Annotated in this window: 55 protein-coding genes, 1 riboswitch and 1 other annotated feature; of the genes, 41 read left to right on the plus strand and 14 right to left on the minus strand. The window is 41.3% G+C overall.

Features of this window, described 5'->3' with window-relative positions; genetic code table 11:
- Nucleotides 1–333: 333 nt before the first annotated feature.
- From R8925_RS09540 to R8925_RS09550, 3 genes are all read right to left on the minus strand, one after another.
- On the minus strand, nucleotides 334–1,989 hold the full coding sequence (locus tag R8925_RS09540) for a peptide ABC transporter substrate-binding protein (protein WP_430535643.1): 1,656 nt from the start codon (nucleotides 1,987–1,989) through the stop codon (nucleotides 334–336).
- Between the two features lie 671 nt (nucleotides 1,990–2,660).
- Nucleotides 2,661–4,370 carry an aminodeoxychorismate synthase component I gene (gene pabB / locus R8925_RS09545; protein ID WP_430535644.1) on the minus strand — a complete coding sequence of 570 codons (1,710 nt, stop codon included), beginning with the start codon at nucleotides 4,368–4,370 and terminating at the stop codon, nucleotides 2,661–2,663.
- On the minus strand, nucleotides 4,348–4,950 hold the full coding sequence (locus R8925_RS09550; RefSeq protein WP_430535693.1) for an anthranilate synthase component II: 603 nt from the start codon (nucleotides 4,948–4,950) through the stop codon (nucleotides 4,348–4,350). The genes pabB and R8925_RS09550 overlap by 23 nt, the downstream gene beginning before the upstream one ends.
- 221 nt (nucleotides 4,951–5,171) lie before the next feature.
- Nucleotides 5,172–5,388: a binding site (T-box leader), on the plus strand.
- A 197-nt stretch (nucleotides 5,389–5,585) separates the two neighbouring features.
- Here R8925_RS09550 and serS point away from each other — a divergent pair.
- From serS to R8925_RS09635, 17 genes are all read left to right on the plus strand, one after another.
- Nucleotides 5,586–6,872, plus strand: coding sequence for a serine--tRNA ligase (serS, locus tag R8925_RS09555; RefSeq protein WP_430535645.1), 1,287 nt, complete (start codon nucleotides 5,586–5,588; stop codon nucleotides 6,870–6,872).
- Nucleotides 6,873–6,979: 107 nt separating this feature from the next.
- Nucleotides 6,980–7,636, plus strand: coding sequence for an HI_0552 family protein (locus tag R8925_RS09560; protein ID WP_430535646.1), 657 nt, complete (start codon nucleotides 6,980–6,982; stop codon nucleotides 7,634–7,636).
- A 177-nt stretch (nucleotides 7,637–7,813) separates the two neighbouring features.
- Nucleotides 7,814–8,662, plus strand: a complete 849-nt coding sequence (gene licT / locus R8925_RS09565) for a BglG family transcription antiterminator LicT (RefSeq protein WP_430535647.1) — start codon at nucleotides 7,814–7,816, stop codon at nucleotides 8,660–8,662.
- Between the two features lie 270 nt (nucleotides 8,663–8,932).
- Nucleotides 8,933–9,652, plus strand: a complete 720-nt coding sequence (locus tag R8925_RS09570) for a glucosamine-6-phosphate deaminase (RefSeq protein ID WP_430535648.1) — start codon at nucleotides 8,933–8,935, stop codon at nucleotides 9,650–9,652.
- A gap of 22 nt (nucleotides 9,653–9,674) precedes the next feature.
- Nucleotides 9,675–11,108: a 6-phospho-beta-glucosidase gene (locus R8925_RS09575; RefSeq protein ID WP_430535649.1), complete on the plus strand. Its 1,434-nt coding sequence runs from the start codon at nucleotides 9,675–9,677 to the stop codon at nucleotides 11,106–11,108.
- A 118-nt stretch (nucleotides 11,109–11,226) separates the two neighbouring features.
- Entirely contained in the window at nucleotides 11,227–12,687 is a 1,461-nt protein-coding gene (locus R8925_RS09580) for a glycoside hydrolase family 1 protein (protein ID WP_430535650.1), read from the plus strand.
- A gap of 108 nt (nucleotides 12,688–12,795) precedes the next feature.
- Entirely contained in the window at nucleotides 12,796–13,323 is a 528-nt protein-coding gene (locus tag R8925_RS09585) for a TetR/AcrR family transcriptional regulator (protein WP_430535651.1), read from the plus strand.
- Nucleotides 13,324–13,377: 54 nt separating this feature from the next.
- Nucleotides 13,378–13,794 (plus strand): MarR family winged helix-turn-helix transcriptional regulator, encoded by a 417-nt coding sequence (locus tag R8925_RS09590; protein WP_430535652.1) that lies wholly within the window; start codon nucleotides 13,378–13,380, stop codon nucleotides 13,792–13,794.
- Nucleotides 13,795–13,808: 14 nt separating this feature from the next.
- Nucleotides 13,809–14,768 carry a ring-cleaving dioxygenase gene (locus tag R8925_RS09595; RefSeq protein ID WP_430535653.1) on the plus strand — a complete coding sequence of 320 codons (960 nt, stop codon included), beginning with the start codon at nucleotides 13,809–13,811 and terminating at the stop codon, nucleotides 14,766–14,768.
- Nucleotides 14,769–14,832: 64 nt separating this feature from the next.
- Nucleotides 14,833–15,603: an alpha/beta hydrolase gene (locus R8925_RS09600; protein ID WP_430535654.1), complete on the plus strand. Its 771-nt coding sequence runs from the start codon at nucleotides 14,833–14,835 to the stop codon at nucleotides 15,601–15,603.
- 58 nt (nucleotides 15,604–15,661) lie between these two features.
- A complete protein-coding gene (locus R8925_RS09605; protein WP_430535655.1) occupies nucleotides 15,662–16,306 on the plus strand; it encodes a histidine phosphatase family protein in 645 nt (214 codons plus the stop codon).
- A 4-nt stretch (nucleotides 16,307–16,310) separates the two neighbouring features.
- Nucleotides 16,311–17,123 carry a sugar-phosphatase gene (gene yidA, locus R8925_RS09610; protein ID WP_430535656.1) on the plus strand — a complete coding sequence of 271 codons (813 nt, stop codon included), beginning with the start codon at nucleotides 16,311–16,313 and terminating at the stop codon, nucleotides 17,121–17,123.
- 9 nt (nucleotides 17,124–17,132) lie between these two features.
- Nucleotides 17,133–17,360, plus strand: a complete 228-nt coding sequence (locus tag R8925_RS09615; RefSeq protein ID WP_430535657.1) for a (4Fe-4S)-binding protein — start codon at nucleotides 17,133–17,135, stop codon at nucleotides 17,358–17,360.
- Between the two features lie 12 nt (nucleotides 17,361–17,372).
- Nucleotides 17,373–17,648: a GNAT family N-acetyltransferase gene (locus R8925_RS09620; RefSeq protein WP_430535658.1), complete on the plus strand. Its 276-nt coding sequence runs from the start codon at nucleotides 17,373–17,375 to the stop codon at nucleotides 17,646–17,648.
- A gap of 135 nt (nucleotides 17,649–17,783) precedes the next feature.
- The gene (locus R8925_RS09625) at nucleotides 17,784–19,220 is read left to right on the plus strand and encodes a glycoside hydrolase family 1 protein (protein WP_430535694.1); all 1,437 of its coding nucleotides are present in this window, start codon (nucleotides 17,784–17,786) and stop codon (nucleotides 19,218–19,220) included.
- A gap of 283 nt (nucleotides 19,221–19,503) precedes the next feature.
- Nucleotides 19,504–20,577, plus strand: a complete 1,074-nt coding sequence (locus R8925_RS09630; protein WP_430535659.1) for a chitinase — start codon at nucleotides 19,504–19,506, stop codon at nucleotides 20,575–20,577.
- 149 nt (nucleotides 20,578–20,726) lie between these two features.
- Entirely contained in the window at nucleotides 20,727–21,251 is a 525-nt protein-coding gene (locus tag R8925_RS09635; RefSeq protein ID WP_430535660.1) for an HdeD family acid-resistance protein, read from the plus strand.
- 205 nt (nucleotides 21,252–21,456) lie between these two features.
- Here the strand turns inward: R8925_RS09635 and R8925_RS09640 are convergent, their stop codons facing one another.
- Entirely contained in the window at nucleotides 21,457–21,567 is a 111-nt protein-coding gene (locus R8925_RS09640; protein ID WP_430535661.1) for a putative holin-like toxin, read from the minus strand.
- 311 nt (nucleotides 21,568–21,878) lie between these two features.
- Here R8925_RS09640 and crcB (R8925_RS09645) point away from each other — a divergent pair, with 311 nt between their 5' ends.
- From crcB (R8925_RS09645) to R8925_RS09675, 7 genes are all read left to right on the plus strand, one after another.
- Complete coding sequence (gene crcB, locus R8925_RS09645; RefSeq protein ID WP_430535662.1) at nucleotides 21,879–22,292, plus strand: fluoride efflux transporter CrcB; 414 nt, start codon at nucleotides 21,879–21,881, stop codon at nucleotides 22,290–22,292.
- Nucleotides 22,292–22,654 (plus strand): fluoride efflux transporter CrcB, encoded by a 363-nt coding sequence (gene crcB, locus R8925_RS09650; RefSeq protein ID WP_430535695.1) that lies wholly within the window; start codon nucleotides 22,292–22,294, stop codon nucleotides 22,652–22,654. Before crcB (R8925_RS09645) ends, crcB (R8925_RS09650) begins: the two co-directional genes overlap by 1 nt.
- 305 nt (nucleotides 22,655–22,959) lie before the next feature.
- Nucleotides 22,960–23,003, plus strand: a riboswitch (PreQ1 riboswitch).
- 10 nt (nucleotides 23,004–23,013) lie between these two features.
- Nucleotides 23,014–23,505, plus strand: coding sequence for a preQ(1) synthase (gene queF, locus R8925_RS09655; RefSeq protein ID WP_430539430.1), 492 nt, complete (start codon nucleotides 23,014–23,016; stop codon nucleotides 23,503–23,505).
- Between the two features lie 12 nt (nucleotides 23,506–23,517).
- Nucleotides 23,518–24,186: a 7-cyano-7-deazaguanine synthase QueC gene (gene queC, locus R8925_RS09660; protein WP_430535663.1), complete on the plus strand. Its 669-nt coding sequence runs from the start codon at nucleotides 23,518–23,520 to the stop codon at nucleotides 24,184–24,186.
- Complete coding sequence (queD, locus tag R8925_RS09665) at nucleotides 24,183–24,614, plus strand: 6-carboxytetrahydropterin synthase QueD (RefSeq protein ID WP_430535664.1); 432 nt, start codon at nucleotides 24,183–24,185, stop codon at nucleotides 24,612–24,614. Before queC ends, queD begins: the two co-directional genes overlap by 4 nt.
- Nucleotides 24,607–25,221, plus strand: a complete 615-nt coding sequence (locus tag R8925_RS09670) for a 7-carboxy-7-deazaguanine synthase QueE (RefSeq protein ID WP_430535665.1) — start codon at nucleotides 24,607–24,609, stop codon at nucleotides 25,219–25,221. Before queD ends, R8925_RS09670 begins: the two co-directional genes overlap by 8 nt.
- A 180-nt stretch (nucleotides 25,222–25,401) precedes the next feature.
- Nucleotides 25,402–28,905, plus strand: a complete 3,504-nt coding sequence (locus R8925_RS09675; protein ID WP_430535666.1) for a pectate lyase-like adhesive domain-containing protein — start codon at nucleotides 25,402–25,404, stop codon at nucleotides 28,903–28,905.
- 209 nt (nucleotides 28,906–29,114) lie between these two features.
- Here the strand turns inward: R8925_RS09675 and R8925_RS09680 are convergent, their stop codons facing one another.
- Nucleotides 29,115–29,258 carry a putative holin-like toxin gene (locus R8925_RS09680; RefSeq protein ID WP_430535667.1) on the minus strand — a complete coding sequence of 48 codons (144 nt, stop codon included), beginning with the start codon at nucleotides 29,256–29,258 and terminating at the stop codon, nucleotides 29,115–29,117.
- A 163-nt stretch (nucleotides 29,259–29,421) separates the two neighbouring features.
- On the opposite strand from R8925_RS09680, the gene R8925_RS09685 reads away from it, so the two are divergent.
- The 5 genes from R8925_RS09685 to R8925_RS09705 all read left to right on the plus strand — a co-directional run bounded on the left by R8925_RS09685 (nucleotide 29,422) and on the right by R8925_RS09705 (nucleotide 32,674).
- On the plus strand, nucleotides 29,422–29,835 hold the full coding sequence (locus tag R8925_RS09685; protein ID WP_430535668.1) for a hypothetical protein: 414 nt from the start codon (nucleotides 29,422–29,424) through the stop codon (nucleotides 29,833–29,835).
- Nucleotides 29,836–29,933: 98 nt separating this feature from the next.
- Nucleotides 29,934–30,209: a hypothetical protein gene (locus tag R8925_RS09690; RefSeq protein ID WP_430535669.1), complete on the plus strand. Its 276-nt coding sequence runs from the start codon at nucleotides 29,934–29,936 to the stop codon at nucleotides 30,207–30,209.
- Between the two features lie 188 nt (nucleotides 30,210–30,397).
- Nucleotides 30,398–31,579 carry a PIN domain-containing protein gene (locus R8925_RS09695; RefSeq protein ID WP_430535670.1) on the plus strand — a complete coding sequence of 394 codons (1,182 nt, stop codon included), beginning with the start codon at nucleotides 30,398–30,400 and terminating at the stop codon, nucleotides 31,577–31,579.
- Nucleotides 31,580–31,841: 262 nt separating this feature from the next.
- Nucleotides 31,842–32,126, plus strand: coding sequence for a hypothetical protein (locus R8925_RS09700; protein WP_430535671.1), 285 nt, complete (start codon nucleotides 31,842–31,844; stop codon nucleotides 32,124–32,126).
- A complete protein-coding gene (locus R8925_RS09705; protein ID WP_430535672.1) occupies nucleotides 32,123–32,674 on the plus strand; it encodes a recombinase family protein in 552 nt (183 codons plus the stop codon). Before R8925_RS09700 ends, R8925_RS09705 begins: the two co-directional genes overlap by 4 nt.
- A 709-nt stretch (nucleotides 32,675–33,383) precedes the next feature.
- On the opposite strand, the gene R8925_RS09710 is transcribed toward R8925_RS09705, so the two are convergent.
- A complete protein-coding gene (locus R8925_RS09710; RefSeq protein WP_430535673.1) occupies nucleotides 33,384–35,276 on the minus strand; it encodes an immunoglobulin-like domain-containing protein in 1,893 nt (630 codons plus the stop codon).
- 885 nt (nucleotides 35,277–36,161) lie between these two features.
- Here R8925_RS09710 and R8925_RS09715 point away from each other — a divergent pair.
- Entirely contained in the window at nucleotides 36,162–36,740 is a 579-nt protein-coding gene (locus R8925_RS09715; protein WP_430535674.1) for a hypothetical protein, read from the plus strand.
- Nucleotides 36,741–37,317: 577 nt separating this feature from the next.
- On the opposite strand, the gene R8925_RS09720 is transcribed toward R8925_RS09715, so the two are convergent.
- From R8925_RS09720 to R8925_RS09730, 3 genes are read right to left on the minus strand one after another with little or no spacing between them, the layout of a single operon-like run.
- Complete coding sequence (locus R8925_RS09720) at nucleotides 37,318–38,367, minus strand: sensor histidine kinase (RefSeq protein WP_430535675.1); 1,050 nt, start codon at nucleotides 38,365–38,367, stop codon at nucleotides 37,318–37,320.
- Nucleotides 38,367–39,038 (minus strand): response regulator transcription factor, encoded by a 672-nt coding sequence (locus R8925_RS09725; protein ID WP_430535676.1) that lies wholly within the window; start codon nucleotides 39,036–39,038, stop codon nucleotides 38,367–38,369. The genes R8925_RS09720 and R8925_RS09725 overlap by 1 nt, the downstream gene beginning before the upstream one ends.
- 56 nt (nucleotides 39,039–39,094) lie before the next feature.
- A complete protein-coding gene (locus R8925_RS09730; RefSeq protein WP_430535677.1) occupies nucleotides 39,095–40,837 on the minus strand; it encodes an ABC transporter ATP-binding protein in 1,743 nt (580 codons plus the stop codon).
- Between the two features lie 335 nt (nucleotides 40,838–41,172).
- Between R8925_RS09730 and R8925_RS09735 the strand changes: the two genes are divergently transcribed.
- The 9 genes from R8925_RS09735 (at nucleotide 41,173) to R8925_RS09775 (ending at nucleotide 49,056) form a co-directional block, all read left to right on the plus strand.
- The gene (locus tag R8925_RS09735; RefSeq protein ID WP_430535678.1) at nucleotides 41,173–41,847 is read left to right on the plus strand and encodes a Crp/Fnr family transcriptional regulator; all 675 of its coding nucleotides are present in this window, start codon (nucleotides 41,173–41,175) and stop codon (nucleotides 41,845–41,847) included.
- 135 nt (nucleotides 41,848–41,982) lie between these two features.
- Nucleotides 41,983–42,627, plus strand: coding sequence for a fructose-6-phosphate aldolase (fsa, locus tag R8925_RS09740; protein WP_430535679.1), 645 nt, complete (start codon nucleotides 41,983–41,985; stop codon nucleotides 42,625–42,627).
- 131 nt (nucleotides 42,628–42,758) lie between these two features.
- On the plus strand, nucleotides 42,759–43,031 hold the full coding sequence (locus tag R8925_RS09745; RefSeq protein WP_430535697.1) for a helix-hairpin-helix domain-containing protein: 273 nt from the start codon (nucleotides 42,759–42,761) through the stop codon (nucleotides 43,029–43,031).
- The gene (locus R8925_RS09750) at nucleotides 43,031–43,726 is read left to right on the plus strand and encodes an NAD-dependent protein deacylase (RefSeq protein WP_430535680.1); all 696 of its coding nucleotides are present in this window, start codon (nucleotides 43,031–43,033) and stop codon (nucleotides 43,724–43,726) included. Before R8925_RS09745 ends, R8925_RS09750 begins: the two co-directional genes overlap by 1 nt.
- A gap of 279 nt (nucleotides 43,727–44,005) precedes the next feature.
- On the plus strand, nucleotides 44,006–45,313 hold the full coding sequence (locus R8925_RS09755; RefSeq protein WP_430535681.1) for a hemolysin family protein: 1,308 nt from the start codon (nucleotides 44,006–44,008) through the stop codon (nucleotides 45,311–45,313).
- A gap of 127 nt (nucleotides 45,314–45,440) precedes the next feature.
- Nucleotides 45,441–46,394 (plus strand): LacI family DNA-binding transcriptional regulator, encoded by a 954-nt coding sequence (locus R8925_RS09760; RefSeq protein WP_430535682.1) that lies wholly within the window; start codon nucleotides 45,441–45,443, stop codon nucleotides 46,392–46,394.
- Nucleotides 46,395–46,454: 60 nt separating this feature from the next.
- Nucleotides 46,455–46,829 (plus strand): RpiR family transcriptional regulator, encoded by a 375-nt coding sequence (locus tag R8925_RS09765; RefSeq protein WP_430535683.1) that lies wholly within the window; start codon nucleotides 46,455–46,457, stop codon nucleotides 46,827–46,829.
- A 23-nt stretch (nucleotides 46,830–46,852) separates the two neighbouring features.
- On the plus strand, nucleotides 46,853–47,458 hold the full coding sequence (locus tag R8925_RS09770; protein ID WP_430535684.1) for an HAD family hydrolase: 606 nt from the start codon (nucleotides 46,853–46,855) through the stop codon (nucleotides 47,456–47,458).
- Between the two features lie 107 nt (nucleotides 47,459–47,565).
- Nucleotides 47,566–49,056 (plus strand): right-handed parallel beta-helix repeat-containing protein, encoded by a 1,491-nt coding sequence (locus R8925_RS09775; RefSeq protein WP_430535685.1) that lies wholly within the window; start codon nucleotides 47,566–47,568, stop codon nucleotides 49,054–49,056.
- Nucleotides 49,057–49,218: 162 nt separating this feature from the next.
- Here R8925_RS09775 and R8925_RS09780 read toward each other — a convergent pair whose 3' ends face one another.
- Together R8925_RS09780 and R8925_RS09785 are read right to left on the minus strand one after the other, a co-directional pair.
- A complete protein-coding gene (locus R8925_RS09780) occupies nucleotides 49,219–50,076 on the minus strand; it encodes an aldo/keto reductase (protein ID WP_430535686.1) in 858 nt (285 codons plus the stop codon).
- Nucleotides 50,037–51,218 carry an MFS transporter gene (locus R8925_RS09785; RefSeq protein WP_430535687.1) on the minus strand — a complete coding sequence of 394 codons (1,182 nt, stop codon included), beginning with the start codon at nucleotides 51,216–51,218 and terminating at the stop codon, nucleotides 50,037–50,039. The genes R8925_RS09780 and R8925_RS09785 overlap by 40 nt, the downstream gene beginning before the upstream one ends.
- Nucleotides 51,219–51,347: 129 nt before the next feature.
- On the opposite strand from R8925_RS09785, the gene R8925_RS09790 reads away from it, so the two are divergent.
- Nucleotides 51,348–51,710 carry a winged helix-turn-helix transcriptional regulator gene (locus R8925_RS09790; RefSeq protein WP_430535688.1) on the plus strand — a complete coding sequence of 121 codons (363 nt, stop codon included), beginning with the start codon at nucleotides 51,348–51,350 and terminating at the stop codon, nucleotides 51,708–51,710.
- Nucleotides 51,711–51,763: 53 nt separating this feature from the next.
- On the opposite strand, the gene R8925_RS09795 is transcribed toward R8925_RS09790, so the two are convergent.
- Genes R8925_RS09795 through R8925_RS09805 form a run of 3 tightly spaced genes read right to left on the minus strand, consistent with a single transcriptional unit; the run spans nucleotide 51,764 to nucleotide 54,559 of the window.
- Complete coding sequence (locus R8925_RS09795; protein ID WP_430535689.1) at nucleotides 51,764–52,345, minus strand: hypothetical protein; 582 nt, start codon at nucleotides 52,343–52,345, stop codon at nucleotides 51,764–51,766.
- Entirely contained in the window at nucleotides 52,338–53,399 is a 1,062-nt protein-coding gene (gene mnmA, locus R8925_RS09800) for a tRNA 2-thiouridine(34) synthase MnmA (RefSeq protein ID WP_430535690.1), read from the minus strand. The genes R8925_RS09795 and mnmA overlap by 8 nt, the downstream gene beginning before the upstream one ends.
- Entirely contained in the window at nucleotides 53,396–54,559 is a 1,164-nt protein-coding gene (locus R8925_RS09805) for a cysteine desulfurase family protein (protein ID WP_430535691.1), read from the minus strand. Before R8925_RS09805 ends, mnmA begins: the two co-directional genes overlap by 4 nt.
- Nucleotides 54,560–55,047: 488 nt before the next feature.
- On the opposite strand from R8925_RS09805, the gene R8925_RS09810 reads away from it, so the two are divergent.
- On the plus strand, nucleotides 55,048–56,555 hold a 1,508-nt coding region (locus tag R8925_RS09810; RefSeq protein ID WP_430535692.1), incomplete at its 3' end, for an immunoglobulin-like domain-containing protein.

Genomic DNA, 56,555 nt, shown 5'->3' on the forward strand with positions numbered 1-56,555 from the left:
CTATTGAACCGCCGTATACCGAACGGTACGTACGGTGGTGTGAGAGGTCGGAGCCTAACGGCTCCTCCTACTCGATTCTGTAAAGTAACATTTGTCGCAACGCTGAGGTATGGTGGTTACTTCTGGGTTGAGAATTAGTTAAGACTTAAAAAAACATACATAAAAAAACCACCGTGGAAAAGGGAGGAACCACGGTGGTCAAAAAGGGAGTTTCGAGCTTTCATTCAAAAAGGGGGAAGAATGAAAGTTCGTTGTTGTTAGCTTATATTTATATAATACCGGTCGGGAAGGAAAACCTGCTGTGAATAAAATGAGAATTTGATGAATGTTCGTCTAGTTTTTTGCCATCTCAATAAATTTGTAGCTGTATGGTGACCCAAAAGCGTGTTTTTGAACGCCTGTTATTTTTGGGTTTTGTAGTACGGCTGTTTGGTGCTGATACAATGGTAGAATGGCCGCATCATCGTCAAGGAGTACTTTTTCTGAGGAGACGAAGGCATTCCATCTTGCTATTGAGTTGGTGGCCAGTGTCGTATCAGTGGATTTGACGAGTTTATCATACGCTGGACTGTTATAATTCATACTATTATTATAGTAATCGGATAGGAATAGACTACTATATGTCCACGGGTCTTTAAAATCGGGCATCCAAGCGGCGAGAGAAATATCGTAATTGCTAGTACGAGTCAGTTCAGTTGCACTCTTAGCTGGCATTGTTTTAATATTTATCGTCACGCCGGGTAAATTTGTTTCCAATTGATTTTTTAGGAAGGCAAAAATGGTTTTTGTCGTATCTTGGTCATCACCTAAAAGTTCAAGCGTGATTTTGTCTGTTCCTAGTTCTCGTTTTGCTTGGGCTAAATAAGTGCTAGCCTTCGCTTTGTCAAAAGTAAGGTGATCGCCACTGTCTGCACGGAAGTCAGCACCTGTTTCGGGGTTTTGTACAAAGTCTTTCGGTAGCAAACCGTTTGCTGGGAACGAGCCATCACCTAAGATTTCGCTCGTTAATGCGTTTTTATCTACTGACAGATTTAAGGCATGGCGAAGGGCATTATTTGCAAGCGGTGTAGCTTTGCCGTCACGCTTTTGATTTAGGCGCAAATAGCTGATGAGTGCATCTTTTTCGGTTAGAAAATCGGAACGGTCTTTGTATTGTTTCGCGTATTCTCCGGAAAGTGGGGCACGATCGGCTTCTTTAGTTGTGTAGAGGTTAACCCCTGCATTGATATCTTTAGCGACCTGTACAGAGATTTCATCGACATTTACTTGTTTTTTATCCCAATATTCGTTGTTTTTTGCGTATGTCCATTTTTTGGCAGCATTTCCGTCCCAATCTTTCATAACAAAGGGGCCATTGTACAATGTATGTGCTGCATCTGTTCCATATTTATCGCCCTGTTTCTCCACGAAAGCTTGCTTTTGTGGGAAGAACGTTTCGAATGAGAGTAGCGAGATGAAGTAAGGGACCGGTTTCTTGAGCGTTATTTTTAATGTCTCCTTATCTGGAGCACTCACACCGAGTTCTGAAGCAGGTAATTTCCCCTCGTGAATTTCAGTTGCATTTTTAATAGAATCTTTAAAGAGAGCAGCATAGCTTGGAGCTGTTTTTGGGTCAACTGCGCGACGCCATGCGTATATGAAGTCGTCCGCGGTGACTTGGGATCCATCTGACCACTTGGCGTTATCTCTTAGTTTTATCGTATATTCCGTCTGATTTTTGCTGATTATAGGCATACTTGCCGCAACACCAGGCACAAAATTATCCTTCTTATCTAAAGTGTAAAGTCCTTCAAATACTTGATTTTGCGCGGTAAAGCTGACGAAATCTTCTTCAGCAGTCGTATTAAGTGTAAGTAATTCGCCGGTTTCTAAAAATTTGATTTGTTCTGACGTTTTTTGATCGGACGTCCCTATATTATCTCCGCAAGCCCCTAAAATTAAAACGCTTACTAATGATATTGCGACAAATGCTTTTTTTGTAAAATGCATGATGTTCCTCCTTTTTCTACCTGTTTTTTTATTAATTATATGTATTCCGACCGGATATGTCAACATTCAGTGAAGCGACAAACGCTTATCTCTGTCGTTAAAAGCTGTGCTCCGATGCTCACATACCATAGTATGCTCCGCGTCGGTGCTCGCTTTTGCCTAAGATCTAAGCATTTGTCGCTTCGCTGAAGTATGCCGGTTACTTCAAAGTTGATGCTATATCAAAATTTTTATAAAAATACATACAAAAAAACCACCGTGGAAAAGGGAGGAACCGTGGTGGTCAAAAAGGGAGTTTGTGCTTTCAGCGCCACGACAAACGCTCATCTGCGTCGTTAAAGTTTCCGTTCCAGTGCTCACGTACAGGTCGTACGTTCCGCGCTGGTACTCAACTTTGCCTAGCATCTAAGCATTTGTCGCAGCGCTGAGGTATGGTGGCTACTTCTGGGCTGAGAATTAGTTAAGACTTAAAAAAACCATACATAAAAAACCACCGTGGAAAAGGGAGGAACCACGGTGGTCAAAAAGGGAGTTTCGAGCTTTCATTCAAAAAGGGGGAAAAGAATGAAAGTTCGTTGTTGTTAGCTTATATCTATATAATAACGGTCGGGAAGGAAAACTTGCTGTGAGTAAAATGAGAATTTGATGAATGTTTGGCAAGCTTTCTTTCATTAGTATAAATCGATGTTTACCCAGCCGCGGACGCTATTGATTAGCCATGTTTTGGTTGCTTTTAAGAGGTCGTTTCGGTGCAAGATGCGTTCTGTGATTGTGTTTTCTGCTAGAAGGGTTTCCCGCATGGTTCCTGCTAGTAGACCGGATGATTGTTTTGGTGTGACTAGTTGGCCATCAATCTCTGCTACTAGGTTTCCATTGATAAATTCTGTGATTTCGCCGCGTTCGTTCCACAAAAGGGTCTCATCGTAATCAATTCTACGTCGTTTCTCATATATTGTTCGGTTGGTCGTTTTGTGATATAGAAATGGGTCGTTGCTATTGACGGATTTGTCAGCGAAGTGAGCTGTCCATGTAATTGGATCGGAAATGATTGGTGCGCCTTGGATGGTGATATCACCACTTTTGTTGGAGAGCAGGCGAACTTTCCAAATATCATTGGGGTGTTCTTGAGCAAATTTGTCTAGAGCCTCATTTGCGGCGTCAATGTTCCACGTGAAACCAAAATATTGAGCACTTTTTTCGATTCGCTTTAGGTGTAGGTCGGTGCGATAATAGGTGCCATCCTCTAAGCGAAGACTTTCTAATAGTTCGAATTTTGGTAGGTAAGTGGTTAGAAGGGCAGCTTTTGCTTGGACTTCCTCATATTCAGCGCCACTGCGTGAGTCCCAGACGATACCGCCACCAACGCCATATTCGGCGGTTTTTTCTTCTGTATCGACAACGACTGTTCGGATGGGAACATTGAAAATAGCTTCTTTGTTAGGTGTTACATAGCCAATTGCACCGCAGTAAACGTTGCGGGGAGAGGTTTCAGATTGTGTGATTAGTTGCATTGTTTTTACTTTTGGTGCGCCTGTGATGGAACCGCATGGGAATAAGGCTTCAAAAATCGCTGTTAAATGTACTTCTGGCAGAGTTTCCGCGACTACGGTTGAAGTCATCTGCCACACGGTTGGATAGCGCTCCACATCAAAAAGGCGCGGAACTTTAACCGAACCTGGTTTAGCGATTTGTCCGAGGTCATTGCGCAATAAGTCAACAATCATCACGTTTTCTGCCTGATTTTTAGCGGAGGCGGCAAGCCAATCTCGTGCTTTGAAATCTTCTTCTAAAGTCATGCCGCGCTTGGCCGTACCTTTCATCGGCTTAGTCGTGATAATACCGTCCTTCCAATGAAAGAAAAGTTCGGGTGAGGCGGATAGAATATGAAATCGTCCAGTCGACAAATAGGCTGAATAATCTGCTTGCTGTGCTATTTTTAGCTGTTCGTAAAAATTTTCGTCTTCTTCCATAAAATCGCTCTCTAGTCGGATTGTATAATTGGCTTGATATGTATTTCCAGCGGCGATTTGCTCTCTAATAAAATGGATGCCCTTCGCATAGGAACTGTAATCGGTTGTTGGTTGCCAGTCTAGTTTGGGTGGTGGTGAAAGTGGCGCTGTGATTTGATCGACCTCACGCATTTCACGAAAAACACCGAACCATAATAGTGGCATTTTACCAGCGGCGTGTGTAGTGAGATTTTTATTGAAAGCTGCTGCTGCTTCATATCCAATGTAGCCGGCGACGTAATAGCCGAGATCAACAGCCTGCTCGACTTGCTGCATCCGTTCTAACACATCATCTAGATTGTCAGTTTGGATAATGGCCTCGGGAGATGAGAAGAGTTGTGTTTTTCCTTTAAAATCGAACTGCATTTTCATTTTCATAGCTCCGTTCCGTTAGTTTTACAAAGTTTTTTAAGATTTCGTGCCCATGTTCGGAAAGAATTGCTTCGGGATGGAATTGAACCCCTTCGACTAAAAATTCACGGTGACGAACGGCCATAATGAGATCGTCTTCGGTTTTTGCAGTAATGATGAGCTCGCTAGGAAAATATGGTTCTGAGGCTATAAGTGAGTGGTATCTAGTAACAGAAAAACGCGCGCTTAAGCTTGTAAACACGCCTTCTTGATCATTTGTAATTATGGAAGTTTTTCCATGAACGGGTTCGGGTGCACGGACAATTTCACCGCCAAATGCTTGAACGATGGCTTGATGACCTAGGCAAATGCCAAGAATAGGTATTTTGCCGCTAAATTGTTGGATAATGGCTAAACTAACTCCAGCTTCATCAGGTGTCCCAGGTCCTGGTGAAATGACAATTGATTCGGGATTTATTTCACAAACTTCGGCCAGAGTTATTTGATCATTTTTCACAACGCGGACTTCTTTTCCGAGCTCTAATAAATATTGATATAAATTGTATGTAAACGAGTCATAATTATCGATTAACAGAATCACAATATCACTCCTAAATGGAATTTCCATGACTATATGTCCACCCTATTTATAGCAAACTAGTAGGCATTTGTCCAATAAGCAGACTTGTGATTTCACAAACTTTATTGGAAATGAGTGGGAGGGTAGAAAAACGATACTTTACTTAAAATGTTGTTTGTTTCGGCTTGTTGATTCAGCTTGCTAAATTGGGGGTTATGGGGTAAAATGTTCTTAAATAATGAACTAAAACGTTGACAAGAGCTAGTAGTAGAAGTTGTGCTTTTTAGAGAGCTGGTGGTTGGTGGGAATCAGTAGGAACGCTTTTATGAATCCGTCTTGGAGTGAGCAGAGGAAATGTCAGTAATCTGCTTCGGTGGGAACCGTTATATCAATTGAGCTGGAGTTTGGGATATTTCTCGGACTCAATTAGGGTGGCAACGCGGTACTTCCGTCCCTTTCCGAATGTTTATTTGGGGAGAGATTTGGGGGTCTTTTTGTTTGGGCTCTTAGAAAATGTCGTTTATTTTCTTAGAGCCCAAATATAAGACGGAGCGAAGCGGAGTGTTAATCCTTCAATTGTCTTACGCAGAGCGGGAATGCCGACAGTCTCAAACTAAATAAAAATCGAGAATACCATTTTGTGAGGAGGAAAAAAGATGTTGGATGTTAAGTTATTACGTGAAGATTTTGAAGGTGTGAAGGCGAAATTATCGCATCGTGGCGAAGAGCTTGGGGAGTTTGAAAAGTTTGGTGCGCTCGATACGCGGCGTCGAACGTTGATTATTGAAGTGGAGACGCTTAAAAGTCAGCGGAATGAGGTTTCGCAAGAGATTGCACAATTGAAGCGTGATAAGCAGGATGCGGATGCGAAAATTGAGGAAATGCGTGTGGTTGGAGATCGAATTAAGATGTTTGATACTGAATTGAACGAGATTGATGAGAAGTTACGCAATATTTTGATGGCAATTCCGAATATTCCACATGAGTCTACGCCAATCGGTGATACGGAAGAGGATAATGTGGAGGTTCGCAAATGGGGTGAGGTTCGTACATTTGATTTTGAGCCGAAAGCGCATTGGGATTTGGGCACGAATTTGGATATTTTGGATTTTGAGAATGCGGCGAAGGTTGCAGGAAGCCGGTTTGTTTTTTATAAGAAACTGGGAGCGCGGTTGGAGCGGGCATTGATTAATTTTATGATGGATTTGCACGCGACGGAGCATGGATATGATGAGATGTTGCCGCCGTATATGGTGAATCGCGATAGTATGACGGGAACGGGACAGTTGCCGAAATTTGAAGAGGATGCCTTCTTGATTGAAAAAGAGGATTATTTCTTGATTCCAACGGCGGAGGTACCGGTGACGAACTATCATCGTGACCAGATTATGAACGTGGACGATTTGCCTCAAAAATATACGGCTTACAGTGCTTGTTTCCGTTCTGAGGCGGGTTCTGCGGGGCGTGATACGCGTGGACTTATTCGTCAGCATCAGTTTAATAAGGTGGAGATGGTTCAGTTTGTAAAACCTGAGGATTCTTATGCGGCGCTCGAAGCTTTGACGGATAATGCAGAGGAAGTGTTGCGTCTTCTGGAATTGCCATATCGTGTGCTCAGCATGTGTACGGCTGATTTAGGCTTCACAGCTGCGAAAAAATACGATATTGAAGTGTGGATTCCTAGTGGTGACAGCTACCGTGAGATTTCTTCTTGTAGTAATTTCGAAGCGTTCCAAGCGCGCCGTGCGAATATCCGCTTCCGCCGTGAGCCGAATGCTAAGCCTGAATTTGTGCATACATTGAATGGCTCTGGACTTGCGATTGGCCGTACAGTAGCAGCGATTTTGGAGAATTATCAGTTGGCTGATGGCTCTGTTGCAGTTCCGAAAGTATTGCAAAATTATATGGGTGGTGTGGAAGTTATTGTAGCGCCGAAAAAATAAATGAATGATGCGAAAAAGGTTTTCTTCTGACACGTGGGGGAAGGCCTTTTTGCTATTAATTTAGTGTATAATAGGCGTACAACTACAGGATAAAGGAGTATTACAAAATGCGATTTTATGAGGAAGATTTTGCGCTTTTTGATCGAGATTATTTTCAGTTTCGTCAAATGAAAGAGTTTACGCCGACGTTGGTTGAGGGTGTGAAGGCAGAGTATAAGGTTAGATGGGATGCGTGGAAGGAATTTGTTGCGTTGTGCCAGCAGGAGACGTTTGGTTTTGGTAAGCCGAAAGTGGAGAGCTGGACGAATGGGTGGCAGGTTCGCTCGCATTTTTGGGCGTTTTATAAGGGTGTTTCGCGACAGGATTCAGCGAGTATGGTGGCAATTCTGCTGAACAAGAATAATTTTCGGATTTATTTGGAGTGGCATGCGTATCGAAGCGCGGATTCGGTGACGAGTTATGAAGATCATGTGAAATGGGTGCAGTTTCTTCCAGAGTGGATTCGGGAGTTGAATATTGACGTGTCGACCTACCAAATTTGGACATCTTATGAGGATGAAGCGGATAATTTTGTGGGGCTGGCAGATTATTTGGAAGAGCCAACGCGGTTTGATGAGCTTTTGGGAATTTCAAAAAAATGGTTACGAATTGGGCGTATTATTTCGAAAGAAGAAGCGTTGAAAGTTGTTGCTATGGAAGAGATTGTAAGGGAAACGATGATGGAATTGGCGTATTTATACAGCAAGACGGAGAGCTTTGAATAAATTTTAAAAATCTCGTTGACAGCGCTTTCGAAAAGGTGCTATACTTAGACTCAAGAAAAGGATTGTTACTGATTCGATCAGGCATTACCAACATCGACGGGGAAACGTATATTTTTTGTATGCGTGGATGCGTATGATTTTGGTGTTTTTTTTGTCCATGAAAGCGAGGAGGCTTCTATGAGGATTGTTAAAGCGATTAATAATAATGTTGCGTTGGCGGTGAATGAGCAGGGACACGAGCTTGTTATCATGGGCAAAGGTGTTGGATTCCAGAAGAAGATGGATGATATTATTGAGGATGCGGTTATTGAGAAGGTCTTTGTTTTGGAAACGGACGAATTGTCTGAGAAATTGATGGATTTACTAGGTGAGATTCCGGCGGTTCATTTGGAAATTGCGGATGAGATTGTGAATTTTGCAAAGGAAACTTTTGATGCGAAAATCAGTGACAATGTATACTTAACTCTTACGGATCATATTAACTTTGCGATTGCTCGGCATGAGAAGGGTATGTTAATTCGTAATGTGATGTTGTGGGAAATTAAGAAGTTTTATAAGGATGAGTTTCGAGTTGGTTTGAAGGCACTGGAGATTATTAAGAAGCGGCTGGGGGTTCAGCTTGGTGAGGACGAGGCTGGCTTTATCGCACTTCATATTGTGAACGCGCGGACAGATGGGCAAGGGATGAAGACGACTGTTGATATGACTCAAGTGGTGCAGGATGTGCTGAATATTGTGACTTATCATTTCAATGTGGTTTTAGACGAGACCTCACTTAATTTCACACGATTTGTGACGCACTTGCAATATTTTGCACAACGGCTTTTGCGGAATGAAATTGTGGATTCTGGTGATGATTTCTTGTTTGAGCAGGTGCAGTTGAAATATCCAGAGAGTTTTGAATGTACTGGGAAGATTGATGCATATTTGCAAACGGCGCACCACGCAACGCTTACGAAGGATGAACGAGTGTATTTGACGCTCCATATTCACCGAGTAACAGAGCGGAATCGGACAAATGAATAAAAAACATGACTTGTTGTTGTGGCTCTTATAAAGCATCCTTTGCTGAATTAGAGCCTCGATATGAGTGGGAGCGAAGCGAGCATTCATTCCTCCCGAATCTTTATACGCTAAATAACAATTAAAATCGGAATAATCGGATACTAATATTCAAAAAGACAAACTATAATTTTGTGGGCTTATTTTTTCGCAACTTTATGCTTGCTCTGTAATGCATTACAGGGTGTATAGTGATTTTTAGATAGAGATTTGATAAAAAAGGAGGAAATAATTTTGAAGTTTATTATTACAGATTCTTATGAAGAAATGAGTACGGTTGCAGGGCAGCATTTATTGGGTTATATGTACCAGAATCGTCGTGTAAACATGTCGATTACAGCTGGGAATACACCACTACGGATGTATGAGCAGCTTGTCCCGCAGGTAAAAGGAAAATCTTATTTTGATAATGTGCATTATTATAATTTCGATGAGATTCCGCTGAAAGGAACTGGCGAGCCAGGTGTGACGATTAGTAATTTGGCTAAATCTTTTTTCACTCCTGCAGGGATTCCGTCTGAGCAAATTCATGTGCTGGATGAAACGAATTATAAGACGCATGACGAGAGGTTGAAAGCGGATGGTGGGCTTGATGTAATGCTGCTTGGTATTGGCGCAGATGGGCACTTTTGTGGGAATTTGCCAGACACAACAGATGTTCATGATGAGACGGTTGCGGTTCCAACAACGCCTGAAATGAAGGAGATTTTGCTTGGTGAGGTTGGCGGTGATGCGTCGAAGGTTCCAGATTTTTATGTAACCATGGGACCTAAAGCTGTGATGCAGGCCAAAAATATTATTATGTTTGCAAATGGTAAGCATAAGGCTGAAATCGTGAAGAAAGCATTTTTTGGTGAAATTACGAAAGATGTGCCGTCTTCCATTTTACAATTGCATCCATCGATTACGGTTATTTTGGATAAGGATGCAGCAGAATTATTAACTAATATTTGATATAGAAGGGAAGAGAATTATTATGACAAAATCACCATTTCCAGAAGGATTTTTATGGGGTGGCGCGGTTGCTGCCAATCAATGCGAGGGTGCGTATTTAGAGGATGGGAAGGGATTGTCTCCTGTTGATTTGTTACCATCTGTTGAGGAAGGGCGTTGGGAAGCAGCTTTGAATCCGAAAAAGGCGCTTGAAACGACTTATAATTATTATCCGAGTCATGAATCGATTGATTTTTATCATCGTTATAAAGAAGATATTGCGTTGTTTGCGGAAATGGGATTCAAGTCGTTCCGTTTGTCGATTAGCTGGCCGCGGATTTTCCCAAATGGCGATGACGCGACTCCGAATGAGGCTGGGCTTGAATTTTACGATCGTGTTTTTGCGGAGTGTGCGAAATATGGGATTGAGCCTGTTGTGACGATTAACCATTTTGATACGCCGGTTGAACTTTTCAAGAAGTATGGTGGTTGGAAGAATCGTAAGTGTATCGACTTTTATTTGAATTTCTGTGATGTTATTTTTAAACGTTATAAGGGACAAGTGAAGTATTGGATGACGTTTAACGAGATTAATATGATTTTGCATTTGCCGTTTTTCGGTGGTGGTATTGATGTGAACGGTGAAGCGAATCCAGAAGAGGTAAAGTATCAAGCAGCGCATCATCAGTTGGTTGCTTCTGCGATGGCGACGAAATTGGCGCATGAGATTGATCCTGAAAACCAAGTTGGTTGCATGTTGGCGGCTGGTACGACGTATGCGTTTTCATGTGATCCGAAAGATGTTTGGAAGGCACTTGAAGCGGATCGTGAGGGCTATTTCTTCATTGATGTGCAGGCGCGCGGTTACTATCCAAGCTATAGCAAGCGTTTCTTCAAGGAAAACAATATTAATCTAGTAATCGAAGACGGCGATCTGGATGTTTTGAAAAATCATACGGTTGATTATGTGGCGTTTAGTTACTATTCTTCGCGCCTAACAAGTGCTGATCCTGAAGTGATGAAGGAGACAGAAGGTAACGTTTTTGCGACATTGCGTAACCCGAATCTAGAAGCGAGCGAGTGGGGTTGGCAAATTGATCCGCTTGGTTTGCGTATTACGATGAATGCGATTTACGACCGTTATCAAAAACCATTGTTCGTTGTGGAAAATGGTTTGGGTGCAGTGGATACGGTTGAGGCTGATGGCTCGATTAATGATGACTACAGAATTGATTATATGCGTGAGCACGTTCGCGAAATGGGCGAGGCGATTGAGGACGGTGTCGATTTGATTGGCTATACACCGTGGGGTTGCATCGACCTTGTCAGCGCTGGTTCTGGTGAGATGAAGAAACGTTACGGCTTCATCTATGTAGATCGCGATAATGAAGGTAAAGGAACGCTCAATCGTTCTAAGAAGAAATCATTTGATTGGTATAAGAAAGTAATTGAAAGCAATGGTAGTGATTTAGCATAAAATAAGAGCCGAACTGCGAAAAATATTTTGTAGTTCGGCTTAAATTTTACTTGCTCTGTAATGCATTACATGAAGTATACTCAAAATGTAAACAAGATTGAGAGGGGCGAATAGATACATGGTAGAGATTAAAAAGCAATTTCCAGAAGGATTTTTATGGGGTGGTGCAACGGCTGCAAATCAGGTAGAGGGTGGTTTTGATTTAGATGGTAAAGGCCTTTCTACAGCTGATATGGTTAAATTTGTTCCAAAAGAGGAGCGTGGTGGCGGTCATGCGCTGGACGTAACTTCGGCTGAAATTGAGGAGATTTTGGCGGGGAGATCAAAGGCACGTTTCCCAAAACGCGATGGGGTTGATTTTTATCATCGTTATAAAGAGGATATCGCACTGTTTGCAGAAATGGGATTCAAGACGTTTCGATTGTCGTTTAACTGGGCGCGTATTTTTCCGAATGGCGATGACTTAACGCCGAATGAGGTTGGCTTAGAATTTTATGACAATGTGATTGATGAGTTGTTGAAATATGGTATTGAGCCACTGGTGACGTTATCTCATTATGAGACACCGCTTGGTTTAACGCAGAAATATAATGGTTGGGCGAGCCGAGAGGTTATCGATCATTATGTGCGCTATGCGGAAACGGTAATGACACGTTACAAAGATAAAGTAAAGTATTGGCTGACATTTAATGAGATTAATATCATCGCGATTAGCCCATATACTGGTGGCGGCGTGGTCGTGGATCGTGTGGATAATCCGCTTGAAGTTTCTTATCAAGCGGCGCACCATCAATTTGTTGCGAGCTCGAAGGTTGTTAAGTTAGGCCATGAGATTAATCCAGATTTTGAAATTGGTTGTATGTTGGCACGGATGGAAACGTATCCGGCAACGAATAATCCAGACGATATCTTGCTTGCTCAGCACCAAAATCAGATGAATTTGTTCTTTACGGACGTTCAAGTGAGCGGTTACTATCCTGGTTTCATCAAGCGTTATTTTGCAGAAAATGATATTACAATCAAGATGGAAGACGGCGATTTAGAGCTTTTGAAAAATTATCCTGTAGATTACTTGTCGTTTAGTTACTACATGACATTATCTGTTTCGGCTGATCCGAATCGTGATCAAACGGGTGGGAATTTCATGGGCGGCGTGAAAAATGAATATCTGGAAAGCTCTGACTGGGGCTGGCAGATTGATCCAAAAGGCTTGCGTGTAACGCTGAATGGATTGTATGATCGCTATAGAGTACCACTTTTCATTGTGGAAAATGGTTTGGGTGCATATGATACCGTGGAAGCGGATGGTGCGATTCATGATCCGTACCGTATTGATTATTTGCGAAAACATATCGAGCAGATGGCAGAAGCTATTGCAGACGGTGTTGATTTGATTGGTTACACGAGCTGGGGGCCAATCGATTTAATTAGTGCATCTACGAGTGAAATGTCGAAGCGTTACGGTTTCATTTATGTGGATCAGGATGATGAAGGGAACGGTACGTTGGCTCGCTCACGTAAAGATTCATTCTTCTGGTATAAAAAAGTGATTGAGACGAATGGTGAAGATTTAGCGTAAGTTAGAAAAGAGATTAGCGGTTTTTGTAGCTAGTCTCTTTTTGTCTTGATTAAAGGCATTTTTTGCGTTACATTTAAGCTAATAGCGCAATGGAAAGTAGGGTGTGAAATGAAGAAACAGGAACTAATCGATGCTGCAATACAAGTTATTCAGGAGGATGGGGCTCACCAGTTAAGCTTGGCGAAAATTGCTGAGAAAGTTGGCATCACAAAACCTGCCATCTTCTATCACTTTAAGAATAAGCAAGATTTAATGATGGCGTTAACGCACTTCACTGTTGGCGAGTATGAAAAAATAATTGCTGTGGAATATGAAAAAATATCTGAAAATGATGCTTTGCGCCATGTTCATGCTTTTTTGAAAGGAAACTTGCGGCAATTAAATGATTCTGAACTGATTAAAGTGCATGCGGCTTCGATGGAAGTCTTAGTTTCGAATGAGGAGGCAACCGCGGTTTGGCAGGATGTATATCGCCGGGAGCTTGGAAAAATGGCTCCAGAGATTGGTGAAGTTCGTGCGGATTTGCTTAGTGTGGCACTCGATGGTATGTGGTATGGTGCAATGTGCGGGGTTTGGGATGCGAAACGCGCGGAGGCGGTCATCTTATATTTAGAGAAAATCATCAATCAAGCGTAAAGATTTGCTTTTTTTACAGTTTAGAACTAAACTTGTGATGAGGAGGTGATTCTCTTGGTGAAAAAAGAGCAACGATTAGGCGTGTTACTTTGGTTTAGGCTCAGTAGATTCTATAACCGCAATATTAAATTAACCAATCAAAATCTTAAAAAAGCAAATCTTTCGATGGCACAATTTGATGTGATTGCTCAGATTGGTCTAGAGGGTGAGAGCACGCAAAAATCATTGGCGGATAGGCTTGTGGTCACCAAAGGAAATATCACACAATTGCTTGTCAAATTGGAAGAGCAGGGCTTGATTTGTCGGCGAAAGCAGGGTAAAGAGAAGTATATTGCTTTAACGGAGCAGGGTAAGGCGTGCTATGTAGAAACTGTTCCTGCGCAAGAGGCGTTTCAGCAGGAACAGTTTGGGAAGCTGACGCGCGACGAACAAAAACTGTTACTGGATCTATTAAAAAAATTAGATGATTAGTGAGGAGTGTTAAGATGGAGTTAAGAGGAATACATCATATTTCGATTATAACGGAGAATGCGCGTGCTAATTTTGATTTTTATACGAAGGTTTTGGGCTTGCGATTAGTGAAGAAGACAGTGAATCAGGATGACCCATACACGTATCATTTGTATTACGCAGATGAGGTTGGAAATCCGGGCACGACGGTTACTTTTTTTGAAATTCCTAGGGCGAATCGAGGACATAAAGGATATAATTCGATTGCGCGAATGGGGCTACGTGTACCGAATGATGCGGCATTGGCTTATTGGGAAGAGCGTTTAACATTGTTTCACGTGAAACATGAGGGCGTCTATGAACAATTTGATCGAAAGGTTTTGGATTTTGAAGATGTGGATGGTTTGGCTATTCAGCTTATTTCAGATGAGCGGAATAAAGGTGTTGCGGGTGGAAATCCATGGCAAGATAGCCCGGTTCCTGTGGAGTTTGCGATTACTGGGCTGGGGCCAGTTTTGTTTTCGACATTGAAAAAAGAAAAGACTGATCGAGTGTTGACGAAGGTCCTTGGATTCCATCGGGTTGGTGCATACGAGGATGATGAGCGTTTGGTAACTGTTTTCCAAGTTGGAGATGGTGGCTCTGGCGCAGAGGTTCAATTAGAGGCTAATTTTAAAGATCCTCATGCTGTGGAGGGGCTAGGCAGTGTGCATCATGTGGCATTTCGGGTTGCAGATGATGCGGAGTTGCGTGAATGGGTGGCGTATATTCAAGGTTTAGGATACCCGAATTCTGGTTTTGTGGATCGTCATTATTTCCACTCACTGTATTTTAGAGAGGAAAATGGTATTTTGATTGAGCTTGCGACGGATGGACCAGGATTTAAGACGGATTTTTCGAAAGAACACGGAACGTATGTAGAGCTTCCACCTGCATTAGAAGGGCGCCGGGCTGATATTGAAGCGCATTTGACGGAGCTTGATAGTGATAAATAATAATGGCAAAAAGCATCAGTATCTATTATGATAGGTATAACATAATAATAGGCGGTGAAGACATATGACGGAAATCAGGTATGAAGGCATAGCCAACAAGGACTGTCCTAGTTTAGAGCGATTTTTAGTTTCTAGTAAGCACGAGGTTCCAGCGATGTTGATTTTTCAAGGTGGTGGATATGAAAAGCGAGCGGAGCATGAGGGTAAACCGGTGGCGGAATGGTTGAACAGTATTGGTATTTCAGCGTTTATTGTGAATTATCGGGTTGCGCCGTACAAACATCCAGTTCCTCTAGAAGATGCAAAGTGGGCGATGCGCATGGTGCGACATCGTTCGGAGGAGTGGGGTATTGATCCAAATCGGATTGGTGCGATTGGTTTTTCAGCGGGGGGCCATTTAGCCTCCACTTTGGCGACGCATATTGATGAGGGTCGACCTGATGCGGAGGATCGGATGCATCAATATAGTACGCGTCCAGATGTGTTGATTTTGGCGTATCCAGTTATTACGATGAGGGCGCTGACACATCAAGGTAGTTTGCATAATTTATTAGGAGAAGCACCGACGAAGCAGCAGATTCTTGACTTGTCAAATGAGTTGCACGTTACAAATAATACACCACCCACTTTTTTATGGCATACGGAAGAGGATCCAGTGGTCCCTGTTGATAATAGTTTTATTTTTGCTGCAGCGCTTAGACGGCATAATATTCCGCACTCTGTCCATACGTTTGAGCAAGGAAAGCATGGGCTTGGAATGGCAACGGATAACCTCGAGGCTAAAATTTGGCCGAAACTCTGTGAAAATTGGTTAAAAGTGCGAAACTTCATTTAATTTTCTGTGAAACAGTGGTACAATTTTAGTGGATAGTTAATTTGGAGGAGGCAATATTTTGGGTAAACGCACTTTTTATTTTGTACGGCACGGTAAGACGGAATGGAACTTGGCCAGAAGAATGCAGGGTTGGGGTGATTCACCGCTGATTGAAGAAGGTATTAATGGTGCAATTGCAACAGGTGCTGCATTGCGAGATGTGGACTTTACGGCTGTTTATTCTAGCCCGAGTAAGCGCACAGTCGATACGGCGAGTTACATTCTGGGTGGCCGTGATATAGATGTAAGAACGCTTCAAGGACTTCGCGAAATGAGTTTTGGCATCTGGGAAGGTGAGCGTTTTACGGATATTACGGAGAATTATGGAGAAGAGTACGCGATGATGCTGGATAACCCGGCAGAGTACGGAGCAACTGTTAGCAAGGGCGAGACTTATTATCAAGTGAAGGGCCGCACAAAATTGGCTGTGGAACAGATTTTAGAGGAGCAGCCAGAGGGCAATATTTTGGTAGTTTCACACGGGATGGCTTTGCGGGTTTTGATATTTGTTGCTTTGCAGGGGGCTGATTTGCAGACGCATCGTACGGAAACCCCACACATTTTGAATACTAGTGTGACAGTTGTGGAGTATGAAAATGGCGAGTTCTGTGTAATTACGGCGAATGATACCTCTCATCTTGAGGGGATAGTTGAGGGGGTTTAGGTAGATGATAAAATTAGTAGCGATTGATATAGACGGAACATTGCTTAATGATAGGCACGAGATTACGCCGGAGGTTCATTTGGCAATTCATAAAGCCAAAGCGAAAGGTGTCAAAATTGTCTTGTGTACTGGGCGCCCAATTACGGGTGTACAACAATACTTGTCGGACTTGGAGCTAAAGCGTGAAGGTGACTATGTGATTACATTTAATGGTGCGATGGTGCAAGATACGTTTACCAAAGAGGTTATTTCTCATTTGACGTTGGATCATGCCAACATTATGGATATTTACGAAATGAGCCATGAACTTGGCTTGCATATGCATTTCAATGATATGAATAATCTGTACACGCCGAATCGTGATATTGGAAAGTATACCGTTTATGAGTCTTACTTGACGAATACGCCTCTGTTTTACACGCCAATGGATGAGATTTCTAAAGATATTATGGTTTCCAAGGCGATGTTTATTGACGAAGAAGAAGTCTTAGCGCCAGCGATTGCCAAAATTCCGACCAGTTTTGGTGAAAAATATAACTTGGTTCGTAGTTCCCCGTTCTTTTTAGAGATTTTGAATCCGGAGGCGAGTAAGGGGAATGCGGTGCATAATTTAGCTCAGAAACTTGGAATTGAGCAGAGTGAGGTTATGTGTATTGGTGATCAAGAGAATGATTCGACAATGATTGAGTACGCAGGTGTCGGCGTTGCAATGGAAAATGCTATTGATAAAATTAAAGCGATGGCTGATTTTATTACGCTTTCGAATGAAGAGAGTGGCGTTGCGCATGCAATCAATAAATATGTTTTAGAAGGATAGGTGTGGCTAATGAGTGATTGGATAGAGAAGGGTTATCGTGAGTACCGAGGTGAGAAAATCGATGTTTATTTTAATACGGCGATTTGTGCACATGCAGCGGAATGTGTGAAGGGTGACCCAGCTGTATTTAATACAAGTCGAAAACCGTGGATAGTTCCTGATAATGCATCGCCTGAAAAGGTTCAAGAAGTCATACATCGGTGTCCAAGTGGTGCTTTGAAGTATCAAATGAAATAGGAGGTTATGATGATGGAATTTGTTAAAGGTGAAAATCGTTTTTTCAAAGAAGACGAGAATGGAAAATTGATTGCGGAAGTAACATGGGTTCCGAGTGGGGATTCACTTGTTATTTTGGATCATACTTTTGTTGATGAGAGTCTTCGAGGCCAAGGAATCGCATCACAACTCGTGGAAAAAGTGGCTGAGGCTATGCGTTCAGAAGGTAAGAAGATTACCCCAACTTGTCCATTTGCGAAGGCAGAGTTTGAGCGCAAGCCTGAAAAGTATGATGATATTAAGGCATAAAAATTAGAGACCCGTTTGCGATTTTGCACGGGTTTTTAAATATTTCCCAGGAAATAGTGACTTCCTGCTACCAATTTAAAAGAATATACTTTAAAATAAAGAAGAATATATTTTGCCTAAATGGAGGTTTTAATGATGGAGCATAAACAACATACGGCTTTTCCGAAAGATTTTTTATGGGGTTCTGCCTCGGCGGCGTATCAAATTGAAGGCGCATGGGATGCGGATGGTAAAGGGCCTTCTGTTTGGGATGACTTTGTGAAGATTCCTGGTACGACATATAAGGGTACGAATGGTGATGTGGCGGTGGATCATTATCATCGTTATAAGGAAGACGTGAAGTTAATGGCAGACGCTGGTCTTAAGGCATACCGTTTTTCGATTGCTTGGAGTCGTATTTTTCCGACGGGGAAAGGTGAAGTGAACGAGGCGGGTTTGCAGTTTTATGATGATTTGATTGATGAATTGTTGAAATACAATATTGAGCCGCTTGTGACGCTTTATCATTGGGATATTCCGCAGGCGTTAATGGATGAGTACGGTGGCTGGGAATCACGTCAAGTAGTAGAGGATTTCACGAATTATTCGGTAGCGTTGTTTAAACGTTATGGTGATCGTGTGAAGTATTGGATTTCTTTGAATGAGCAGAATATTTTTGTGACGCTTGGCTATTCAATGGCGCTTCACCCGCCGAAAGTGACAGATGATAAACGGATGTATCAAGTGAATCATATTGCGAACTTGGCGAATGCAAGTGTAATCAATGCGTTTCATGAGATTGTGAAGGATGGTAAAATTGGACCGAGTTTTGCGTACACGCCGTTTTATCCAGTTGATACGAACCCGAAAAATGTGCTTGCTGCTGAAAATGCTGAAGAGCTGAATGGGTATTTTTGGATGGACATCTATGCATGGGGCGTTTATCCAAAGGCGGTTTGGCGTTACTTGGAAGAAAACGATTTGGCACCAACAATTGAGCCTGGCGATATGGAATTGCTTGCGTCTGCGAAACCCGATTTCATGGGCTTAAATTATTACCAATCGGCGACGGCTGCGCACAATCCACTGGATGGTGTTGGGCAAAGTAATACGTTCAATACAACTGGTAAAAAAGGTACAGCGGAGGAGACTGGGATTCCTGGTTTGTATAAGAAAGTGAAGAATCCTCATGTGAAAACGACTGATTGGGATTGGACAATTGATCCTGATGGGCTTCATATTGCACTTCGTCGGATTAATAGCCGTTACCAATTGCCAATTTTGATTACGGAAAATGGCCTGGGTGCGTTTGATAAGTTAGAGGACGGACAAGTTCATGATGCGTATCGGATTGACTATTTGAGTTCTCACGTGAGCGCGATTCAAGCTGCGATTAATGATGGTGTGGATATGCTTGGATATTGTACATGGTCGTTTACGGATCTTTTGAGCTGGCTGAACGGTTATCAAAAGCGTTACGGTTTTGTGTATGTGGATCGTGATATTTCTGATGATGCACCGATGACGCGGATTCCGAAAGATAGTTTTTATTGGTATAAGAAAGTGATTGAGACGAACGGGAAAGAATTATAAATAACCGAAAGAGCTTCTCTTCCTACTAGCATTTGTTAGAAGGCAGAGGGGCTCTTTTTACATATTTCAAAAATAGCCCAATTTTATTTTTAAATGTAATGGGCATCTTTGAAAGCGTTGACAAATCAATCTAATATTTCCGATTGGTATAGACCTAATACAGTTTAAACCAATTATTGGCGAGGTTTTACTTTCAATTGCACGGGTATTTGCTTAGTGTCACGGATTATGACAAAGCAATAACGCTTGTTTGAAAGCGCGAACAAATAAGGGGGATTTACTAATGATGGATTGGAAGAACACGAAGAAATGGGTGGCAGGTGGAGTTTTGACGGCGGCGGTTGCGGTTGGGGCTTCGTTAACGGGAGGAACACAGGCTCATGCTGCTGTCGATGATGCCACACCGATGCCTAGCATTCAAGGAAAGCAGGTTCTGGTTGGTTATTGGCATAGTTGGAAATCGACAGGTAAGGATGGCTACAAGCAAGGAACCTCGGCTGATATTGCGTTAAAAGATGTGAACGCGGCATATAATGTGGTTCCGGTCTCCTTCATGAAGGGGGATGGCGTGAATCGGATTCCAACATTTAAACCGGTTGGGTTAACAGACAGCGAATTCCGAGCGCAAGTTGGGGCTTTGAATAAACAAGGACGTAGCGTTGTTTTAGCACTTGGTGGCGCGGATGGCCACGTTCAATTGCAAACAGGTGATGAGCAAGCGTTTGCTAATGAGATTATTCGTCAGGTGGAGACATACGGCTTTGATGGGCTGGATATTGATTTAGAGCAAACGGCGATTACGGCTGGAAACAACCAAACAGTAATTCCTGCAGCGCTTAAAATTGTGAAAAACTACTATTCTGCGCAAGGTAAGAATTTCTTAATTACGATGGCTCCGGAGTTTCCGTACTTAAAACCAGGTGCAGCATATCAAAGTTATATTACGTCCTTAACTGGCTACTATGATTATATCGCGCCTCAATTTTATAACCAAGGTGGCGATGGTGTCTGGGTTGATGAAACGAATCAATGGATTGCGCAAAACAATGATACGCTGAAAAAAGAGTTTCTTTATTATATGGCGGATTCGTTAATTCATGGTACGCGCGGTTATCTACAAATTCCGGCTGATAAACTAGTTATTGGTTTGCCGGCGAATAATGATGCTGCAGCAACTGGATATGTAGTTAATCCTCAAAACGTTTTCGATGCATTCAATATGTTGAAAAATGCAGGAACTCCAATTAAAGGTATTATGACGTGGTCCGCGAATTGGGATGCTGGTAAGAGTAGCGCTGGTGTTTCATATAATAATGCGTTTGCAAACACGTATGGACCATTCTTAGGTACCAAATAGTTAAAATCAAGCCGGGTAGTTTTTTGCTACTCGGTTTTTTCTGCTTTCTAGAAAAAAATGTTTGGCTTAAAAGTAGATTTAACGGTGATTCTTAGGGTATAGTAATAAAGCAAAGGTTTTGCAAATACTATCAGGGGAGGAATGGAATCATGCGTAAATTTTATTTGTATTTTATTTTAGTAATGGGACTTGTAATGATTGGATTGGGACTTTGGTTCGTATTTAATCCAAGTACGTCGCTTGCGGCTTTCACTTTTGTAATTGGAATTGTATTGTTACTAAATGGTCTAAATGAGATTATTTCGTATTTCAAAGGGCGTAAAGTTTTGAAAATCTCGAATTGGATTCTTTTGGATGGAGCTTTATCATTTTTAGCAGGGTTAATTATTTTGCTTAACAACAATATTGGTGAGAAATTTATCGTGCTAATTTTCGTTATTTGGGTACTTGCTTCGGCAATTCTTAATATCGTGATGGCTTTCTCTGTAAAAGGTTCTAAAGGCTGGATTTTCATCATGATTATCGGTATTATCGGTGCATTAATTGCGATTATCTCGCTCTTTAGTTCAGCGATTGTTGCAGTAACAGTAGGCTTGATACTTGGCGCTTTCTTTATTTTCCAAGGCATTGCGTGCTTGTTATTGTTTAACGGAATTCGCAAACAAATGAAATAATGGAAAACCTCCTTGTGACACGTTCATGGGGAGGTTTTCTTAGGTATAGTGAATTGAATATATTTTGGGTATGTGTTAGAATGAAGTAGAAAAGGAAGCCATGCGCTAACATGACTTCCCAATGTAGAGCCGTTGAAAAGACGATGGCTAGATAGTGAATATAAATAACCCATCTAATCTCTTCGGCTAAAAGTGAGTTAGATGGTTATTTTTTGTCTTTTTTTACTGATTTGATGAGAATAACTACAAAGCCAAGAAGTGATACAATAAATGTACCAAATCCCAGCATGAGTGTTATCGCCTCAGCAACAGACATCAGGCGTTTCCTTTCTGCAGATTTTAGTGCCTATTTCCATAAGCACCACCACCCTTCGATTAGATCAGCCACCATCTTTTCACTTCTCTACCAAGCCAGTATATCAGAAATATCGTAGCAGTGCCGTGCGATTTATTACATATACGTAACAAGAAAGGACCAGTGGATGGTGCAAAAAGTGATTGTGAATGCGAATGATGTTGGAATGTCGAAAGGGATTAATTATGGTGTCATGGAGGAGTATTTTGAATTGGATTAAGGGCTGAGTTCATGGTATTATCAGCGTGAATGGAAATGAGGTGGCTTCGCGGATGAAGAGGTTTTTGATGATAGGGGTTGCGGGCATGGCGGGTGCGTTGTGTCGGTATTTTGTTGGGCTGGGAGTGGGGCTTTTCTGGGGAGCTGACTTTCCGTTAGGTACGTTACTTGTGAATTGGAGTGGGTGTTTGGTGCTCGGGTTCTGCACGACGTATTTATTTCGATTGACGATATTGAATACGGATTTGGTGCTGGCGATTGGGACAGGTTTTTTGGGCGCCTACACGACATTTTCGACGTTTAGTTTGGAAGTGATGCAACTTTTTGGGGCGGGAGAAGCGATTTTTGCAGTTACATATTTAGGGCTTAGTTTTTTAGGTGGAAATTTGTTAGCTTGGATTGGTTTTGCACTTGGTGAACGACGATTCGTGCGCAAAAGAGAAGCGGTCAAGGGGGGCGATTTGTGATGTGGTTGGACGTTATTTCCGTCGCGATGGGTGCTTTCTTTGGGGCAAATGCGCGATATGCGTTGTCGAGCTGGATAAAACGCCGTGTGACATGGGATTTTCCGATCGCGACGCTAGTTATTAATTTGTCGGGTGCGTTTGTGCTGGGATTGGTGATTCAGTTGCAGTTGTCATTCGACTGGAATTTGCTCGCGACAACAGGGTTTTTGGGGGCTTTTACAACTTTTTCAACGTTTAAATTGGAGAGTGTGCAATTATCGACGGACCGAAAATGGGGAAAAGTAGTTTTATACCAAGTCGTGACGTATTCGGCGGGTTTGGCGCTGGTCGTTGTGGGAATGTTTGTAGGATCGATATTATAATTAGGCAGTGTGCGCTATTCGTTATCTCAGCGCACACTTCTTTGACTATTCCCAAAAACTGTGTTAATTTCTAAAAGAAGCTAAGACGAGTCGCCAAACATGATGTGACGTAGAATTGTTTTTTTGATTTTTAGGTAGGACGAAAAATTCTGCTTTACACAAATTGAGCGAAAGCGTTTGTATTCAGGAGATTCGGTGGAACCCAGAAGCGGAGCATACTGGTGTATGTGAGAACCGGAAGTCCGCCGAATCTACTGAATGCGAGCGCTTGCTGCCGATTTACATCATGTAGGCACAAGTTTAAAGCTTTCGTGGTTCGTGATCTCCCACGTAAAAAAACTAAGGAGTGAAAAATAAATATGAGAAACCAAGATGAACTGGCTGGTGTCACACATTTAGGAAATCAAGGGACGGCGTATCGAATGGATTATGCGCCGGAAGTGTTGGAGGCTTTTCCTAATAAGCACCCCGACAATGATTACTTTGTGAAATTTAATTGTCCGGAGTTTACGAGTCTTTGCCCGATGACGGGGCAGCCTGACTTTGCGACGATTTATATTTCTTATGTGCCTGGCGAAAAAATGGTAGAAAGTAAGTCACTGAAGCTTTATTTGTTTAGTTTTCGAAACCATGGCGATTTTCATGAGGATTGTATCAATATTATAATGAAGGATTTGATTGATCTCATGGGACCAAAATACATTGAAGTATGGGGGAAATTCACGCCGCGTGGTGGAATTTCAATTGATCCGTATGCGAATTATGGAAAACCTGACACACGTTGGGAAGAAGTTGCTATGCATCGTTTAATGAATCATGATATGTACCCTGAAAAAGTGGATAATCGGTAGGAGGAAATGAAAATGACAAATAAAAAAGCGTTAGTGATTTTTTCTGGTGGGCAAGATTCGACGACTTGTTTGCTTCAAGCGATTCAAGATTATGGCAAAGAGAATGTGGAGGTTATCACGTTTTTCTATGGTCAGCGGCACGATATTGAGCTTGCGAAGGCGAAATGGATTGTGCAGGATTTAAATGTGAAGCAGACGGTGATTGATACGTCGGTTATAAAACAAACGACAAATAATGCGTTGATGGATGATTCGATGGCGATTTCGCAAGGGGAATCAGAGGAGTATCCGAATACGTTTGTAGATGGGCGTAATGCGCTGTTCTTGTTGCTTGCGGGAACGTATGCGAAGGGACAGGGTATTACAGATATTATTATTGGTGTGTGTGAAACGGATTTTAGTGGGTATCCTGATTGTCGCGATGTATTTGTGAAATCGATGAATGTGACGCTGAACTTGGCAATGGATTTTCCGTTTGTGGTGAAGACGCCGTTGATGTATTTGACGAAGGCAGAAACTTGGGCGTTGGCGGATGAGTTGGGACGGCTGGACTACGTTCGGGAGCATACGCATACATGTTATATGGGCGTGGACGGTGGTTGTGGTGAGTGCCCGAGTTGTGAGTTAAGGGAGAATGGCTTGACGGAGTACTTGGCGCAAAAGGCTGGAAGTGCGATATGATGAGTATTGCGAAGGAGTTTACGTTCGATATGGCGCACATGTTGGATGGGCATGACGGAAAATGTCATAACTTGCACGGCCATACGTATACGTTGCAGGTGGAAGTAGCTGGGGATTTGATTTCAGCGGGCTCAAAAGCTGGAATGGTGTTGGATTATGGTGACATTAAGCGGATCGTGAAGGAGCATGTGACGGCAAAATTAGATCATGCTTTTGCTTATTTTGATGGAAATGAGAACGAGTGTCGTATTGCAAATTTATTAGAAGAGATGAATCGTAAAACGGTCGCGCTACCGTGTCGAACAACGGCAGAGGGGATGGCAATAGTGATTTATGATTGGCTGACACCATATTTACCAGTTTCGGCGATTCGATTGGGTGAGACACCGACTTCTTTTTGTGAATATGTAGGTGATATGCATGACTGAGCGTGAATATCGGATTGTAGAGATTTTTGAGACGATGCAGGGCGAAGGCTACAATACGGGGATGCCGAGTATTTTTATTCGGTTTGGCCGATGTAACTTGGATTGTCCGTGGTGTGATACGAATTATAATGAGTTTGAAATGATGACGGCTCAGCAAATTTTGAATGAAGTGCATAAGTATACGGCTCGGAATATTGTCATAACAGGGGGTGAGCCAACGATTCAACGCGGGATTGAAGAACTTTTACAAGCTTTGAAACTAGAGGGTTATTACTTGGCGATTGAGACGAATGGTTTGAAGGAAGTTCCTGTGGAAATTGATTACGTGGCAACGAGTCCAAAACGGTTATACAGTGAAATGTACGAGAAGCGCCATTTATCGCGGGCGGATGAGGTTCGAATCGTTGTAGATGGTGATATTCAGGAGTTTTGTGCGCAGATTGAGGCGTTGATTCCCGCGAAAAGGTATTATTTGTCGCCTTGTGAAGAGGAAGGCGAATTTAATATGTTGGAGACGATTAGCCAACTCGGGAAATTGAATACAGGGCGTGGCGAGAATAAGTGGTCGCTCAGCATTCAGACGCATAAACTGGCGGGGATTGAATAATTATATGAAGGAAGTTTATCTTGTAAATTAGCGTTTACGGGATAAGCTTTTTTTGTATAATCATTTATTTCTAACGGGTAGAATTTTTTGATAATATCCTATTTTTGTGGCTCTTAACGTGTAGTATAAAGGTATAGCTAAATGGACGTGCCTTTGTGAGATACGAAAGGAGTTTTTAATATGATGAAGAAAAGAATGAAGATGCCTATTATTCTTCTTCTGATTTTTACAATTACGATGGTTGGGCCAATAAATAGCGCGGGGCTTGGTAATTGGTTTGCAACTGGGGTTTCGGCTGGTACAGGGCTTTCACTTATTGTGGATAAGCCGAAGCAGACGGAGAATCGCCAGTTTAATTTGACATTAAAAGATGATACGGCGCTGAGTTATTCGGATGATCCTCCGAGTGACAAGGGGCCGGTAAATGTGGTTACGGTAGCGATTCCGGTTGGGATGACTCTTGATTTGGAGGCTACAAAGGAGCATAATGCTGCCAAAAATATGGGTACAATTGATTTTGATGAGGAATCTAGGAGTGCTCAAGTGACTTGGAATAGTGATGCGACAGAGCATGTATATGATTTGCTTTTGACAGCTGAAAAGGCACAGAGTTATATGTTGCAAGCTGTACGATATGATGCGAGTGGTAATGCGGTGGAGTCGAATCTGATTGCGATTACAGTCGAGTCAGAACGGATGGAAGAAGTTATGCCGGAAATAGACGAAGAAGAAACAGTGACGCCACGGAATCCGCAGGTGATGACAAGAGTTGCAGATGAAATGGTTACTTTAGCGGATGTTGTGGATCCGAGTGTAGCGAATGTAAGTACATTGACGGAATTTCATAATGCGATGATGAATAAGGATATTGCGACGATTAATGTTTTAGCAGACATTAATTATGCGGCGTTTTCTGCGGCTGACGCGAGTCCAACAAATACGGGTGCATCCTATCAAAGAATGCCTGAACGTCCGTTTACGATAAACGGAAATGGGCACACAATTGATTTTAGAAATCAATCTTATGCACCAACGGATACTTATTCTTTGCCAAAAGTGGTTACGTTTAATGATTTGAATACGTATGGGAAAAATTATTATGGCTTTTATACGGATAATTCAGCTGGTGGAACGAATGCTACGAATACGATTGTTTATAACAATGTGAATTACAGAGGCTCTCAAGCGATTCATGCTCCAGCGACAACTACTAAAATTTCTGGAAAATCATCTTTTGCGCAGACGAATAGTTATGTGAGTCCTTTTGATGGTGTGAGTTATACGACGCTTGCGAATCAGACGACATTTGCTGTTGGTGATATGAATATTCTTGAAGGTGCGGATGTGAAGGTTACGAATGAATCAAGTGGTGCAATGTACATCTTTTCAGGTGGAACGGTAGATATTGCTGAGAACTCGGTTTTGGATATTTATACATCTGGAACGAATGCAACGGTAGCGGATGGGGCGGTTTCAGGAATTACTAGTTATGGAAATATTTATGTTCGAAATGGCGCAACGCTGAAAATGGATAACGCGGTTCCGTCATCTGGAACAGCAGTTGGCGGAATTTGGATGAATGCGGGTACTTTCAGTGTTTCCAATAATGCCAAAGTGGATATTAAGGCTCGTGGCGCAATGTATTATGGTAGCCCGTTTTACATTAGTGGTGCAGGAACTTTGAATGTTAGCGATGACGCGGAGTTTAAGTTGGAAGCGATGAATACGGGAACTTCTACGCAAGATATTTTTAGTACTGGAACGGGTACAATTCTGATTGGTAGAAATGGCGTGTTTGATGTTAGTTCAGATGGAACTGGGGCTAAGTATCTGGTTTATCTGCGTGGTACTTCAAAATTCCAATTTGCGAATGCGAAACGTGTTGATATTAAGTTTAATAATACGAATCCTGCTGCAACAGCTCGTTTATTGCGGATGTCGGGTAACCTCGATGTGGATGTCCAGTCTATTCAGGCTTGGAATGCGAAGACGTGGACGGATGGTATGGATGACAATTCTAATTTTATTTGGAATCCGATGTTTGGAGTGAAGGTGACATATAGTGCAGCAAACGTTACAGCAGCCACGGGTCAATCGGTAAATGCGGCGATTAAGAATAGTTTTACAACAAACTTTAGAACGCAGAATTTCAAACGTGTTCTTTTCGAAGGAATTCCGGATGTTGATGTAACGATTGGAAATTTAAGTGATAATGTGAACCGTGAGAATAGCCGAGTGATTACTGGTAAGGCGAATCCGGGTGCTTCTGTGAAACTTTCGGGTGATCCTGCAATTCCTGTTGGGACACTTGATTCACCAAATGAGGAAGATAAAACGACGAAGTTTCATTTGATTGCTGATAATGATGGGAATTATCGTTACGAGTTGCCGGAGGGGAAGGTTTTGACGGCTGGTAGTACGGTAACGGTTTATGCTTTCTTAAACGGAAAAGACAATTCGGCACAGACGATTGTTCAAGATGACACGGTTCCAGATGCACCAGTTTTGACTGCGATTAAAGATGTGGATGCGGTTATTAGTGGGCAAGCCGAGGCTGGAAGTACAGTGACGATTTATGATTTAGCTGATGATAGTGAATTTGTGAGTGGCGTGACAAACGGTGCAGGGAATTTTGCGATAGCAGTTCCTGTTGAAAAGCGCCCAATGACGCCAAACAAAGTATATTATGCGGTGGCAAAGGATGCGGCTGGGAATGTTAGTACTAAGTCTAATCAGATGAGTGTTGTGGATACAACGGCTCCGACGGCGGACGTGATTAGGCAGTTTGTAACGCTTGGTGATACGTTCACGACAAATCCGAAGAATCTAGTGGAGAATGTTACGGACAACGCTGGAGATGGTGATGATAATATTAGTTATGCAATCACAAAAGTACCCGATGTTTCTAAAATTGGCTATTCGACAGCAACTGTAACGTTGACGGACAATGCAGGCAATGCTGCAAATTTTGTTGTTCCAGTATTTGTGCAAGATAGCAGTTCAATTAAAGATGAGAATTATTTATTACATGCGGAGGATTTCGCAGTTGCTACAGCAGATTTACCAACGACTCCTGCGGCAATGAAGGATATGGTTTTAGAAATGGCAAATGTGCAAGCCTACGTTATTGCAACGGGTGCAAGTGCCATCACTTCGGTTCAAATGACAGGGGTTGAGACGATTACGACAACGCCTGGAAAGTATCAAGTAAAGGTGACATTAGGCGAGTTAGAACGCGAGATTACTGTCACGGTTTTAGCTGGAACGCTACAATTTAAATCAGCGACTCCTGAAATTTCATTTGGAACGGCCGCTATTAGTTCTCGTGAGCAGTTTTTGAAACCGCAGGATGATGTGAAGTTAACGGTTGAGGACACACGTTCGGAAGGAACCAATTGGAAACTGACCGCACAACTTGATGCGCCACTTGCAACGGCGGATGGTGAGGAGTTAATTAATAGCCTGTTTGTCAGGAGCCAAGAAGATGGAAATACGATTTTGATTCCGCTAAATGGCGTGGCAAATGAGATTTTCTCAAATACATCTAGTTCAGACGGTGTGACAGAAATAGATCTAAATACGGCGGATGCTTCTGAGTTAGTATTGAATATTCGTCCAGGAACAGCGCGTGCGAATAAAGAGTATAGCACGACAATTCATTGGACGCTGGAAGATACGCCTTGATATAGATGAGAACCGTAGTTTTTATCAAGCATTTGGATTGTAATAACAGGAAAGAACGTTCTTTGACGATATTTTCAAAAAGTGCTATAATGAAATGGAAAAGGAAGCCATGCGCTAACATGACTTCCCAGTGCAAACACCATTTAAGATGGTGACAGCCTTATGTGACTCTTTTAAAAACCACTAGCTGCCGAGCTTAAAAGTGGTTTTTATTTTTTGTCATTTTTACTGTTCATAATCGCCACAATTAAGGCCGCAAAAGCGATCATAATTGTAAGACTTTCGAAAACAGTCATGTTTAGTCCTTTCCAGGAGAAGCCATGAATAATAACATAGGCACCACCTACTTTCATAAAAAGAGGGCTGCCAACCACCATAAACTCGTTTGCATTATCTAGTATATCATAAAATGAGTGGTTTTTAAGGCCATGCTGAAACTCTTTTTGCGAAGGGTTTCGGCATTTTTAAGTGGTCAAGCAAGTCAAGTGATACGGGCGGAAATAGAGAGGAGCTCCAATGATTAAAAAAATATGGGAAACGACAGCTGTAAGAGCTTTATTGGTGCTATTACTTACTACAATCTTAATCTACGGATTGAGTAGCTTTTATTTGATGAATGGAGGGATGTTCTGGTTTGTGATTTTGACATATGGCACGTATTTGCTGTTCTTTATAGTGCCATTTATCGGTGTCTTTACCGTTAGTAAACACGTGAATCCTAGAAAAACAATCGTATTTTTGATATTACTTGTTATCCTACACACGCTGTTGATAGCAGGTTATACAGATATTTATATATACACGGATGAGGGTGGAGTAAGCAAAATAGCAGTCCATCCATTTTTACGAGTTAGTTCTATATTGTCGGGCGTTCTGTTGCTCATTTTTTATGGTCTAAGGCTACTGGAAGGTAGCGATTCAGAAGTATAATATCTCTAATTATTGGCGAACTATGCCGAAACTTGATTGTAAAAAAGTATGATTTTGCTATAATGAAGGTATAAAAATGTTAATTTGGAGGGCTTTAAGTGAAAATAGATAGTAATGGGATGGTACAAGCGCCAAATTGGTTTGAACGTTTGTTAAGCAATAATTTTACAGTTTTGATTATTATTCTAAGTGTTATTTGTGTAGTAGGGATAGCCCTTTTTATTATTCAACTGGTAGCAAAAAGGCTTTCATGGAAAGCAGTTATTAGTGTGACGGTTCCATTAGTAGTTTTCTGTATACTGTTTGGAGCCTACGTAAACAATGTTCACAACGAAGTAGAAATGCATGATATGGTGGAAAGTACATTGAAATGATGTGTTGTACGAGAAAAAAATGGAGTGTAGCAATTGAGATGCACTCCGTTTTTTGTAATATCAAAAATCATTTTTATGTTATTTAGATAATACAGATAGAACTCATGAGTATTTGGAAATGATTGTGTTATTACTATGAGTAATAATAAAAAATATGAATGATTGGGGATGAAAATATGAGATACATAATGATTGATACGAATTATTTTGTTGCGCAAAAGTTCAATACAGAAAAAATTATACTGAAAAATTTTAAAGAAATGATAGATGACAAATTGGGGACTTTTTTATTCAATGATATTTTAATTGGAGAATACAAGAGTCATTTAGATGCATTTGTTGATTATACAAGTGCTAAATTTAAAAATTATTTAAAAGATAAGAAGACACTGAACACCGAGATACCAATGTTTGAAGAAGAAGGATTGAAAGGAAAAGTAGCAGAGTATGAAAACCAATTTTTACTTCCATTTAAACAAAAGTTTGATACCTATCTGAATGATATCAATGGAATAGATATTTCAATCGAGCAAATAAACCTTAAAGTCATCGTGGACAAATATTTTAATTCGATTTCTCCGTTTGAAGCTAATGATAAGAAGAAAAGTGAATTTCCAGATGCAATAATTGTTGAAAGTATAATCAATTGGATGAGTTGCCAGAAAAATTTTGATAAAGCAAAAGATGAGTTATATATTGTTACCAAAGATGAAGGATTAACAAAAGCCTTGCATAATCCATATATTCATGTGGTTGAAGATTTAAAGGAATGCTTACTTAGCTTGCTAGATCCGGAATTAGAGAGCAAAATTGAAGAGAATATCAGTAGCGACGAGTTCGAGATTTTTTTAGAAAAATTATTATTTGAAAATATGGATGGCCACTTGATAGAGGGTGACTTAAATTTTATGCTAGATAGTTTTGATGCAGAGGCTATGCAATACAGCATATTGGACCTTTTTGTTAAGGACTACGATCTTTTAACAGTACACAAAGAAGAAAATGAAATAAAATTAATTATTGAAATAACAGATGTCACGGCTAATTTGAATGTTGATTATAGTATAACGGACATAGATAGTGGATTCTATGATAAAGAAACGGGGCAAATATTTGGGGAGGAACACTTTGATAGATCGATAGAGATAGAAGCGGATTTAAAAATAATTGTAGCAATTTCAGTAGATGAAAATAATATATTCACAAAAAGGCTAAGTCAAACAGTAGATGATATTGATAATTTGCAGAATCGAGAACTTAAAACGGAATTGCAAAATTATGAATACAAAGTTCAGGATGTTGTTGGAGGGTTGTCGCTTGAAATAAAAGTCATAGATACAAATGTAGATGAAGATGTATATTACCAATAGATCTGAGAATTATAGGAATATAAGCTCTTATGTTATATTGGCATATGCAATTTTTGGATTTAAGTGGCACACATTTTCTAATTTAAATGACGTTTAGCGATTTCTATGGTCATAGCTGGGAATCCTTAATTGAAAGTGTGAGTAGCACTAACTATCCATTCGGTGTCAAAACGTATAAGTTTTGACACCGTTTTTGATTTGTGATAAAATCAGTACATAGATCGGTGTCATAACTCGTATTCATAAGTAAGGGGTGTTTTTCATGAATTTTACCAATATGAACCATCGGCAACTGGCCAGCAAGATTAGTTCCGACTTGATCCGGCTGGAAAATAATTTGAATGGTATTCACAAATCGAAGAAGCAAGAAGAACTAGAAAATTATAGAAAAGACTTATTGTTAATCGCTGGCCAACTTTCCCGGTTAACAGATGAAAGTTTTGAACGAGCATTGAAATTACAAACAGAAGGTGATTTGGCCGATGTACGTTCGCTTGGGATATCTAAGTTCCAAGGAAGTACAACAGTGAGGGAATTAGAGGAATGATTTACGGCTATGCACGTGTATCGACAATTGGCCAGGATTACGAAACACAAGTGGAACTTTTGACAGCTGCTGGATGTGAAGAAATTTTTCACGAGAAAATCACTGGATCAAAAATGGATCGTAAGCAATTGGATTTATTATTCTCTAAGCTTCAAGAGGGGGATACGTTTGTGGTAACGCGATTAGATCGGTTTGCCCGTTCTACTGTAGAAGGATTAACCACAACAAAAAATTTATTTGAACAAGGAATCAAAGTGCATATCTTGAATTTGGGTCTCATTGAAAACACACCGACCGGTCGCTTAATCTTGGCCAATTTCTTTGCCTTTGCGGAATTTGAAAGGGACATGATTTTGGAACGAACAGCTGAAGGGAAGAAAAGAGCCAAATTGAATCCTGATTTTAGAGAGGGCCGGCCAAAGAAGTTTACAAAAGCGCAAATCGATTTTGCTTTAGTTTTGTTAAAAGAAATGTCATATACAGAAGTGGCGAAGAATACTGGTATATCCAAAAGTACACTAATTCGTGCAAATAGAAAAAGAGAATAGGAATTATAGCAAGTTTCCTTACAAGCAGAAAGATGCCTCTTGTCTGGCTCGGGACAATTTTGGCGGGGCTATTAGGTTCATGGTTGGGAGAATTATTACTGAGGACCGGAAGTAGCTGGAATGGCAGTTTTCCCCTCCATATTAGGCGCTGTGATTTTGGTATTGCTTGTATCCTTTGTCATCAAGATGGGAAGGCAAAAGTGAGTATCTAATAAGATGACTGTCATTATTTTTCTATCAGCCACTGTGAGTAGCTTCTATTTCACAGTGGTTTCTTTCTGTCTAAAAACGTGTGAGCAGTTTTTCTTCCATTACTTCATTTCATGTACTTATGAGGAATTAATGAATAAGTACAGGACGAAAATAACAATCAAAGCACTTCGTTAAAAACATTATCTCAAACACGGTGAGCGTACATCTATGGAAAAAATATCATCATAGCAAATTATAATCCTTAGCGGGAGGAAATCTGTGTTTTGTTGGCGAGAGCCCGCAATGGGCGAATACTCGAAAAAGCTACTGGCGTATTGCAAGCAGTGGCCTTTACATCGTACACTGACAGGTAAATGCCTCGTATCGATGGGAGATGTCTTTATATCCCATCGATACGAGGCATTATACTCAAGCTATTGAACCCCCGTATGCCGAATAATACGTAGGGTGGTGTGAGAGGTTAGAGCCTAATGGCTCCTACTACTCGATTATCATCTTACAGCACTGGTACAGTCACTGTTTTAATCACGCCACCAAGTGCGTTGTATGCTGTCAAGACAACCATATCTGTCCGATTCTTAATCACTGTTTTCGCGTAGTATTGGAAGTCTGGTCCTGTTGTTGGAACGCTAATCGTTGAGCCCTTCACATTGTTCACCGTTAAGCTGATTTTGGTTACATCACCTGTAAATTGACCTTTCACGTAGCCATCTGTACCAAGTAAGAACGGATTTACTGTGACATTACCATTTGTAGAACCTGTTCCTGTTGATGCAAAAGTCACTGCTTTAGTACTTACTACATCACCAGCAGCATTAAAGGCTACCAATTCTACAACATCGGTCGTCTTCGTGATATTTGGCTTTGCGTAGTATTTGATAGTGCCACCTGTTACGTTGATACGCTGTAATGGCACTTTATTAACTTGTAATTCTACTTTGACGATGTCACCTGTAAATGTACCTGTGACATAACCGTCTTTGCCGAGTTGGAATGGCGTTATGGAACTGATAGCTCCCGTTGGTGCATCTTTTGTCACTGTGACTGTTTTGGTGCCAAGTACTTTGCCATTGCTATCATAGGCCGTTAGCTTCACGGTGTCTGTTTGGCTGCGAATTACGTTATTTGCGTAATACTTAAAATCTGGTCCAGTAACACTGATTTTGCTTCCCTCTGTGTTATTGTTGACTGTTAAACTAATCTTCGCGACGTCCCCAGAAAATTGGCCTGTTACGTAATTGTCTTTACCGAGTTTGAATGGAGCTACAGTTAAGTCGAAATTCACTGGCGTCTTTGTCGCATTCAATAAATTTTGTGCTTTATCTAAGTCCTTTTGCATGCTTGCTTTGACGGTTGTATCTACGACTGCGTCCACTAATTTTTGTACATCGTTGATTGCTTGTTGATCCGTTGTTGGTTTAAGTACATTCGTGCTTGGATTATTATTCGTAAAAAGTCCTAAAATGGCGTTAGCTGCATCTGTAGAGATACTTGGTGGAAGCGTTGAATGCAGACTATTTAGCAAAGTTTGCGCCATTTGAACATCCGCTAGCATTGCCTGTTTTTGCGGTGAATCTGGTAACTGGTTCACTAAAGCCTTCGCTGTATTGACTGCAAATTGCGATAAACTTGGTTTAATAGCCCCACTTGTTGGCGTATTATTCAAAAACAACTCATTTACAGCTTGACGAGCCTTCTCGTTTTGCTGTTTAATTTGCAGATTCATATTCGTGTCAAATTGCTGATGTGCCTCATTTAAAAGGACTAGTAATCGAGCTTTCTCCGCAGAGTCCTCAACAGTCAGCGCAGCGTTCTCAGCCGCATCCACATCGGCTTGGGTAATTTCAGTCGCAACCGTGGCAAGCATCGAATTTTGATACAAGTTATACACTTTTTGACCAAAGTCTTGAAGTCCGTTTTCAAAGTCACCTACAAAATCGGCAGCGGTTAAAGCTGCGTCATTTTGCTCTAAAATTTTTCCGTCTGGGTAGATTACATTGATACTAATGCGTGTATTTTTATTGTATTTTTGATTAAGTACATCTACATACATTTTTTCAGATACACCAGCAGCTGTCGTGGAGTATTGCGTGTGAATTGTTCCATCTGGTAGCTTTACTTGCAAGCCATATCCTTTAGCTATTTTAGTCATATCAATTTCTAGGTATACATCATAAAACTCAATTAATGGTAGATATGCAGAGATATTAGTTTTTGAAAAGTTTTTAGATGCTGGTTGTTGCGTGGGTGCAGTATAAATTGGCGCTGTTGCTGATACAGCTGCTTTTACCGTTGTGTCAGAAAGTACATTAAATGGTGCGACAATACTTGTTCCTATAATAGATGTTACTGTCAAGGCGCTGACTAATTTTTTCATTTTGTTATTCATTTGATTATAGCCTCTTTCATTTATCGGATAGTAATATTTACTGCAAAAAAATGATGATCATGAATGTATATTTGTATTTCGTTTATCGGTTGGACATCTCCATTGCTTTTTCATCATTATTTTCGGGAAAATAATTACTAAGTTATCCTATCACAGTAAGAAAAATTATAACAGCTAATTTAGTTGTTTGTCATTAAAGATTCATATTTTGGCAGACTTCTTAACCTATCATACAAATCTAAGCGAAGTAGGACAATGGAAATGAAATCAAAAATCATACGTGAAAAACTTTCCATATCCATCATCGGTATACAAAATCAATAGTGGAGTAGCTTCAGCAAAACGCCCATTTCCCCGTTAAGAGCGTTCAAAAAGTAAAAAACTATGTTTAAGAACGCTTAGCATGGTTAAAACAAGCTATATAGCAAATTATGATCCTTAGTTGGGAAATCTGCGTTTTGTTGGCGCGATCCCCGTGAAGTCTAAAAAAGAGGGAGCGTGTCAAAAAGCATGCTTTTTGACACACATAGAAAAGAATAGAAATCGCGTTCCAAAATATCCGAAAATGGATTTTGAAACATATTGCTTTTATGACGTATCTTATGACATAGAATTATTGCGCAGATGCAATAAAAATGATGAAATATATGACGAATACGTGAAAATATACATATTTTTATAGAAAAGAATGCAAATGAATAGTGACGATGCACCGAAAGCTCGGTATACTAGTCATGTTACACAGAAAAGGGATTGAATGGAATGTCAAAAACAAAAGTATAGTATTAAATAGTGCTTAATGGATGTTAAAGACTTTTATAAAACTTTGCCTACCGTTTTATTCTACGAGAATAAGATGTGTAATCATTGGGGAGAACTGACACAGTGACGAAAATTATAATGATGAGTATAGGATTAATTATAGCAAATTGTATAGGACTAATAATGCTTGTAATTATAGGTGTATATTTTTATGTAAACGAGGATACTTCTCAGGTGACGAAAGAGAATATCGAAGTATTTAATATGGAGTTGGATGTTCAATTCAATCCGGATAACCTAGAAGAGTTAGTCGGTAATTCCGAGAACGTATTTATTGGAGAGGTCATTGAGAATGTTGGATCCGATAGAATAGATGAAACACTACCTAGGACACAATTTCAAGTTAAAGTCGTGGAAAATATTAAAGGTGAACTGAGAGGAAACGTGATTGTCAATCAACATATAGGATATTTTAACTATAAGGGCGAATCTGGTGAGGAACAGTTTGGGTTAGAGAAATTTGAAGGCCAAGAATTTTTGCAAGAAGGAAAAACATATATATTTTCCTCCTTGTTTCAAGCTGATAAAGGGTGGCATAATCTACACCCGGTGCAAGGTGAAGTATTAATAAATGAAGATAAGCGTTTACTTTCTGTTGAAAGGATAGCATATCAAGAAGCGTTTAAAAACCAAGATATATAGACACGTCTGAAATAGGCGTGTTTTTTCTTTGAAATAAACGGCGTTCTTGTCTATTTTTTAATCTAGAATAGAAGTCCTGTGAGTTGTGATAATTAGACAAGGGCAGCAAGTCTTATTTTTCATGAAATTCTAATCTGGATCACAGCTACTTTTTTTCTTGAAGATGTAATATAAAAATATAAGCTAACAACAAGCAAATCCATTTTCATCCTTTCCCCCGAAGAGTGAAAATGTTAACTCCCTTTTTGACCGTCGCGGTTACTCCCTTTTCCGCGGTGGTTTTTTTGTGCGCCAAAAATATGTCTGATAAGGGTATGCCCATACACAACGGTCAGGGAACACGGTGTAGTCGGAAGTAGAGATGTCCGGTAAGTGTGTCCGATAATTGATTTTGAAATAGTAAAGCTCATTTTCATATCACCAAAGCCTAATCAAAATTAGACTTTGATATAAGTTCTCGATAGCAATCATTTCATTTTTTGCCTGTCTTAGTGTTAATCCTGCTAAGGTACCAGGAACTACGATTGCAATGATTCTTTATCTTTTGTTCCATCCTCTACTAATCTTAGCTTGTTTATTATTTTGGCAGGAGTACTGTGATTTTGGTTCCGCGATCTTCGCTACTATCTACTGCAATTGTCATATCATGCAAATCGGCAATTCGCTTCACAATGGAGAGTCCAAGCCCGCTTCCGCCGATTTTAGCTTGACGTGAGAGGTCTGCTTTGTAAAAACGTTCAAAGATGCGGAGTTGGTCTTCTTGAGAAATGCCGATACCACTGTCCTGAATGGTTATTTCGGTTTGATCTGCTTTATTTTTAGTGAGCGTTACTTGAATCGTTCCGCTTTTGGGCGTGAATTTGATGGCATTGTGAAAAAGGTTTTGCCACACTTGGTAGAGTAGGGATTCATCGCCGTAAAATTTAGTTGGTGTGAGGTCTACGATGACTTCAAGTTGTTTGCTTTGCCACTGGGGTTCGGCGGTTAGAATCATGTCGCGAATCTGGTAGTCTAGGCGAAATTCAGTAGGATTGAGTTTGTAATCATTTTTTTCTAGGGCGGTTAGTTTGAGTAGGTTCTCGCTGATTTTGGAGAGTCTACTTGTTTCTGCTTGGATGATTTCAAGATAATGGGTGCGTTTTTCAGCACTGAGGTTGTTGTCTTGGAGCAGTTTTGTGAAACCGGAAATGGATGTGAGCGGTGATTGGATTTCATGGGAGACGTTAGCAATAAAGTCTTGCCGCAGTGTTTCCATTTCACCGAGTTGTTCAGCCATTTTTTCTACTTGTAAAACGGTGTCACGAATATTACCGTCATCCATACGTTGTAATGGGCGGAGTTGTTCGCTAATTTGAAAGTTACCGCGCCCAATTTCTTCTAGGACAGCACCGAATATTTTGAAATAGGCTCGTTCGTGTCGGAAAAAGAAGCGACTGAGGATAAATCCAATGAGAACCATGATAGTGATACCGCCGGCTGCGATAGTTGCTTGTTCTAGCACCATAGGCCAGGAGAAGTCGTATTTTCCTTTTAGCCATGTGAAGATGACGTAGGAGGCAAGGTTAGCTAGGATGAAAAAGACGCCAACCATGAGGCTAGTTGCAATGGCTTTTAGTTTTTTGCCCATTATGTTTCCTCCAAACGGTAGCCGAGTCCGCGAATGGTACGGATGGTAAAGCCGGATATGTTGGCTGGGAATTTTTCGCGCAAACGCTTGATGTGGACGTCTACTGTGCGCTCGTCACCTTCATAGTCATAGCCCCAGATTTCTTCGATGAGTTGTTCTCTGGAGAAGGTTTTATCGGGATACCCGGCGAGGCGGAATAGTAGCTGGAATTCTTTTAGTGGTAGCGTGATGGCGCGGTTTTGAAGTATAACAAGCATTTCTTTTTCATTGAGTGAGATATTGCCGATACGGATTTCTTGGGTTGCTAGGATTTGATAACGCTTGAGGAGAACCCGGATTCTTGCTACGAGTTCTTCGGGCGCGAATGGTTTCACGACATAGTCATCGGCGCCGAGGCTGAATCCTTTTATTTTTTGCTCGATTTCTCCACGTGCAGTTAAGAAAATAACGGGAATTTCTTGAAAGCTTTTTATAGCGCTACATAGTTCCCAACCGTCCATGTTCGGCATCATAATATCGATAATCGCCAAATCAACTGTTGTTTTTTCAAGAACAGCGAGTGCATCAATACCATCTTCTGCATTGAAAACGGTAAAACCTTCTTTTTCTAGAAAAATGGTGACGAGTTCGCGAATGTTGCTATCGTCATCCACCATCAAAATTCTGTTCATCTATTCTACCTCCAAGAGTAGCGATATTTCCCGGGAAATATCGCTACCGTTTTTAATTAAGTCAATTGTTGTTCCGCAAATGTTGCATATAGTGGGTGACTAGCAACAAGTTCGCTATGTGTTCCACGACCGGTGATTTCGCCATGCTCGATAAATAGGATTTGATTTGCGTTCACAATTGTGGATAGGCGATGTGCAATCACAAATGTTGTCCGTCCTTCCATCAAGTTCGCCAAAGCTTGTTGGACGATGCGTTCAGATTGGCTATCAAGACTTGCTGTAGCTTCGTCTAGCATTAAGATTTTCGGATTGCGAAGGAAAGCTCTAGCAATCGCAATACGTTGACGTTGTCCGCCGGAAAGTTTCACACCGCGTTCCCCGACTTCTGTGTCTAGTTGGTTAGGCAGTTTTGCAATGAAAGTGTCTGCGTAGGCTAGTTTTGTAACAGCCCACAAGTCGTCATCGCTGAATTCTTTATCTAAACCATAACATAAATTATCACGAATCGTACCGGAAAGCATCGCGCTTTCTTGTGACACGTAACCGATTTGACTGCGCCATGAATGAATTGAAATTTCGTTTAGAGGCTGGTCACCAATCAAAATTTCGCCTGACTTTGCCTTATAGTAGCGCTCTAGAATCGCGAACAAGGTTGATTTACCACCACCGCTTGGGCCTGCAAAAGCAATGACTTCCCCGGGTCTTGTTTCAAACGAGATGTCTTGCAAAATTGGTTCATCTTCATTATAGGAGAAAAAGAGATTATTTGCAGTAATTTTCTTACCACTAACATCGACCGTAGCTCCATCGTAAATATTTTCTTCTTCGTGTTCTAAAATTTCGGAGATGCGTTCTGTGGCACCTTTTGATTTTTGGAGTTGAGTAAAGAAAGTGACGAATGATGTAACTGGTACGATGATTTGAAACAGGTAAAGTAAGAATGCAATAAGTGTACCGGTGGACAATGTGCCCGCTGAGACACGGATACCGCCGTAGCCAATAATTCCAACGATGACGCCCATCACAACGAAAAGCATCAATGGTCCAATAATAGCTGTTACTTTTGCTTCACGGACACCGAATTTTAGTAAGCGACTAATCCCTGATGTGCCATCTGTGATTTCTTTTGCTTCTGCATTAGAAGATTTTACAAGACGAACCTCAGATAGTGTTTGGCTGATAGAGCCAGTGAAATCTGCTGTTTCTTTTTGCATGCCACGGGAAATTTTGAACATCTTTTGACCGAGTGGAGCAACGACAAGTGCTGTAATTGGAACTGCGACGATGAGTAGTAATGTCATTTTCCAGTCCATAACAAATAGGATAGTTATGGCACCAACAACGGAGATGACGCCAGTTACGAATTGTGGTAAGCTGTCGGCAATTAATTCTTTGATGACCACTGTGTCGTTAATCATCCGGCTGACCATTTCACCAGATTTAGTATTATCGAAATAGGATACTGGCAAATTTAGAGTTTTTTTCCATAGTTTCTCACGCATTGAGGCTACCATTTTTTGACCCATTAAGTTAAGCAGGAAGATTGCAAAACCGTTTGTCACGGCTTGGAGCACAAATACCGCGACGATTGTTGCAATCATTTGCCAACTCAGTGATGATGGCGAGAACCCATCAATTAGGTTTTTGGTGAATAGCGGGATGAGTAGTCCTGCTGTTGTTGTTACTAAACTTGCTAAAAATCCGCCAATGATGACTGCTTTTGATGGTCTAGTTGAGATGAGTAGTTGGAAAAACTGTTTCCAACTATAGGATGACTTTTCTTTTTTTATCTTTTTCATGTTATTCCATTCCTTTCGATGCTACGCTGTCTGTTTGAGGGTTTCCCTCGTGCCACTTTAATATAAAGGATGATTATGAATGGAATATGAACAACTTACAATGTGATATGAACTACATTTATAAAAGTGTTGATTAATGCTAATGGAAGTAGGCTTAAATTCTTTTTTTTAGGATTTTATAAGGAATATATATTCATTTTCTTACTTCTGAAATCGTTTTTTAGCTATATATGTGTCTAAATTATATATAATGAATCGCGAATATAGTAGTAATTTTAAGTTATCATATGTTATAATTTAAAGATACATCGATTAGAAAGTGAGAAGGAGAGCCTATGCTATTTCTAAAAGAGGGAAAATCAAGTATTACTGTGACTAAATTGATAGAGTATTGTTTTGAGGACCCTGATTTCAATAAATACTGTTCGGTGAGTCGTACGAAAAAAGGTGATATTTTACAAAATAAACAAGGCGAAGAATTCAAAATATACTTTATTTTGAGTGGTATTTATGGCGTTGTGATACAGAGCGATAAGCCAAAAGGTGGTATTACGCGCTTTCTAGGGAAGCATGATTGTTTCGGATTGCACCATATTTACTATGATTCTTGGGAACCGAGCCAATTGCTGCAAAGTTTGGGACATGGCGAAATCATGGAAGTTGATAGTTCATTTTTGTGTGCGATTTTGAACCGGTATGATCAGGAAGGTACATTTTTTATGGCGGAATATATGGCAGAGGAGCTACGGGAATATCAATATTTCTGTAAACTTACTTTTTTGAAGAAAGAAGAGCGAATCAGAAAAGTATTATTGAAAACAGGACTTGAATTGGGGACGGAGACGGAGGATGGCATTATTTTGCCGAGGCAATTGACTCAGGAGGTTTTAGGCAGATATACGAACACGTCTCGTGAATATGTGGCGCATACTGTGATGAACTTGATTGAGGCAGGAATTTTGCGCAACCGACCGAAGCCGCTACTTATTATTGATAGAGATAGATTATAGGATTAGAATTTAGGTGTGACGTCAATGTCGTGCCTATTTTTTTGCGAAAAAGCAGTTTATGAGACATTTAGTGGTAAAAGGTATACAATGGGATGGAAGTTATGAAAGCGCTTAATGCGTATGAGGAGGATGAACATGAAATTTTTTATTGATACTGCCAATGTAGAGGAAATTAGGAAGGCTAATCGAATGGGATTTGTAGCTGGGGTGACAACGAACCCATCTTTGATTGCGAAAGAGGGGCGTGATTTTAATCAGGTAATCGAGGAAATTACATCGATTGTAGATGGGCCAATTAGTGGAGAAGTTGTCAGTTTGGAAGCAGAAAAAATGGTTGAAGAAGGTCGTGTGATTTCTAAAATCCATCCAAATATGGTTGTTAAGATTCCGATGACTGGTGAAGGGCTGGCTGCGGTTGCGGTGCTAAACAAGGAAGGCATTAAGACGAATGTGACGCTAGTTTTCTCAGCAGCGCAAGCTTTACTTGCAGCGCGAGCGGGTGCTACATATGTGTCGCCATTTTTGGGGCGTCTGGATGATATTGGTTCTGATGGGTTGATTTTGATTCGTGATATTGCAGAAATTTTTAAAGTCCATGATATTGCAACAGAAATTATTTCAGCAAGCGTGCGTCATCCGATTCATGTGATTGAGTGTGCCCGTGCAGGTGCAGACATTGCGACGATTCCATATAAAGTATACGAGCAGATGTTGAAGCATCCGCTTACTGATTCGGGAATTGAGAAATTTTTGGCGGATTGGGAAGCAACGCAAAAATAATGAATAGAATGAGAAGAACAAGCTATATTTTTAGGATGGCTTGTTCTTTTTTAGTGCTGAACCTAGCTAATACTGTTTAAATGTGTATAGCATGCATGGTAGAATAGAGGCAAGGAACGGAGGCGGGAATGATGAAAGATGAACTATTGCAAATACCTGGGATTGGAAAGCGTTTGAGTGAGGCGCTACATAACATTGGAGTTTACAAAATGGCAGATTTGAAGGGGAAGAACCCGCTTCATTTGTATGAATTGATGTGTGAATTTGAGGGTGAGCGTGTTGATCCATGTGTGCTGTATACATTTCGATGTGCGGTTTATTTTGTGGAAACAGAAGAGCCTGATCCCGCTCTCTTGAAATGGTGGAATTGGAAGAATCGCGCCTATCCAGGGGAGGTGGAGTGATGGGAACGCTTGCGGAGAGCTTGATGAGTAGTGAACGGATTGTGTTTTTGACTGGTGCCGGTGTGTCGGTACCTTCAGGAATTCCGGATTATCGTTCGAAAAATGGACTTTATACTGGGAAAGAAAATCCGGAGTATTTGCTAAGTGCGACATGTTTGCAGAATGAGCCGGATAAGTTTTACGCGTTTGTGCGGGATAATATGTACTATCCGAATGCAGAACCGAATGTGATTCATGAAAAAATGGCGGAAATCGAACGGCGCGCGGGGAAGTGGGTGACGGTCGTGACACAGAATATTGATGGGCTTCATGCAAAAGCTGGTTCACGTAATGTGGTAGAATTTCACGGAAATTTATATCGCTGTCATTGCCAAAAGTGCGGCATTACGGTACGTTCGGAGCAGTATTTGGAATCAGATAAGCATGAGAATTGTGGTGGAATCATTCGCCCAGAAGTTGTATTGTATGAAGAAAATTTGCCAGATGATGCGATAAATGACGCGTTAGCTGCGATTACGAAGGCAGATTTGATTGTCATTGTGGGAACATCTTTTAAAGTAAGCCCATTTTGTAATTTGACGGATTATCGCAAAGTGGACAGCATCGTTTTTGCAGTGAACCAAGAATTATTGAGGCTACCATTCCAACACACGATGATTCAAGACGATGCTATCAGTATTTTTAAAGAATTGTGATTTCTTGCAGAACCTGAGCGAAACATGGTAAAATTTTAAAGGTATGGACAAACTCCACATAAAGCCGAGATTCTTGTTTTATCTTTTTGGGTAGTATGAAGACTAGGCTTTACACAAATCGAGCGAAAGCGTTTGTAATCGAATAGTTTTGTGGAAGCCGGAAGCGGAGTGTACTCGTGTACATGAGAACCGGAAGTCCGCTAAACTATTCGATTGCGAACGCTTGCCGCCGGTTTACTTGGGGTATGCTCCACACAAAGATAAAGGAGTGGATGGTTGATGAACCCTGACCCCGAGAGTCAGCAGATTATTGTACAATTAATTCTTATTTTGGTGTTGACGTTACTGAATGCGTTTTTTGCTTCGGCAGAAATGGCGTTGGTATCGCTTAACAAAAACCGTGTTAGATCGCAGGCAGAGCAAGGTGATAAAAAAGCGCAGTTGCTTGTGAAAATGATAGATGATCCGAGTCGATTTATCGCGACAATTCAAGTGGGTATTACGCTTGCTGGTTTCTTCTCTAGTGCAGCGGCAGCGACGAGTATTGCTTCTGTTTTGGGGGAGCGATTTGGCGGGACTGCTTTTGCGAATGAGATGGCAGTGGTCGTTGTGACGATTATTTTATCTTACATTACGCTGGTTTTTGGTGAGCTTTATCCGAAGCGTATTGCGTTACAGAAAGCGGAAGCAATTTCTCGTTTTTCGGTACGACCAATTATGATTATTAGCTTGATTTTGGCACCGTTTGTCAAATTCTTATCGTTCTCAACAAATGTGCTTGTGAAAATAACGCGGATGGATAAGGACGAGAACACAGAGAAAATGACGCGTGAGGAAATGCAGCTTATTATTGAGACTGGCCGACGTGATGGTGCAATTGAAAAAGCGGAACTCGACATGCTTCGTGGTGTTTTTGAAATGGACACGATTTATGCGAAAGAAGTGATGGTACCGCGTACGGATAGCTTTATGATCAATGCGAATGAGAGTTCGAGTGTGTTGGTAGATAAACTTTTGGAGAAAAATTTCTCGCGTATTCCGGTTTATTTGGACGACATGGATTCGGTGTATGGTATTCTGCATATGAAGGATTTATTTTTGGCGGCGAGGAAACAAGGTTTTGATAATATCGACGTAAAGTTGTTAGTGAAAGAGGCTTTCTTCGTGCCAGAAACGATTTTTGTGGATGATTTGTTGAAAGCGATGCAAAAATCCCATAATCAAATGGCTATTTTGATGGATGAGTATGGTGGTGTCGCTGGTATCGTGACGGTGGAGGATTTATTGGAGGAGATTGTCGGCGAAATTGATGATGAATTTGATGTGTTGTCTGACGAGGTGAAGAAGTTGGATGAGCACACTTTTATTGTTGAGGGACGAATGCCGATTGATGACTTCAATGAAATGTTTCATGTGGAACTTCCCGATAGAGGAATAGAGACGATTGCTGGTTTTGTGTTGACACAGCTGAAAACAATTCCTGATGATGGTGAAGAAGTTATTTTGGAATATGAGAATTTGACTTTTATTGTGACGGAGATTAAGGAGTCGCGTGTTGTCACAATACGAGTGGAGATAGGGAAATAGGTTAGTTACAGGATTCCTTTGGGGTGAGAGACACTTCGAAGGAATCTTTTTGTATAACAATAATGGGACTTGAGATGGGCTTATTTTATCGGTATGATAGTGGTAGATGGAAATGGGGGTGCGTGACTTGTCGAATATTAAGGATATCGCAAAATTGGCTGGTGTTTCGGTGACGACGGTTTCGCGGGTTTTGAACGGTCATCCGTATGTTGTGGAGGAGAAACGTAAGCGTGTTCAAAAGGTGATTGCGGAATTGGATTATAGTCCGAATCGGAATGCAGTTGATCTTAGTCGTGGGCGGACAAATACGATTGGGTTTGTATTGCCGTATAATGATCATCCGTGGTTTGATAAGGTGATGAATGGTGTTTTGGAGGCGGCTTTTGCGAAGCGTTATTCGGTGGTGATTTGTCCAACAGGGTATGATCAGGCGGAGGAAGAAAGGTATTTGCGAATGCTGAAAACAAAGCGGATTGACGGGCTTGTAATTGCTTCGCGTGCTAATGATTGGGAGACGATTGCGCCGTACGCGAAGTATGGGCCGATTGTTGCTTGTGAGTATATTAATCATCCGCTGATTTCATGTGCTTATGTGGATCAGTTTCAGGCGTACACGGATGGATTCCAGTTGCTGAAGAATGCTGGGCATACGCGCGTTGGTTTCACGGTTGGGCGTGAGGAGCGATGGAGCAATAGTACAAAATTGAAAATAATGGCTTACGAGACTGTTTTTGGAGAGTTGGATGATGCGCTTATTTTGCAGGATTGTTTTGATGTGGCGGATGGAAAAAGGGCTGGGGAACGGTTTTTAGATTTGGCTGAGCCTCCGACGGCGATTTATGCGAATGGGGATGAGATTGCGGCGGGGATGCATTATTATGTAACACGTCAAGCCCTTAATGTGCCAAGAGATATGGCAATCCTGGGTGAGGAGAATTTGCCGATTGGGGATGTGCTAGAGATATCGACAGTGGATAAGAACTTGCGAGAGATTGGGAAGGTGGCTGTGGAGCTATTTTTGAATGAAAAAGTGGAGCGAAAACAGGTGCAACACGAAATCGTGATACGAAATTCGATATAGCGCTTGACCTGAAATGCATTTCATCGTTTATATTCAATGTAATAGAAATTGGAAGGAGCGATGATGATGCGTGTTGCGGGTATGTGTAAGGTGGCGGCGAACTTTGGAATGGAGTTTCAGTACGGAGAGTTTTATTTGGAGCGGGATTATCTCGTTTTTGACAGGAATTATAGTATGGGAATGAAGAAGCGACAGACGTTTCCAATAGCTAAGTTGACGGATATTTTGGTTGTTCCGGAGAATGGACGGCTCTATGTGACGTTTGCTTGTGGGGATATGTTGTTTGAATTGGACGAAGCTGTGAATGGTGATTTGAGCGATTTTGCTTGGGAATTGCGGACGGCGAGGTATGGTGTGAAGCAGGATGGGACGCAGTTTCGAAATGCTAAAAGACGGCAGTATACGACGCATCACCAACATCATTTTGCAGAGTGATTAGCGAAGAGAGGTGGTTTGGAATGTATAAAACGGTGATTTTTGATGTGGATGGGACGCTTTTGGATACGGAGCAGGTGGTTTTGCATGCTTTGCGTGTAGCGCTTTCGAATGTGGGATTAGATTATGAGTTGGAAGATTTGCGGTTTGCGCTTGGGATTACAGGTGAGAAAGCATTGGCGAAGTTGGGGGTAGAGAATCAAGATGCGGTAATGGCCGATTGGTTCGAGCTGGAGGCTAAATTGAATGAGGAGGTAAGAATTTTCGACGGGATTGTGGAAGTTTTGTCAAAATTGGATGGAGTTGGTGTGGTAACTTCGAAAAACGCGGGCGAAATGGAGACGGGATTTTATCCGTTTGGTTTGGCGCCTCATTTTGACGTGATAGTTTGTGCGAGTGATACGGAGAATCATAAGCCACATCCGGAGCCACTTTTGCGGTGTATGGAATTGCTTGATGCGGACCCGGCGGCGACGATTTATATTGGGGATGCTACATATGACATGGAATGCGCGCATAGGGCTGGTGCGGATTTTGGACTAGCGTTGTGGGGAGCGAAGAGAACGGATGGTTTTGAGAATGCGAATTTAATTTTTGAGAAGCCGAGTGATATTTTGAAATATGTATAAATGGAGAGCGTGAAATGGCAGTTCAAACTGTTTTTCATGCTTTTTTGTTTGAATTGGCCTAAATGATGGTAGAGAGGAGAAAGCTGTTTTGAATGGAGGAGGACAGGATGATGCGAACCAAGATTATGGTTGGAGCATTGCTAGTTTTTTCTACCATGGTGTTTTCTTCGAGTATCAATGGCTCTGTGGAACTATCAACGGATGAAGTAAAGGCGACGATGAATAATCAGATAATTGAATTGGCATTACAAAAAGCTGGGAAAAGTAAGGTGGTAGCCGAAAAAGTGGTAACATTGCCAAAAGGTACTTTTCTGCTTGCGCGGACGGTGGTTGTTCCTGCTGGTGTAACGTTGCGTGGAGCTGGTTTAAATGCGATGCCAATTTTAAAGATACGGCAGAATAATCGGATTCCGGTTGTGAAGCTTGGGAGTGATACGAAACTTGAAAATGTTGTTTTAGACGGGCAGGGTACGCGGAAGTCCGTCAATCCAAAGCATAATGGGGTTGAAATTGTGGGTGCTAGTGCGAGTCAGCGTGTGCGAAATGTGCAGATTTTGAACAGCCGGATTCAGAATTTTGATGGGAATGGCATTTTTCTCAAGTATACGGATCGTGTGCGGATTGCTGGAGTGACGCAGGCGCAGATGGTGGTTGCCAATATTGGTTATGCAGGGATTATTGGGTACTCGGCGAACAATACGACGATTCAAAAAGTGATGGTGCGAGATGTAGGTGTTTTGGGACAGCGATTGGCGTATAATATTGCGCTGACGGAAGTGTATGATAGTAAATTGGCTACGGGTGTTCAGGCGAAAGTGAATCCTCGCAGTGAGGGGGGGGTAATCACGGATTCCTATATTTTGAATAACGCAGTTTGGGAAGGGATTGATACGCATCATGGGCGGAATTTGGTGATTCAGAATAATACAATTTTGAATGTAAGAAATGCGATTGCAATTGTTTCGATTACGTTGGCTGGTGATGCTGGAACGATTGGCCCGCCTCAAAATGTGATAATTCGTAATAACCGAATTAATAAGCAGTCGGATTACGTGAGGTTGAAATTGGCCAAGTCGGAGAAATTTAAAACGGTGCGTGGCATTGTTGTTTCCGGTGCTAAGTTGAAGAAGAGTCGTGATGCGGTCTATGCAATGGGTATACAAGTTTTGAATAATCAAGTGGAGAATGTGCAGGCAATCAGTGTTTATGCTGGTGGGATTGTCATACAGGCGACTTTTGGCGCGATTGTTTCAGGGAACCGGATACAGTTGGAAAGCAGTGGGAGGACGAATTATAATGGGATTGTGTTAACTGCGAATAATAAGCGGGTTTCCATTGTTGGGAATTATATCGGCAAACTTGTTTCAGCACCGATTGAGGGTATTGTTTTTCGTGGTGGACAGAATAACGGGGAGTGGAATAATGCGAAGTGGAGCAAGGTATCGGGCTACGGTATGCTGCTATCAAAGAATTATCGGGGTGCAGGTTTGTTTGCTAATGGGAGCCTGAACATGAGGAATGCAAAATTGGTGATGAAGATTGCGGATACAAATAGTGTGGTGGTGAGGAACACGAATAATTATACATTTAAAAAATAGGAATAAGTGATTGCTTTCCGTGATCCATCGCTCAGCGTGTCGACAAACGTCTGTTTTTATCGTTAAAATTCTGTCCCAGTTACTTTGTCGATACGCTAAAATCTGATGGGAAATCATGTGAAGCAGTGTCTCTATAGTTTGAGTCAGTGCTTATCTAATTTTTTAGAAATCGATGTTATCTGGATCTGGTCCAACGCGGAGATTTTGATTCAGAGCGTCGATTTTTGTCATTTCATCGAGAGTTAACTCAAAGTCAAAGATATCCATATTTTCTGCGATGCGGTGTGGTTTTGTGGATTTTGGAATAGCAATGATGCCGTTTTGTAAGTCCCAACGCAGGATAATTTGGGCGATGGTTTTATTGTGGTGTGTCGCGATTGCTTGGAGTGTCTGATTGTCGAAGAGACCGCCTTGCATGAGTGGGGACCAAGCTTCGACGCGAATGTTGTTTTCTTTGCAATACGCTATAAGTTCTTTTTGTGTGAGTCGTGGATGGAGTTCTACTTGATTGATGGTTGGCATGATGGTGGCGTGCTTTTTGAGTGTTTCTAAATGGTGAATCTGAAAATTGCTAACGCCAATTGCGCGGATGTGGCCAGCTTTGTGAAGTGTTTCGAGCGCGCGCCAAGCATCAATGTATCTGCTATCAGCGGGCCAGTGAATGAGATAGAGATCGAGATAGTCAAGCTCCATTTTTCGCATAGTTTCGTCGAAAGCGGCAAGTGTTTCTTCGTATCCGAGGTCGGCATTCCAGACTTTGGACGTGATAAAAAGTTCTTCGCGTGGGATGCCTGATTCGCGGATACCTTGGCCCGTACTTGCTTCGTTGCCGTAGATGGCTGCGGTGTCGATGCTACGGTAGCCGAGTCGGATGGCTTCTTTGACAGCGGATATGAGTTCTGTGCCTTCTTCTACTTTAAATACGCCGAGTCCGAGGACGGGCATGTCGATTCCATTTGCTAATTTGACTGTTTTCATTTTTAAAATTCCTCCTGTTTTGTTTCTAATTTTTTGCTCCATGCGGTTAGAGCCACGGCTGTGAGGACCATAATCATGCCAATCCAGGTTGTGTCGCGGATTTGCATGTAGGTAATAACAAGCCCTCCGATGTAGGAGCCAAGCGCGATTCCGGCGTTAAACGCGGCGATATTAAGTGCGGACGCGATATCAACTCCTTTTGGGACGAATTTCTCTGCTAACATCACGACGTAGACTTGCAAGCCAGGCACGTTCATGAAGGCAAAAACGCCCATGAGCAGTATTGTTGCGAGCCCGAAAACTTTGGATGGGGCAGTGAAGTAGAGTAATCCGAGCACGATTGCTTGCGCGATAAACATATAAAATAAGGCTTGGATTGGTCGTTTATTGGCGACTTTCCCACCGATCATGTTGCCGATTGCAATGGCGATTCCGTAGATGAAAAGGAGAATCGCGATAGTGTCGGTTGGAAAACCGGTGACTTGTTCGAGTAGTGGTGTCATATAGGTGAATACGACAAATGTTCCTCCATAGCCGAGTGCGGTGATGGCAAACACAAGTAGTAACGGGCCATTCGTGAGTACTTTGACTTGGTCGCGAAGAGTTATTTTGGTGCCAGGTCGCAAGTTTTTCGGTACTAGGATGAGATTAGCGATGAGTGCAATGATACCGATTGCTGTGATGCCAAAAAATGCAGCGCGCCAGCCGAATTGTTGCCCGATAAGTGTGCCAATCGGGACACCGGTTATGGTTGCGATGGTGAGCCCAGTGAACATGATGGATATGGCGCTGGCTCTCTTGTTTGGCGGAACAAGGTTGGCTGCGATGGTGGACCCGATAGACATGAAGACGCCATGTGCGAAGGCAGATATGACGCGAGCGATGAGTAGTAGCGTGATAGTATTAGAGAATGCTGCGGTCAGATTACCGAGTATGAATACAATCATGATGGTGAGTAGCAATGCTTTGCGATTCATACGGGATGTTAGTGCTGTTAAGATTGGTGCACCGAACATGACGCCGACTGCATAAAGTGAGACGGTGAGCCCCGCTGTGCTAACTGGTATTGCTAAGTCTTCTGCGATGAGAGGAAGCAACCCGACGCTGATAAATTCGGTCGTTCCAATCGCAAAAGCACTAACTGCTAAAGCCAATAAAGCAAAAATATTTCGATTTCCTTTCAAGTGATAAGCCCCCTTAAATTCTGCTTGCTTTTTTGATGACAAGTGTTATTATGATACTTAGTAGACATTAAAACAAGTACGTACTTTTTTGTAATATAGATACTTTTTAGTACCTATAGGAAGGAGCAAGTGATGCAAAAAAAATATAATATTTCTGTTGAGGCTACACTTGAGGTCATTGGTGGTAAGTGGAAATGCGTGATTCTATGCCATTTAACACACGGCAAAAAACGAACGAGCGAACTGAAACGATTAATCCCATCCATTACGCAAAAAATGCTCACGCAACAATTGCGAGAGCTAGAACAAGATGGAATTATAAATCGGATTGTGTATAATCAAGTACCACCCAAAGTGGAATATGAATTGAGCGAATACGGCCAATCACTGGAGATTATTTTGAGCGCTTTGTGCAATTGGGGTGACGGTCATATCGAGCGTGTATATGGGAACCGATCAGACTTTTTGGAAGAGAGTATATTGAATCAGTAAAACCAATAAAACAGGTTTAGTGGTAAATAGCCCCACTAGACCTGTTTTTATCATTAGAAAGCTTTTAGCAAAAAGCATTTACCTACTTCGCTTTTGACTTCCATCACGGTAGATTTTGTCGTAAAACGGATATCATTTGCTGATAAGTATTCTTGTTCATAATGAATATCACCGCTTACAACATAGAGGTGAATCGATTTTGGTAATGTAATCATGCAACCTCTGGGCAATATAAAATAGTTCAATGCAGGTGCACTAGGTGCTAAAGGTGTGATTAGTGATACTTCAGAAAATAGAGAGTCTGGATTAAAAGCACTTTTTAAATTTGTAGTCCCTATCATCAAATTTCCATTGTATCCTGTGCGTTCTAATAAAATGGCTTTTCCATTAAATTCGAAAACACCGGGAATACAAAAATAAAAACCTTTACATAATGGTCCAAAGTGGGTGCCCATATATTCAATTGTTGCACCATCTTCTTCTATAATCCCTATCGTAGTTGTCGCAATGTTTCCTAATACGGAAAAAGAAACGACACTTTCCATTCTAGAAATCGTATATGGGAAAAGTGATTCTTGTGCATCGTGTAAGACTTTATAGTTAGAGGTGTTATCTTGTAGCGATAGCCTAGCCAATAACAGCGCCTCCGATGCATTCAGAACCGCTATAAAGAGCTATATGTTGACCTGGCAGAAGGGCTCGAACCGGCTCATCAAATACGATCTGCGTACTATCGTCCCTAGGAGAAATGGTAACTCTAATATTTGGTTTTCGATAACCAGTTTTAGCATGGCAAATAAGCGAATCAAACGTGCTATTTGTGTGTGAAAACAAGCTTATACTATCAATTAGCGCTTCCGTGACGAATAATTTTGGGTGGTTATGATTTTCGCTGACAATGATTGTATTATTGCTGTAGTTTTTTTCAATCACGGTTAGCCTAGGTGAACTGTCTCCTACTGTGAATTCATAGCTTGAACCAATTTTATAAAAAGCTAAACCATCGTGTGCGCCGATTGCTTCCTGTCCATGAATGATAGCGCCTTTTTTCTGATCCACAAAATCACGAATAAACTGGTTAAATTCTTGTTCCCCAATATAGCAAAGCCCATCAGAATCAGTTTTTGCCGCAGTTGCAAGTTCCGCGCCGATAGCGAGTTCACGAATTTCCCACCTAGCTAATCCAGATAACGGGAAAATCACATTCTCTAACTGTTCTTTTTTCAGCATACTTAAAAAATAGGTCTGCTCATTCTGGTCAGCGCCAGTCATAAGTTTAATATCGTTATCAACAACGCTTATTTTTGCATAATGACCTGTTGCGATATAGTCAGCGCCTAATTGTTTCGCATATTTTTTAAATAGACCGAACTTCACTTCTTGGTTACAACGAACATCAATGCTTGGATTTTTTCCTTCCAAATGGCCGCGAACAACATGTTTAAACACACGTTCCATATAATCTGCTTCAAAATTAATCGAATAGTAAGGAATATCTAGCTCATTCGCCACTTTTACAACATCCCGATAGTCTTCCGTTGCAGTGCAAATACCGTCTTCATTTTTCTCATCCCAATTTTTCATGAACAGACCAATGACGTTATATCCTTGTTTTTTCAGTAAGTAAGCAGCAACTGATGAATTTACGCCGCCACTCATGCCTACTACGACTGTTATATCTTTTTTCATATAGACACTTCCTTTTGTAATAAGTCTTGGATTTTTGAAATTGTTTTGACTAGGATTTTTGTAGCGCTTTCTATATCTGTAATCGTTAAGTCTGGTCCGAAACTCACGCGAATGGATTCGGTGTTTCTAGGGCTTTCTGGGCCAAACATCGAAACTAAGACATGGCTTGACTTCACGCTTCCAGAAGAGCAAGCGGAACCAGCAGATATGGCAACACCAGCGAGATCTAAATGAGGAATGAGCAAATTTGATGGAATGCCAGGAAACCAGATGTTTAAAATGTGTGGTGCCTTGTTTGCATTATCACCATTGATTTCAAAAGCAACTTGTCCAGCGATGCCTCGCAAAAATGTATCCCGCAAAGATTGAATCTGACTGATAACATCATTTTCAGGGTTTTTCATGATTTTCACCGCGCTTGCAAATCCTGCGATTCCTGCAATATTCTCCGTTCCAGCGCGTTTATTTTCCTCCTGCTCGCCCCCTTTGACTAAACTTTCAATTTTGCAACCTTGCCTTTTAAAAAGAAAACCGACTCCTTTTGGCCCGCTAATTTTATGTGCAGAGGTGGAGAGTAGGTCTATGCCAAGCTCTGTGACATCAATAGTTTGTGTTTCGTAAGCCTGAACAGCATCTGTATGAAAAATGATTGCCGGGTTTTGCTTTCGAATCAGTGCACTCATTTCCTTAATCGGCATAATCACACCTGTTTCATTATTCACCATCATTGTAGACAAAAGAACTGTATCTGGGCGAATTGCTTGCTGTAGCTCTTCCAAACAAATGGTACCGTCTTTTTTTGTTGCAAGATAAGTAACTTCAAAGCCCTCTGCCTCTAAATAAGACATTGGTTCCTGCACAGAAGCATGCTCAATCTGTGTCGTGATAATGTGTTTTCCCGCCCTTTGAGACAGCTGATTTATAACACCAAAAATGGCTAAGTTATTACTTTCTGAACCGCCACTTGTTATAATGATTTCATTTTCTTTTGCACCAATACTTGTAGCCAACGTAGCTTTGGCTGAATCCAAAATATAGCGTGCCTTTCTACCAAATTGGTGAACACTAGATGGGTTCCCGAATTCTTGTCCCATCACTACTAGCATTGTTTCCAACACCGATGGATGAACCGGGGTGGTAGCAGCATAATCCAAATACATGTTTATCACTCTTCTCTCTGTAAATAGTTAGCAAGCATCTTATAAACCTTCGATGCTAAACGACAATTTCTTGTCTAGAGTTATCGTATGATTTATTTTGAAAGACATCTAATCAAAAAATACCTGCAAGCGAGTGTTTTGTGAAAAAAGAGACCGCTATCAAGTCAGATTTTTGGCTGTTTCTGCGCATTTTTATTCATGTGAAGCACTACCTAAATATTAGCAGTATCAAATATATAGCTTTTTGTGATTAATTACGCATAAAGCGAGTGGAGCCATGATTTAACAGGGAATTTATATCCTTAATTTTTCAAAAAATGCATGATTGATGTCATTTTTTGGTCAGATGATTCAGTGATTATCGCATAGAATGAAACCGTTACATCTATATTGATACGCGAGGAGGGATGCCTGTAATAGCGAATGTGTATGGAGAAACATAAGTACAGAAATAAAATTATGTTTGAGGGGAGGAATATCTTTTTACTATGAAATCAATGTTTAAAATAATGCTGATTATTCTAGTTATTGCAAGTCAAATGCAAGTCAGTATTCCAAATGCCAAAGCTGTTTCAAAAAACACAACGAGCCAAACTTTGGCCGAAACTGAAAAGGTAAATACGTTCGCCGAATTGAAGAAGGCTTTGCAAAACGCGACTGTAGAGAACATTAGTATTGAGTCAGATATCGTGTTTTCAGAAGACATTCAGATGAATTGGCGCAATGTGACAATCAACGGAAATGCGGATAAAGGCATTATTATTGATGCGAAACAATATGCCATACGCGCGAAAGAGAATTACACAGAGAATCGCACATTGACAGTTAAAAATATGAAAGCGCTTGGTATGCGAGCTGCAGACTACAAGTTCATTGAAGCTAACCGTGGTTGGGACGTTGTTTTTCAAGGTATGGATTACAACGGTTCTGAACTTGTGAAAGCATCGAATGGAACAGTGAGTTTTATGGGGCAAAATACTGTGAAGACGTTGTATGAAAATGCGAGCGTTCGTCACGTTATCTTCAAAGAAAATAGTAATTACAATGGAATTGCAGCTGATGGTGCCAAACGTGCTGCGTTTAGTTTTGATGGCGATTACGTAGATGGAAAGTCCATTGGGAAAGTAAGCGTAGAGCCAGGTGCTACTGTGAATATCGCGGTTGCACCGAAAGATACAGCGGGCCTATACTATTATCCAGCTTTTAACGGCAAAGTATATGATATTGATGTGGCAGAATCTGCAACTCTAAACATTGATGCATCAGGAACAGCGATAGGTTTTGCGGCAAGAGGTGCGTATTATTCAACGCCGACAATGACTGTGCGTAAAGATGCAAAAGTGCAGCTTACAAGCCGTGGTGGTGGCGAATACCCAGCAATTGATTTGCAGGAAGCTAGCGTAATTAACGTTCATCCAGAAGCAACTTTTGCAGTTACAGGAAATAGCATGAAGGGCGTTATCACTGCGGTTGGTGGTTCACGAATCACGCTGGATAATCCGAAAGCATACGATATCAAAAATAAAAAATCGCATAGTCCACTTTTTTATGCTACCAAAAACACAGTATTTGCGATTAAAGATGCTACGGTGATGACTTGGACGAAGACGGGTGGCGAATATGATCGGGAAGCTGACAATGCTTGGGAGAAAAATACGATGACAACAGAGATAGAAGGCTCAAACTCCAAGAATACCGAATCTACAGATGCAGACTTGGAAGCGAAATTCCAGATGTTCAAATACGGTAGAATCAGCGGTAGCGGCGAGGCTAGTTCAAATGAAAAACCAATCATTTATGCCGAGGATAAAACCATCAACGTAGGCGATGAATTTGATCCGTTAGAGGGCGTTACAGCACACGATGCCGAGGATGGCGACTTAACGAAAGACATCAAAGTATTGCGAAATGAAGTCAACCCGAACGTGCCAGGAATTTACGAAGTGGAATATTCGGTGACGGATTCAGATGGCAATACGACGACGAAAACGATAAA

Source organism: Listeria rocourtiae subsp. hofi (genome assembly GCF_963575615.1).
In the GTDB taxonomy this organism is placed as follows: Bacteria; Bacillota; Bacilli; order Lactobacillales; family Listeriaceae; genus Listeria_A; species Listeria_A hofi.

Excerpts from the sequence above, each read along its gene's own strand:
- R8925_RS09675 (WP_430535666.1), top strand. The coding sequence starts at position 25,402 with ATGATGAAGAAAAGAATGAAGATGCCTATTATTCTTCTTCTGATTTTT.
- R8925_RS09730 (WP_430535677.1), bottom strand. The coding sequence starts at position 40,837 with ATGAAAAAGATAAAAAAAGAAAAGTCATCCTATAGTTGGAAACAGTTT.
- R8925_RS09575 (WP_430535649.1), top strand. The coding sequence starts at position 9,675 with ATGACAAAATCACCATTTCCAGAAGGATTTTTATGGGGTGGCGCGGTT.
- R8925_RS09700 (WP_430535671.1), top strand. The coding sequence starts at position 31,842 with ATGAATTTTACCAATATGAACCATCGGCAACTGGCCAGCAAGATTAGT.
- crcB (WP_430535695.1), top strand. The coding sequence starts at position 22,292 with ATGTGGTTGGACGTTATTTCCGTCGCGATGGGTGCTTTCTTTGGGGCA.
- R8925_RS09600 (WP_430535654.1), top strand. The coding sequence starts at position 14,833 with ATGACGGAAATCAGGTATGAAGGCATAGCCAACAAGGACTGTCCTAGT.
- R8925_RS09705 (WP_430535672.1), top strand. The coding sequence starts at position 32,123 with ATGATTTACGGCTATGCACGTGTATCGACAATTGGCCAGGATTACGAA.
- queD (WP_430535664.1), top strand. The coding sequence starts at position 24,183 with ATGATGAGTATTGCGAAGGAGTTTACGTTCGATATGGCGCACATGTTG.
- R8925_RS09770 (WP_430535684.1), top strand. The coding sequence starts at position 46,853 with ATGTATAAAACGGTGATTTTTGATGTGGATGGGACGCTTTTGGATACG.
- fsa (WP_430535679.1), top strand. The coding sequence starts at position 41,983 with ATGAAATTTTTTATTGATACTGCCAATGTAGAGGAAATTAGGAAGGCT.
- R8925_RS09540 (WP_430535643.1), bottom strand. The coding sequence starts at position 1,989 with ATGCATTTTACAAAAAAAGCATTTGTCGCAATATCATTAGTAAGCGTT.
- R8925_RS09640 (WP_430535661.1), bottom strand. The coding sequence starts at position 21,567 with ATGTCTGTTGCTGAGGCGATAACACTCATGCTGGGATTTGGTACATTT.
- R8925_RS09635 (WP_430535660.1), top strand. The coding sequence starts at position 20,727 with ATGCGTAAATTTTATTTGTATTTTATTTTAGTAATGGGACTTGTAATG.
- R8925_RS09625 (WP_430535694.1), top strand. The coding sequence starts at position 17,784 with ATGGAGCATAAACAACATACGGCTTTTCCGAAAGATTTTTTATGGGGT.
- R8925_RS09750 (WP_430535680.1), top strand. The coding sequence starts at position 43,031 with ATGGGAACGCTTGCGGAGAGCTTGATGAGTAGTGAACGGATTGTGTTT.
- R8925_RS09695 (WP_430535670.1), top strand. The coding sequence starts at position 30,398 with ATGATTGATACGAATTATTTTGTTGCGCAAAAGTTCAATACAGAAAAA.
- R8925_RS09560 (WP_430535646.1), top strand. The coding sequence starts at position 6,980 with ATGCGATTTTATGAGGAAGATTTTGCGCTTTTTGATCGAGATTATTTT.
- R8925_RS09680 (WP_430535667.1), bottom strand. The coding sequence starts at position 29,258 with ATGAAAGTAGGTGGTGCCTATGTTATTATTCATGGCTTCTCCTGGAAA.
- queC (WP_430535663.1), top strand. The coding sequence starts at position 23,518 with ATGACAAATAAAAAAGCGTTAGTGATTTTTTCTGGTGGGCAAGATTCG.
- R8925_RS09775 (WP_430535685.1), top strand. The coding sequence starts at position 47,566 with ATGATGCGAACCAAGATTATGGTTGGAGCATTGCTAGTTTTTTCTACC.
- R8925_RS09620 (WP_430535658.1), top strand. The coding sequence starts at position 17,373 with ATGGAATTTGTTAAAGGTGAAAATCGTTTTTTCAAAGAAGACGAGAAT.
- pabB (WP_430535644.1), bottom strand. The coding sequence starts at position 4,370 with ATGAAAATGCAGTTCGATTTTAAAGGAAAAACACAACTCTTCTCATCT.
- R8925_RS09595 (WP_430535653.1), top strand. The coding sequence starts at position 13,809 with ATGGAGTTAAGAGGAATACATCATATTTCGATTATAACGGAGAATGCG.
- R8925_RS09755 (WP_430535681.1), top strand. The coding sequence starts at position 44,006 with ATGAACCCTGACCCCGAGAGTCAGCAGATTATTGTACAATTAATTCTT.
- R8925_RS09805 (WP_430535691.1), bottom strand. The coding sequence starts at position 54,559 with ATGTATTTGGATTATGCTGCTACCACCCCGGTTCATCCATCGGTGTTG.
- R8925_RS09735 (WP_430535678.1), top strand. The coding sequence starts at position 41,173 with ATGCTATTTCTAAAAGAGGGAAAATCAAGTATTACTGTGACTAAATTG.
- licT (WP_430535647.1), top strand. The coding sequence starts at position 7,814 with ATGAGGATTGTTAAAGCGATTAATAATAATGTTGCGTTGGCGGTGAAT.
- R8925_RS09710 (WP_430535673.1), bottom strand. The coding sequence starts at position 35,276 with ATGAATAACAAAATGAAAAAATTAGTCAGCGCCTTGACAGTAACATCT.
- crcB (WP_430535662.1), top strand. The coding sequence starts at position 21,879 with ATGAAGAGGTTTTTGATGATAGGGGTTGCGGGCATGGCGGGTGCGTTG.
- mnmA (WP_430535690.1), bottom strand. The coding sequence starts at position 53,399 with ATGAAAAAAGATATAACAGTCGTAGTAGGCATGAGTGGCGGCGTAAAT.
- queF (WP_430539430.1), top strand. The coding sequence starts at position 23,014 with ATGAGAAACCAAGATGAACTGGCTGGTGTCACACATTTAGGAAATCAA.
- serS (WP_430535645.1), top strand. The coding sequence starts at position 5,586 with ATGTTGGATGTTAAGTTATTACGTGAAGATTTTGAAGGTGTGAAGGCG.
- R8925_RS09745 (WP_430535697.1), top strand. The coding sequence starts at position 42,759 with ATGAAAGATGAACTATTGCAAATACCTGGGATTGGAAAGCGTTTGAGT.
- R8925_RS09725 (WP_430535676.1), bottom strand. The coding sequence starts at position 39,038 with ATGAACAGAATTTTGATGGTGGATGACGATAGCAACATTCGCGAACTC.
- R8925_RS09615 (WP_430535657.1), top strand. The coding sequence starts at position 17,133 with ATGAGTGATTGGATAGAGAAGGGTTATCGTGAGTACCGAGGTGAGAAA.
- R8925_RS09720 (WP_430535675.1), bottom strand. The coding sequence starts at position 38,367 with ATGGGCAAAAAACTAAAAGCCATTGCAACTAGCCTCATGGTTGGCGTC.
- R8925_RS09685 (WP_430535668.1), top strand. The coding sequence starts at position 29,422 with ATGATTAAAAAAATATGGGAAACGACAGCTGTAAGAGCTTTATTGGTG.
- R8925_RS09580 (WP_430535650.1), top strand. The coding sequence starts at position 11,227 with ATGGTAGAGATTAAAAAGCAATTTCCAGAAGGATTTTTATGGGGTGGT.
- R8925_RS09585 (WP_430535651.1), top strand. The coding sequence starts at position 12,796 with ATGAAGAAACAGGAACTAATCGATGCTGCAATACAAGTTATTCAGGAG.
- R8925_RS09765 (WP_430535683.1), top strand. The coding sequence starts at position 46,455 with ATGATGATGCGTGTTGCGGGTATGTGTAAGGTGGCGGCGAACTTTGGA.
- R8925_RS09670 (WP_430535665.1), top strand. The coding sequence starts at position 24,607 with ATGACTGAGCGTGAATATCGGATTGTAGAGATTTTTGAGACGATGCAG.
- R8925_RS09630 (WP_430535659.1), top strand. The coding sequence starts at position 19,504 with ATGATGGATTGGAAGAACACGAAGAAATGGGTGGCAGGTGGAGTTTTG.
- R8925_RS09780 (WP_430535686.1), bottom strand. The coding sequence starts at position 50,076 with ATGGAGCAAAAAATTAGAAACAAAACAGGAGGAATTTTAAAAATGAAA.
- yidA (WP_430535656.1), top strand. The coding sequence starts at position 16,311 with ATGATAAAATTAGTAGCGATTGATATAGACGGAACATTGCTTAATGAT.